Origin of the sequence: Pseudotabrizicola sp. (assembly GCF_030656345.1) — a bacterium.
Lineage (GTDB): Bacteria > Pseudomonadota > Alphaproteobacteria > Rhodobacterales > Rhodobacteraceae > Pseudotabrizicola.
Map to the genome: position 1 here is coordinate 170,966 of NZ_JAUSNR010000002.1, position 57,134 is coordinate 228,099.

At 63.5% G+C, this 57,134-nt stretch carries 53 protein-coding genes and 1 riboswitch (2 of these 54 running past the window's edge); of the genes, 33 read left to right on the forward strand and 20 right to left on the reverse strand.

Features of this window, described 5'->3' with window-relative positions; genetic code table 11:
* The 3 genes in view from hutG to Q7J44_RS00850 are tightly spaced (at most 13 nt apart) and all read left to right on the forward strand, a layout consistent with a single transcriptional unit that may run on beyond the window.
* A protein-coding gene (hutG, locus tag Q7J44_RS00840; RefSeq protein WP_304876074.1) for an N-formylglutamate deformylase crosses the window boundary here: on the forward strand, window positions 1–142 show its final stretch. The gene continues 650 nt to the left of window position 1, outside the view; only the last 142 of its 792 coding nucleotides appear in the window; its start codon lies beyond the left edge, outside the window; it ends in the stop codon at window positions 140–142.
* 13 nt (window positions 143–155) lie between these two features.
* Complete coding sequence (gene hutU, locus Q7J44_RS00845) at window positions 156–1,841, forward strand: urocanate hydratase (protein ID WP_304876076.1); 1,686 nt, start codon at window positions 156–158, stop codon at window positions 1,839–1,841.
* The gene (locus Q7J44_RS00850; RefSeq protein ID WP_304876078.1) at window positions 1,838–2,359 is read left to right on the forward strand and encodes a HutD family protein; all 522 of its coding nucleotides are present in this window, start codon (window positions 1,838–1,840) and stop codon (window positions 2,357–2,359) included. The genes hutU and Q7J44_RS00850 overlap by 4 nt, the downstream gene beginning before the upstream one ends.
* A 75-nt stretch (window positions 2,360–2,434) precedes the next feature.
* Here the strand turns inward: Q7J44_RS00850 and Q7J44_RS00855 are convergent, their stop codons facing one another.
* From Q7J44_RS00855 to Q7J44_RS00910, 12 genes are all read right to left on the reverse strand, one after another.
* Complete coding sequence (locus tag Q7J44_RS00855; protein WP_304876080.1) at window positions 2,435–3,151, reverse strand: UTRA domain-containing protein; 717 nt, start codon at window positions 3,149–3,151, stop codon at window positions 2,435–2,437.
* A 72-nt stretch (window positions 3,152–3,223) separates the two neighbouring features.
* Complete coding sequence (locus tag Q7J44_RS00860) at window positions 3,224–4,357, reverse strand: aromatic ring-hydroxylating dioxygenase subunit alpha (RefSeq protein WP_304876082.1); 1,134 nt, start codon at window positions 4,355–4,357, stop codon at window positions 3,224–3,226.
* A 121-nt stretch (window positions 4,358–4,478) separates the two neighbouring features.
* Window positions 4,479–5,711: an NAD(P)/FAD-dependent oxidoreductase gene (locus Q7J44_RS00865; RefSeq protein ID WP_304876084.1), complete on the reverse strand. Its 1,233-nt coding sequence runs from the start codon at window positions 5,709–5,711 to the stop codon at window positions 4,479–4,481.
* Between the two features lie 95 nt (window positions 5,712–5,806).
* Window positions 5,807–6,754: a LysR family transcriptional regulator gene (locus Q7J44_RS00870; protein WP_304876086.1), complete on the reverse strand. Its 948-nt coding sequence runs from the start codon at window positions 6,752–6,754 to the stop codon at window positions 5,807–5,809.
* A gap of 22 nt (window positions 6,755–6,776) precedes the next feature.
* Complete coding sequence (locus Q7J44_RS00875; RefSeq protein WP_304876088.1) at window positions 6,777–7,448, reverse strand: DUF1028 domain-containing protein; 672 nt, start codon at window positions 7,446–7,448, stop codon at window positions 6,777–6,779.
* Between the two features lie 4 nt (window positions 7,449–7,452).
* Window positions 7,453–7,866, reverse strand: coding sequence for a RidA family protein (locus Q7J44_RS00880; RefSeq protein ID WP_103335924.1), 414 nt, complete (start codon window positions 7,864–7,866; stop codon window positions 7,453–7,455).
* Window positions 7,867–8,119: 253 nt separating this feature from the next.
* The gene (locus Q7J44_RS00885; protein ID WP_304876092.1) at window positions 8,120–9,775 is read right to left on the reverse strand and encodes an amidohydrolase; all 1,656 of its coding nucleotides are present in this window, start codon (window positions 9,773–9,775) and stop codon (window positions 8,120–8,122) included.
* Window position 9,776: 1 nt separating this feature from the next.
* Window positions 9,777–11,195: an amidase gene (locus tag Q7J44_RS00890; RefSeq protein ID WP_304876094.1), complete on the reverse strand. Its 1,419-nt coding sequence runs from the start codon at window positions 11,193–11,195 to the stop codon at window positions 9,777–9,779.
* 75 nt (window positions 11,196–11,270) lie between these two features.
* Window positions 11,271–12,296 (reverse strand): extracellular solute-binding protein, encoded by a 1,026-nt coding sequence (locus Q7J44_RS00895; protein WP_304876096.1) that lies wholly within the window; start codon window positions 12,294–12,296, stop codon window positions 11,271–11,273.
* A 19-nt stretch (window positions 12,297–12,315) separates the two neighbouring features.
* Window positions 12,316–12,861, reverse strand: coding sequence for an ABC transporter permease (locus tag Q7J44_RS00900; RefSeq protein WP_370692933.1), 546 nt, complete (start codon window positions 12,859–12,861; stop codon window positions 12,316–12,318).
* A gap of 250 nt (window positions 12,862–13,111) precedes the next feature.
* Window positions 13,112–14,023, reverse strand: a complete 912-nt coding sequence (locus tag Q7J44_RS00905; RefSeq protein WP_304876100.1) for an ABC transporter permease — start codon at window positions 14,021–14,023, stop codon at window positions 13,112–13,114.
* Window positions 14,024–14,027: 4 nt separating this feature from the next.
* Window positions 14,028–15,083: an ABC transporter ATP-binding protein gene (locus Q7J44_RS00910; protein WP_304876102.1), complete on the reverse strand. Its 1,056-nt coding sequence runs from the start codon at window positions 15,081–15,083 to the stop codon at window positions 14,028–14,030.
* 239 nt (window positions 15,084–15,322) lie between these two features.
* Here Q7J44_RS00910 and Q7J44_RS00915 point away from each other — a divergent pair, with 239 nt between their 5' ends.
* Window positions 15,323–15,703, forward strand: coding sequence for a hypothetical protein (locus Q7J44_RS00915; protein ID WP_304876104.1), 381 nt, complete (start codon window positions 15,323–15,325; stop codon window positions 15,701–15,703).
* A 57-nt stretch (window positions 15,704–15,760) separates the two neighbouring features.
* Entirely contained in the window at window positions 15,761–16,258 is a 498-nt protein-coding gene (locus Q7J44_RS00920; RefSeq protein ID WP_304876106.1) for a copper chaperone PCu(A)C, read from the forward strand.
* A gap of 37 nt (window positions 16,259–16,295) precedes the next feature.
* Here Q7J44_RS00920 and Q7J44_RS00925 read toward each other — a convergent pair whose 3' ends face one another.
* Window positions 16,296–17,165, reverse strand: coding sequence for a MurR/RpiR family transcriptional regulator (locus Q7J44_RS00925; protein WP_304876108.1), 870 nt, complete (start codon window positions 17,163–17,165; stop codon window positions 16,296–16,298).
* Window positions 17,166–17,341: 176 nt separating this feature from the next.
* On the opposite strand from Q7J44_RS00925, the gene Q7J44_RS00930 reads away from it, so the two are divergent.
* From Q7J44_RS00930 to Q7J44_RS00960, 7 genes are all read left to right on the forward strand, one after another.
* The gene (locus tag Q7J44_RS00930; RefSeq protein WP_304876110.1) at window positions 17,342–18,109 is read left to right on the forward strand and encodes an N-formylglutamate amidohydrolase; all 768 of its coding nucleotides are present in this window, start codon (window positions 17,342–17,344) and stop codon (window positions 18,107–18,109) included.
* Window positions 18,110–18,112: 3 nt separating this feature from the next.
* Window positions 18,113–18,619 carry a TRAP transporter small permease subunit gene (locus Q7J44_RS00935; protein ID WP_304876112.1) on the forward strand — a complete coding sequence of 169 codons (507 nt, stop codon included), beginning with the start codon at window positions 18,113–18,115 and terminating at the stop codon, window positions 18,617–18,619.
* Complete coding sequence (locus Q7J44_RS00940) at window positions 18,619–19,962, forward strand: TRAP transporter large permease subunit (RefSeq protein WP_304876114.1); 1,344 nt, start codon at window positions 18,619–18,621, stop codon at window positions 19,960–19,962. Before Q7J44_RS00935 ends, Q7J44_RS00940 begins: the two co-directional genes overlap by 1 nt.
* A 49-nt stretch (window positions 19,963–20,011) precedes the next feature.
* Window positions 20,012–21,064: a TRAP transporter substrate-binding protein gene (locus Q7J44_RS00945; protein WP_304876116.1), complete on the forward strand. Its 1,053-nt coding sequence runs from the start codon at window positions 20,012–20,014 to the stop codon at window positions 21,062–21,064.
* Between the two features lie 90 nt (window positions 21,065–21,154).
* A complete protein-coding gene (locus tag Q7J44_RS00950; RefSeq protein ID WP_304876118.1) occupies window positions 21,155–22,522 on the forward strand; it encodes a glutamine synthetase family protein in 1,368 nt (455 codons plus the stop codon).
* 97 nt (window positions 22,523–22,619) lie between these two features.
* Entirely contained in the window at window positions 22,620–23,999 is a 1,380-nt protein-coding gene (locus Q7J44_RS00955; RefSeq protein ID WP_304876120.1) for an aldehyde dehydrogenase family protein, read from the forward strand.
* A gap of 4 nt (window positions 24,000–24,003) precedes the next feature.
* Window positions 24,004–25,164 (forward strand): iron-containing alcohol dehydrogenase, encoded by a 1,161-nt coding sequence (locus Q7J44_RS00960; protein WP_304876121.1) that lies wholly within the window; start codon window positions 24,004–24,006, stop codon window positions 25,162–25,164.
* A gap of 124 nt (window positions 25,165–25,288) precedes the next feature.
* On the opposite strand, the gene Q7J44_RS00965 is transcribed toward Q7J44_RS00960, so the two are convergent.
* The 4 genes from Q7J44_RS00965 to Q7J44_RS00980 form a co-directional block, all read right to left on the reverse strand.
* Window positions 25,289–26,350, reverse strand: coding sequence for an ABC transporter ATP-binding protein (locus tag Q7J44_RS00965; RefSeq protein WP_304876122.1), 1,062 nt, complete (start codon window positions 26,348–26,350; stop codon window positions 25,289–25,291).
* Window positions 26,350–27,132, reverse strand: a complete 783-nt coding sequence (locus Q7J44_RS00970; RefSeq protein ID WP_304876124.1) for an ABC transporter permease — start codon at window positions 27,130–27,132, stop codon at window positions 26,350–26,352. Before Q7J44_RS00970 ends, Q7J44_RS00965 begins: the two co-directional genes overlap by 1 nt.
* The gene (locus Q7J44_RS00975) at window positions 27,129–28,007 is read right to left on the reverse strand and encodes an ABC transporter permease subunit (RefSeq protein ID WP_304876126.1); all 879 of its coding nucleotides are present in this window, start codon (window positions 28,005–28,007) and stop codon (window positions 27,129–27,131) included. The genes Q7J44_RS00970 and Q7J44_RS00975 overlap by 4 nt, the downstream gene beginning before the upstream one ends.
* Before the next feature lie 100 nt (window positions 28,008–28,107).
* Window positions 28,108–29,208: an ABC transporter substrate-binding protein gene (locus tag Q7J44_RS00980; protein WP_304876128.1), complete on the reverse strand. Its 1,101-nt coding sequence runs from the start codon at window positions 29,206–29,208 to the stop codon at window positions 28,108–28,110.
* A gap of 307 nt (window positions 29,209–29,515) precedes the next feature.
* A riboswitch (cobalamin riboswitch) is annotated at window positions 29,516–29,709 on the forward strand.
* On the opposite strand from Q7J44_RS00980, the gene Q7J44_RS00985 reads away from it, so the two are divergent.
* The 5 genes from Q7J44_RS00985 (at window position 29,695) to Q7J44_RS01005 (ending at window position 34,939) form a co-directional block, all read left to right on the forward strand.
* Window positions 29,695–31,728 carry a TonB-dependent siderophore receptor gene (locus tag Q7J44_RS00985; RefSeq protein ID WP_304876130.1) on the forward strand — a complete coding sequence of 678 codons (2,034 nt, stop codon included), beginning with the start codon at window positions 29,695–29,697 and terminating at the stop codon, window positions 31,726–31,728. It overlaps the preceding riboswitch by 15 nt.
* Window positions 31,715–32,545 carry an ABC transporter substrate-binding protein gene (locus tag Q7J44_RS00990; protein WP_304876132.1) on the forward strand — a complete coding sequence of 277 codons (831 nt, stop codon included), beginning with the start codon at window positions 31,715–31,717 and terminating at the stop codon, window positions 32,543–32,545. The genes Q7J44_RS00985 and Q7J44_RS00990 overlap by 14 nt, the downstream gene beginning before the upstream one ends.
* Window positions 32,542–33,528: an iron ABC transporter permease gene (locus Q7J44_RS00995; RefSeq protein ID WP_304876134.1), complete on the forward strand. Its 987-nt coding sequence runs from the start codon at window positions 32,542–32,544 to the stop codon at window positions 33,526–33,528. The genes Q7J44_RS00990 and Q7J44_RS00995 overlap by 4 nt, the downstream gene beginning before the upstream one ends.
* Window positions 33,525–34,268, forward strand: a complete 744-nt coding sequence (locus tag Q7J44_RS01000; protein WP_304876136.1) for an ABC transporter ATP-binding protein — start codon at window positions 33,525–33,527, stop codon at window positions 34,266–34,268. The genes Q7J44_RS00995 and Q7J44_RS01000 overlap by 4 nt, the downstream gene beginning before the upstream one ends.
* Entirely contained in the window at window positions 34,265–34,939 is a 675-nt protein-coding gene (locus tag Q7J44_RS01005; RefSeq protein ID WP_304876138.1) for an adenosylcobinamide amidohydrolase, read from the forward strand. Before Q7J44_RS01000 ends, Q7J44_RS01005 begins: the two co-directional genes overlap by 4 nt.
* Here Q7J44_RS01005 and Q7J44_RS01010 read toward each other — a convergent pair.
* Entirely contained in the window at window positions 34,918–35,949 is a 1,032-nt protein-coding gene (locus Q7J44_RS01010) for a LacI family DNA-binding transcriptional regulator (protein WP_304876140.1), read from the reverse strand. The two genes, Q7J44_RS01005 and Q7J44_RS01010, sit on opposite strands and share 22 nt — an antisense overlap.
* A 43-nt stretch (window positions 35,950–35,992) precedes the next feature.
* Window positions 35,993–36,895 (reverse strand): GntR family transcriptional regulator, encoded by a 903-nt coding sequence (locus Q7J44_RS01015; protein WP_304876142.1) that lies wholly within the window; start codon window positions 36,893–36,895, stop codon window positions 35,993–35,995.
* Between the two features lie 166 nt (window positions 36,896–37,061).
* Between Q7J44_RS01015 and Q7J44_RS01020 the strand changes: the two genes are divergently transcribed.
* From Q7J44_RS01020 to gndA, 9 genes are all read left to right on the forward strand, one after another.
* Entirely contained in the window at window positions 37,062–38,078 is a 1,017-nt protein-coding gene (locus Q7J44_RS01020) for a zinc-binding alcohol dehydrogenase family protein (protein ID WP_304876144.1), read from the forward strand.
* A complete protein-coding gene (locus Q7J44_RS01025) occupies window positions 38,075–39,592 on the forward strand; it encodes a sugar ABC transporter ATP-binding protein (RefSeq protein ID WP_304876146.1) in 1,518 nt (505 codons plus the stop codon). Before Q7J44_RS01020 ends, Q7J44_RS01025 begins: the two co-directional genes overlap by 4 nt.
* Window positions 39,589–40,587 (forward strand): ABC transporter permease, encoded by a 999-nt coding sequence (locus tag Q7J44_RS01030; protein WP_304876148.1) that lies wholly within the window; start codon window positions 39,589–39,591, stop codon window positions 40,585–40,587. Before Q7J44_RS01025 ends, Q7J44_RS01030 begins: the two co-directional genes overlap by 4 nt.
* A gap of 79 nt (window positions 40,588–40,666) precedes the next feature.
* Complete coding sequence (locus tag Q7J44_RS01035) at window positions 40,667–41,614, forward strand: ABC transporter substrate-binding protein (protein WP_304876150.1); 948 nt, start codon at window positions 40,667–40,669, stop codon at window positions 41,612–41,614.
* Window positions 41,615–41,686: 72 nt separating this feature from the next.
* Window positions 41,687–42,481 carry an SDR family oxidoreductase gene (locus Q7J44_RS01040; RefSeq protein WP_304876152.1) on the forward strand — a complete coding sequence of 265 codons (795 nt, stop codon included), beginning with the start codon at window positions 41,687–41,689 and terminating at the stop codon, window positions 42,479–42,481.
* A gap of 8 nt (window positions 42,482–42,489) precedes the next feature.
* Window positions 42,490–43,998 carry a UxaA family hydrolase gene (locus Q7J44_RS01045; RefSeq protein ID WP_304876154.1) on the forward strand — a complete coding sequence of 503 codons (1,509 nt, stop codon included), beginning with the start codon at window positions 42,490–42,492 and terminating at the stop codon, window positions 43,996–43,998.
* Window positions 43,999–44,053: 55 nt separating this feature from the next.
* Complete coding sequence (locus tag Q7J44_RS01050; RefSeq protein ID WP_304876156.1) at window positions 44,054–44,791, forward strand: SDR family oxidoreductase; 738 nt, start codon at window positions 44,054–44,056, stop codon at window positions 44,789–44,791.
* Window positions 44,792–44,802: 11 nt separating this feature from the next.
* Window positions 44,803–45,648, forward strand: coding sequence for a fumarylacetoacetate hydrolase family protein (locus Q7J44_RS01055; protein ID WP_304876158.1), 846 nt, complete (start codon window positions 44,803–44,805; stop codon window positions 45,646–45,648).
* Window positions 45,649–46,073: 425 nt separating this feature from the next.
* The gene (gene gndA / locus Q7J44_RS01060) at window positions 46,074–47,474 is read left to right on the forward strand and encodes an NADP-dependent phosphogluconate dehydrogenase (RefSeq protein WP_304876160.1); all 1,401 of its coding nucleotides are present in this window, start codon (window positions 46,074–46,076) and stop codon (window positions 47,472–47,474) included.
* On the opposite strand, the gene Q7J44_RS01065 is transcribed toward gndA, so the two are convergent.
* Window positions 47,471–48,403, reverse strand: a complete 933-nt coding sequence (locus tag Q7J44_RS01065) for a LysR family transcriptional regulator (protein WP_304876161.1) — start codon at window positions 48,401–48,403, stop codon at window positions 47,471–47,473. The genes gndA and Q7J44_RS01065 overlap by 4 nt on opposite strands.
* Window positions 48,404–48,576: 173 nt before the next feature.
* Between Q7J44_RS01065 and chvE the strand changes: the two genes are divergently transcribed.
* From chvE to Q7J44_RS01100, 7 genes are all read left to right on the forward strand, one after another.
* A complete protein-coding gene (gene chvE / locus Q7J44_RS01070; RefSeq protein WP_304876163.1) occupies window positions 48,577–49,644 on the forward strand; it encodes a multiple monosaccharide ABC transporter substrate-binding protein in 1,068 nt (355 codons plus the stop codon).
* 67 nt (window positions 49,645–49,711) lie between these two features.
* Complete coding sequence (gene mmsA, locus Q7J44_RS01075; RefSeq protein WP_304876165.1) at window positions 49,712–51,241, forward strand: multiple monosaccharide ABC transporter ATP-binding protein; 1,530 nt, start codon at window positions 49,712–49,714, stop codon at window positions 51,239–51,241.
* On the forward strand, window positions 51,242–52,432 hold the full coding sequence (gene mmsB, locus Q7J44_RS01080; protein WP_304876167.1) for a multiple monosaccharide ABC transporter permease: 1,191 nt from the start codon (window positions 51,242–51,244) through the stop codon (window positions 52,430–52,432). It abuts the gene before it with no gap.
* Between the two features lie 8 nt (window positions 52,433–52,440).
* Complete coding sequence (araD1, locus tag Q7J44_RS01085; RefSeq protein ID WP_304876169.1) at window positions 52,441–53,421, forward strand: AraD1 family protein; 981 nt, start codon at window positions 52,441–52,443, stop codon at window positions 53,419–53,421.
* Window positions 53,422–53,428: 7 nt separating this feature from the next.
* The gene (gene araD, locus Q7J44_RS01090; protein ID WP_304876171.1) at window positions 53,429–55,171 is read left to right on the forward strand and encodes an L-arabinonate dehydratase; all 1,743 of its coding nucleotides are present in this window, start codon (window positions 53,429–53,431) and stop codon (window positions 55,169–55,171) included.
* Complete coding sequence (locus tag Q7J44_RS01095) at window positions 55,171–56,094, forward strand: Gfo/Idh/MocA family protein (protein ID WP_304876173.1); 924 nt, start codon at window positions 55,171–55,173, stop codon at window positions 56,092–56,094. Before araD ends, Q7J44_RS01095 begins: the two co-directional genes overlap by 1 nt.
* Window positions 56,095–56,220: 126 nt before the next feature.
* On the forward strand, window positions 56,221–57,134 hold the 5' portion of the coding sequence (locus Q7J44_RS01100; RefSeq protein WP_304876175.1) for an aldehyde dehydrogenase (NADP(+)). It continues 592 nt past the right edge of the window; only the first 914 of its 1,506 coding nucleotides appear in the window; its start codon is at window positions 56,221–56,223; its stop codon lies beyond the right edge, outside the window.

Consider the following 57,134-nt stretch of genomic DNA (forward strand, 5'->3'; position numbering starts at 1 on the left):
GATGGAGCTGTCGCAGATCAGCCATCTTGCCACCGAAGACCCGCCCTTCGCGCTGGACCCCGACCGCGCCGCCCATCTGCGCCAGACCCTCACCCAAATCCTCGCCACGCTGGCCGATCTGGCCCCGCACCTTCGCCCTTGACCAAGAGGCCCCCATGACCCGCCACAACACCCGCGACATCTACCCCGCCACCGGCACCGAGATCACCTGCAAAAGCTGGCTGACCGAAGCCGCCCTGCGCATGCTGATGAACAACCTGCACCCCGACGTGGCCGAAAACCCGCATGAACTGGTGGTCTACGGCGGCATCGGCCGCGCCGCCCGCACATGGGAGGATTTCGACCGCATCTGCGCCGCCCTGCGCGATCTGGAGGGCGACGAAACCCTTCTGGTCCAATCCGGCAAGCCGGTCGGCATCTTCCGCACCCATGCCGATGCGCCGCGCGTGCTGATCGCCAATTCCAACCTCGTGCCACACTGGGCCACATGGGCGCATTTCCACGAGTTGGACCGCAAGGGCCTGATGATGTACGGCCAGATGACCGCCGGGTCATGGATCTACATCGGCACCCAGGGCATTGTGCAGGGCACGTATGAGACCTTCGCCGAAGCCGGTCGCCAGCATTACGATGGCAACCTGAAAGGCCGTTGGATACTCACCGCTGGCCTTGGCGGCATGGGGGGCGCGCAGCCCTTGGCGGCGGTGATGGCGGGGGCCTGCTGCCTTGCCGTGGAATGCGACGAGACCCGCGCCGACTTCCGCATCCGCACCCGCTATTGCGACGCCAAAGCGCACTCGCTCGACGAAGCCCTCGCGCTGATTGATCAGTGGACCAAGGCGGGCGAGGCGAAATCGGTCGCGCTGATCGGCAATGCCGCCGATGTCTTCCCGGAAATCTATCGCCGGATGCAGGCCGGTGAGCCGATGCCAAACGGCCGTCCCGATATCGTCACCGACCAGACCAGCGCGCATGATCCGCTCAACGGCTATCTGCCAAGCGGCTGGACCGTGGCCGAGTGGCAGTCCCGGCGCGAAACCGACCCCGCAGCGGTGGAAAAGGCCGCCCGCGCCTCGATGCGCGACCATGTGGCGGCGATGGTCGGCTTCTGGAATGCAGGCGTGCCAACGCTGGATTACGGCAACAACATCCGGCAGGTGGCGAAAGAGGAAGGTCTGGAAAATGCCTTCGCCTTTCCCGGTTTCGTCCCCGCCTATATCCGCCCGCTGTTCTGCCGCGGCATCGGCCCGTTCCGCTGGGTGGCGCTGTCGGGCGACCCCGAGGATATCTACAAGACCGACGCCGCGATGAAAAAGCTGTTCCCCGACAACGCCCACCTGCATCGCTGGCTTGACATGGCGGCAGACCGGATCGCGTTTCAGGGCCTGCCCGCGCGGATCTGCTGGATCGGCCTTGGCGACCGCCACCGCGCCGGGCTGATGCTGAACGACATGGTGCGGTCGGGTGAGCTGAAAGCTCCGATCGTGATAGGGCGCGACCATCTGGACTCCGGCTCCGTCGCCTCACCAAACCGTGAAACCGAAGCCATGAAGGACGGGTCGGATGCCGTATCCGACTGGCCCCTCCTGAACGCCATGCTCAATGTGGCGGGCGGGGCCACATGGGTGTCACTGCACCATGGCGGCGGCGTCGGCATGGGCTTCAGCCAGCACGCGGGCGTGGTGATTGTGGCCGACGGCACGGATGAGGCCGCCAAACGGCTGGAACGCGTGCTCTGGAACGACCCCGCCACCGGCGTGATGCGCCATGCCGATGCGGGCTATGACATCGCGCGCGACTCTGCGGCCGAGCATGGATTGCGCCTGCCGGGCATCCTGTGAAAGGCCTCTACCCCGCCGCCGCCCGAACTTTCCGCCCGTGGAAGAACGGCGGCGGCGAGACGGCTGAAATCCTGTGCTGGCCCGAAGGGGCCGGCATCGACGATTTCACCCTGCGGCTCAGCACGGCGCGGGTCGATGCCTCCGGCCCGTTTTCCACCTTTCCCGGCGTGGACCGGGTGCTGACGGTGATCGAGGGCGGTTCAATGGTGCTGACCATCGACGGCACAGATCACCCCCTCGCCCCCGGCAGCGCGCCCTTTGCCTTTCCCGGCGACGCGCCTTGCACGGCACGGCTGAATGGCCCGCCGCTCCTTGATTTCAACGTGATGACCCGCCGCCCCTTGCAGGCACGCGTGACCACAGGCCCGCTGGCCCCGGATGCCCGCTTTGCCCTGCTGCTGGCCCCCGGTGCCGGTCTGGCGCGGCTGGATCTGCTGGATCTGGATCATGCAGACCCAAACCTTGTGGCGGCGCTGACCGGCACACCTGCCATCGCGATTCATCTGCCGCGCGCCTGACCCTGACGGGAGCAGTGAGTATTTTTATCAAGATGAAGCGGCAAGATCCTTCATCTTGATGAAAATACGCGACTCCTACCGCTCATCCGGGGTGAAGCGGCTGACCAGCTGGTGCCGGGTTCCGGGATAGGTCTGGGTGACCAGCGTCACCCATTGCCCGGCACTCTCGGTCCGGCGGGTGACTTCCAGACAGGCCTCACCCAACGGCAGCGCAAGCGCTCGTGCAATCGGCGCGGGCGCGTTCAGCGCGCGGATGCGGTGGTCGGCCGATGTCCACGGAATTTCGCGCAGCAGCCATTGGCCCGGCGCAATGGTGCGGAAGTCCTGCGCCAAAGCACCGGGCGCGCTTTCAGGGTTGATGATGCGCGCCTCATGGCAGAACGGCTGATCGCCCGCATAGTGCAGGCCCTGCAGCGCCAGAACCGGCGTGGTGCTGTCGATGCGCGCGGTCAGGGTTTCATCGCTCCGGGGCGGGCGCAATTCGCGCAGGCTCAGCGCAAAGCGCCAGGGCAGGCCAAGGGCGCGCACCTCGCCTTCGATATCGGCGATCGCCATCACCGCCGCCTGTGCCATCGGCTGCGCCACAAAGGTGCCCAGCTTTTTGCGGCGGGTCACATAGCCTTCGCGCGCCAGCTGGCCCAGCACCTTGTTCATCGTCATGCGCGAAACACCCTGCTGTTCGGCCAGCACGGTTTCAAACGGCAGCTGAAAACCGGGCGGCCAGTCGCCCCCGGTGATCTTTTCCCGCAAGGCAGCAAGGATGCGGTCATGATGCGTGATCCGGCTGTCCACAAATTCCCCTGCGTTGTCAGCCCATAGCCTAGACAACCGGAGCGGTACGAACAAGCGGCAGGGCGCGTGCCGTCAGGGCATCTTGCCCGCAATATACGTCGCAAATTCGAAATTCGGCCGCTCCAGATGGCTCAGCGCGCCCGGTGACGACATCTCGGCACACAATCCGCGATACACCCGCTCGACACAGCCCTTGTCCTCGACATTCACATCATCCAGCAGCGCTTTGAGTGCCGCGAAATGCGCAGGGGCTTCGGGGTCGGCGGCCCAGTCGGGTGCCAGCCCGCCGCCGAACAGCACATGCACCTTGCCCGGCCCGTCGGGGGTGAGGCACAGATACCAGAAATACCCCGGCGTCAGCGTGATCAGCAGGGCAGGGTAAACCGACAACAGCCAGGTAATCCGCCGCTCTTCCCCGGTCAGGGTGGTGTTCGACGGATGCGCCAGCGTCAGCGGCAGCGAGTCGTTCTTGACGATGTAATGGTAGTTGAAGGCCGGAAATCCCTCCGGGCAGGTCATTTTCAAAAGGTCCACCGTGCCGCCGATGGTGTCCTGATGACAGACCGGCAGGTGGTAGCTTTCCATGAAATTTTCGGCCAGCACCTTCCAGTTGGTGTTCCAGTGGAATTCCTCGCGGAACGCCTCCACATAGCTGCCCATATCCAGATAGCCGACCAGATTTTCCACATCCTTCAGCACCTCCGCCGGCGGCGGCGCGTCCGGGTTCAGCGTCACCATGATCCAGCCCAGCCAGTTTTCCACCCGCACCTTCGGCAGCGCGATCTGGTCTTTGCAGAACCCTTCATTCAGCGCCATCGCCGGGGCACCGCGCAAGGTGCCGTCAAGGTTGTAGGTCCAGGCGTGATAGGGGCAGACAATCGCGCGCGTGTTGCCGCGCCCTTCCAGCAGCGTGCTCATCCGGTGGCGGCAGACGTTGGACAGGCCGCGCAGTGTGCCTTCACGGTCGCGCAGGATGATGATCGGCTCGCCCGAGATTTCCATCGTCAGATAATCGCCGGGCTCGGGCAGCGCATCGGCACGCCCGGCGCACAGCCAGTCGCGGGCAAAGATGTGCTGCTCTTCCAGCGCTGCAAATTCGGGCGAGGTATAGACCGATTTCGGCATCGCGGTCGCGCGCTCAAACGGCTGCGCCACATTGGCGCGCAGCTCGGCGAGTGGGGTCAGGCCTGGGTCGTGGCGGGTCATCAGACACCTCCGTCTGCCATAGGGTTACCGGGAAAGCATGCGGAACGATGGGCCTTCGGGCAAGCCCGCTGCTGCTGGACGGCAAGCAATTCCGCGCAATATCATAAGCTGTGCCCGCCGCTCAGGCATTCGCAGGCACCCGCGCCGCAATATGGGCCGCCAGCCGCTCGGCATCGCGCCATGCCCCCCAGATAAAGGCCGACCCCCGGCACGACAGCCAGGGCAGCCCCACGAAATACAGCCCCGGCACCTGCGACACGCCCTCATCATGCACCGGGCGGCCCTGCGCGTCAAAAGCGTCAACCTTGATCCAGCTGTAGTCCAGCGCAAAGCCGGTAGCCCAGATGATGCTGGTCACCCCATGTGCCGCCAAATCCAGCGACAGAACGGGCTGCGTCACGCACTCCGGCAGCGGGGCAAACACCCGCGCGTCAAGGTCTTCCGGCAGGGTCAGGCCATGGGCTGTGGCATAGGCATCCGCCTCATCCAGCACCGACAGGTAATTGGCATCGCCCTGCGCGATGTTGTGGCCAAGGTCAGCATTCACCGTCACCGCCCCATCCGCAAAGCCATTCGCGCGGCCCAGCAGCACCACCCCCTGCGCCGCCAGACGGCGGAAATCCATCGTCTGCCCGCCATAGGCCCCGCTGACCGCAATCGTCACATGCTCGGTCCCCGGCTCCTTGGCGCGTGCGTCCCATTTGCCCAGCTTGCCCAGCCACCAGACGAAATCCTGCCCGCGATAGCGGCGCGGCGGGCGGTCATGCGGGCCGACCGACAGATAGACCTGACGCCCCGCGCGCTGCAATTCCTCGGCAATCTGCGCGCCCGAAGACCCGGCACCAACCACCAGCACCGCACCATCAGGCAACTGACCGGGGTTCTTGTACCCGCTGGAATGCAGCTGCATCAGCCCCGGCTGCGCGGGCACGATGGCCGGGATCAGCGGTTTCTGGAACGGGCCGGTGGCGACCACCACCTGATCCGTCTCGATCACGCCATTGCTGGTTTCCGCGCGAAAGCCTGACGCCGTGCGGTGCAGCGCCGTCACCTCGACCCCGCAGCGCACCGGGGCGTTGATCCGGGCCGCAAACGCCTCAAAATAATCGGCCACCCGGTCCTTGCCGGCAAAGGCATCGGGATCAATCCCGTCAAACGCCATCGCCGGAAAACGGTCATGCCAGGCGGGGCCGTTGGCGACCAGCGAATCCCAGCGCTCTGACCGCCAGCGTTCGGCAATCCGGGCGCGTTCCAGCACCAGATGTGGCACGCCTGCGCGCGCCAGATGGGCCGAGGTGGCAATCCCGGCCTGACCGCCACCGATCACCAGCGTGTTGATTTTCTCGGGCGTCATTTGGGTGTCCTTCCGGGCATGATGGTGACACCCAATCTACCCCGACCTTTGCTTTGGAAAAACGATGATCTGTCTTCGCCCTGATAAGGCGCAGCCTAACCCGCGCCCGGGTCCACCACCGGCCGCAGACTGCGCACCTTTTCCGGCGTCAGCTGCGCGTGGCAATGCGCCACAAAACGGCGCACCGTCAGCGAGGATTGCGCCCCCGGCGTCAGGATCAGCCCCAGCAGCATTGGCCGCACCCTACCCACCAGCGGCACAAAGCGCAACGGCTGACCATCGGGTGAGCGGTCAGACCACGGGCGGATATTGGCGATGGAATAGCCAAAGCCTTGCCCGACAAGGCTTTGCATCACCCCCATATCCCGCGTCCGCTCCACAATGCGCGGCTTGACTCCGGCGGCGTGAAAGCACGACAGGAAGTAATCGGCCGACAAGGGCAGATCCAGCAGCACCATCGGATGCGCCGCCAGATCCTGCGGCGTCACGCTGTCATGCCCGGCAAGCGCATGGCCGACCGCCATCACGGCATAGGGGGTCAGGCTGGCCAGCGGCACAAAGTCCAGATCGGCAGGGATGTCGAGGTCATAGCCAAGCGCTGCGTCCAGCGTCCCCTTGCGCAACCCGTCATACAGATCGGGCTGGTCACCTTCGGACTGGTGAAAGTCCACCTGTGGGTGCAGATCGGCAAAGCTGCGCCGAAGCTGCGGCAATATCGCCTGCGCGAATGTGATCAGCCCGCCGACATGCAGCCGCCCCTGCACGGTCTGGGTAATGCTGCCCGCCAGATCGGTTAGCTGCCCGGCCTGCACCAGAACCTGCCTTGCGTGGTCATACACCTGCCGCCCCGCACTGGTCAGCGACAGGCCCTGCGCATGGCGGCGGACAAACAGCTGCACCCCGAACTCCTGCTCCAGATGTGCGATGGCGGCAGAGATCGACGGCGACGACACATTCACCCGCTCTGCCGCCACCGCAATCGACCCGGCCTCGCCAACCGCGACAAGGTATTCCAGTTGCCGGAGGGTAAAGCGCAGGGGCATAGGGACCTTTCAGGGCGGGGCGTTATTCATCACCGGGCACGCCATAACTTGGCGCGGCGCTCGGGTCGGTCGCGCGCTGGACGTAAGCCTGCATCTGCGGGCGATAGACCTCCCACGCCGCGCGCAACATGCCGATCGGGTCATCGGCCCAGTCGATCCGCAGATCGGCCAGCGGCCAGCTCAGCCGGTCGGCCAGCTTCAGCCCGGCGGAATGCACCGGGCCAGCCTCGCCGCCCGCGCGCAGCCCAGCCTCCAGTGCCGCCATCAGCCGCGCGCCCAGATCCCCGGCGGTGGCCTCAAATGCCGCGACCATGGCCTGCGGCACCGCCGCATCGGCCAGCAGGTTGCCCCCTGCCGCGCAATCCTTGCCCGCAGCCTCGCCCCACAAGCCCAGCACTTGGCCCCCCGAATGAATGGCCGTGCGCCCCTGCGCATCAATCACCAGCAATTGCCGGTAGTCGATATGCGCCCGGCCTGCCACAACCTGCGCCAAAGCCTCCGGCGCGGACAAACCCGCCTGCACCTGATCCAGCACCAACGGCCCCAAGCCTGGATCGGTCACGTTCTGGCTCGCCACCGCCCCCACCCCGGCCCGCACATGCGCACAGCGCGCCGCAACGGCGGGCGAGGACGAGGCGATCACCATGCCAAACTGGCCAGTGCGCGCACAACGGGCGATCAGCGAAAACGTCATCGCCTCAATCCGGAATAACGGCAGTGCCGTCGATTTCCACCAGCCAGTCGGGCCGGGCCAGTGCCGTGACAACCACGCCCGTTGAGACCGGATGCACGTCCTTGATATATTCGCCCATGGTCCGGTACACCGCCTCGCGGTGGCGCACATCGGTCAGGTAGACCACCACCTTGCACAGATGCTCCATGCTGCCGCCGACCTCTTCCAGCAGCTGGCGGATGTTCTGCATCACCTTATGGGTCTGCTCCACCGGATCATGGCTGCCTATGTTCTGCGCGGTATCCAGATCCTGCGGGCACTGGCCGCGCAGAAAAACCATGCGCCCCCGCGCCACCACAGCCTGCGCCAGATCATTGTCCAGCTTCTGTTCGGGGTAGGTGTCTTTGGTGTTGAACTTGCGGTGGCGGGTATGGGCCATGGGAACCTCGGTGCGTGAAGGGCGGATCAGATGCCTGCGTCAGCATGCGCCGGTTTTGGCTAAAGCAAAAGCATGGTCTGGCGTTACATTGCTTAGGCATATCCTAAGCAATGGCGGGGCAGGGCGGCAAGCAAAACGTCCCGCCCACACCGCCCTTTTGCGCACAAACGTCATGACGTAAACCATACGCAGACCATACACGGATCAGACGCAAATCATACCTGAAATTTATCGTCTTTTCAGATGCTTGCGGTCAAATCGCCTGATGCGTGATCCGCCCGCCACACATCGTCAGCGCGATGCCGGTACTGCCAAGCGCCTCGGGCGCGATGGCCTCCACATCGCCGTCAATCATCACCAGATCCGCCGCCATGCCCGGCACAAGCCGCCCCACCAGCCCCTCCCGGTGTGCCGCCCACGCCCCGCCAGCGGTATAGGCGTGCAGCGTGGCCATCAGCCCGACCCGTTCATCGGCGCATCCCTCATAAGGCGCACGGGTCAGCGCCGCCTGCATCCCGCGCATCACCGACACATCCGTCACCGGCCAGTCGCTCGCAAAGGCCAGCGCAGCCCCTTGATCGGCAAGGGTTTTCCACAAGTACGCATCCTTCCACCGCGCCCGCCCGATCCTTTCCAGCGTCGGCATCAGCGGAAAATCCATCGCCCCCGGCGGGTGCGGCGGCTGCAGGCTGGCGGTGATCCCAAGCGCGCCAAGGCGGGGAATATCGCCCGCGTCAATCAGCTCGATATGCTCAATCCGGTGTCGGCTGTCGCGGCGGCCATTGGCCTTTTGCGCGGCGGCAAAGCCGTCAATCGTGGTCCGCACCGCCCCGTCGCCGATGGCGTGGACGGCAATCTGCAACCCCCTGCGGTCGATCTCGGTGGCGATCTGGTTGAAAATATCCTGCGAAAACAATGGCTCAGACCGATGCCCCGGCTGGTCCGGGTAATCGTTGATCATAAAGGCCGTGCGGCTGTCGACCACCCCATCCATGAACATCTTCACGAACCCGCATTGCAGCCAGTCATCATCGAAATCGCGGCTCATCGCCTCGGCCCGGTCCAGCGCCGACAGGTCCATATGCGGCTTGAAGTGGAACGGCACCTTGACCCGCGCGGTCAGCCGCCCCTCGGCCTGCATTTCCCGCAGCAATTCAAGGGTATAGCGGTTGCCATCCATGTTCACCATGCTGGTGATGCCCTGCGCCGCACAGTGGCGCAGCCCGGCCTCGATCTTCGCTTTGTCAAGGTTGCGCTCCGCCGCATCGGGCCAAGGCGACGGCTCCTCCCCGGTGGCAATCCCAAGGTTCAGCCGCGCCTCACCGCCCAGGGCGATCACCGGCGCAAATGCTTCAAATTCAAGCAGTTCGCCCGTGGCCATGCCATCCGCCCCCATCACCACCTCGTGCCCGTGCGGGGTGTCCAGCCCGTGCAGAATCCCCGCCGCCCGCAACGCCGCGGTGTTGGCCCAGACGGTGTGATGGTCGTGTGAGGTCATGGCGATAGGGCGGTCGGGCAGAATAGCATCCAGATCGTGCCGCGTCACCGGATGATCCAGCATCGCATAATCCGCCCCCTGCGCCATCAAGAGCGGGCGGTCAGGATGTGCCTCACCAAAACGGCGGAACGCTTCGCGCAGTGCCTCCATCCCATGCAGGCCCGCCACATGCAGATGCCCAAGCTCCGCCCCGCCCAACACCAGATGCAGGTGGCTTTCGACAAAGCCGGGCAAGATCGTGCGTCCCTTGGCGTCGATCACCTGCGTATCCGGCCCCGCCAGTGCCTCAATCTGCGCTGCCGCACCTATGGCAAGAATGCGTCCCCCGGCAAGCGCCACCGCTTCGGCGCGGGGCTGCGATGCGTCCATGGTCAGGATGCGGGCATTGGTCAGGATCAGGTCGGCTGTCATCTCAGTCCTCAGGTTGCGGCGGGCGCTTGCCCGGCCAGTCGGTCATGGTGTGCCAGGCCTGGCCCATCGCCAGAATGGCGGCATCGGCCCCCACCGGCCCGGCAATCTGCATCCCCATCGGCAGGCCATTGGCCCCAAAACCCACCGGCACCGACAGCGCGGGCAGGCCGATCAGGCTGGCGGGGATCACCACCTCCATCCAGCGGTGGTAGGTGTCCATCGGGTGGCCGTTAATCTCTTGCGGCCAGCGCCAGCCGACCGGGAACGGCCAGACCTGCGCTGTCGGCAGCACAATGGCGTCAAACCGGGTAAACAGCCGCGCCATATGGGCGTAATAGCGGCTGCGGATGGTCGATGCCTCAAACACCGCCTGCGCGGTAAGGTGCTGGCCTTGTTCAATTTCCCACAGCGTTTCGGGTTTCAGCTGCGCCCGCTTGGCAGGGTCGTCATAGAGCGGCTTCATCCGGCCCGCGTTCAGCATGGCGCGCAGCGTGGTCCATGCCTGCCACAGCTTTTCGGCGGGGAAGGGGGGCGCAATTGCCTCAACCTCGGCCCCCTGATCGGCGATCATCTGCAACGCCGCCTCGCACAGCGGCAGGATGCCGGGTTCCATCGCATAGGCCCCGCCCCAGTCGGCCAGCCACGCGATGCGCTTGCCGTGCAGGCTGGCACGCTCGAGCCCGGCCACATAATCCTGTGCTGGCATGGGGAAGGGCACCTGCGCGTTCGGCCCCGCCTGCACCTGCAACAGCCGCGCCACATCCTCCACCGTGCGGCCCATCGGGCCTTCGGTGGCCAGCGTGGCAAGGAAGGTATCGCCCTCGGCATCGCCGGGCACCAGCCCCCAGCTGGGCCGGAAGCCGTAGACGTTGCAGAACCCGGCCGGGTTGCGCAGCGACCCCATCATGTCGCTGCCATCGGCCACCGGCACCATGCGCGTGGCCAAAGCCGCCGCCGCCCCGCCCGATGACCCGCCCGCCGTGCGCGTCAGGTCATAGGGGTTGCGGGTCGCGCCGAACACCGGGTTGAACGAATGGCTGCCATGCCCCCATTCCGGCGTATTGGTTTTGCCGATGAAGATTGCCCCCGCTGCCCGCATCCGTGCGGCCAGAAGGTCATCGGCCTGCGGCACGTGACCCGCAAACAGCGGGCTGCCCCATGTGGTGCGCAACCCCTTGGTGGCGCACAGATCTTTCACCGCCAGCGGCAGGCCGTGCAGCCAGCCTTTGGGTGGCGCATCATCTGCCGCCTTCGCTTCGGCCATCAGCGCATCGGTCTCGCGCAGCGACACCACAGCGTTGACCGCCGGGTTCACCGCCGCAATCCGCGACAGATGTGCGGCCATGACCTCTGATGGGGCCACCTTGCGCCGCGCTATCATCCGCGACAAGTCGCTTGCCGACTGTTCCCACAGCGCCATGCCGGTTTCACCTTGGCGAAAATACTCTCGGGGTGTGTGGGGGGCAGAAAGCCCCCCACGGTTTGGCGAAGAGCCTTACTTCATCAGCTCGGTCCAGATCGCGGCCATATATTGCTGCGCGGTGGGCGAGCAGGTGGGCAGGAACTTGCCCGCTGCCTTATGCTCTTCGGGCGTCACCACTTCGGGGGCGGTCTTCATGTCTTCGGGCATGAAGTCCTCAGACCCGGAGATGCCGTTGTTATAGCGCGCAAAAGCCGAGATCATCGCGGCGTTTTCCGGCTCCATGATGAAGTTCATGAAGGTATAGGCCTGTTCGACATTGCGGGCGTCGGCCAGCAGCATCACCGAATCCATGAAGATCGGGTAGCCTTCCTTGGGGTAGCCATGCGCAACCGAACTGTTGGCCAGACGCGCCCGCATGGTCGACCCGTTCCAGTTCACGCTCGCCGCCCAGTCGTTGTTCGACAGCTTTTCGGTGGCACCGTAATCCATGCTGATCCAGTCCGGCTTGGCCGCCAGCAGCACATCGCGCGCTTTTTTCAGCACTTCGGTGTCTTCGGTGCAAGGCTCGCCGCCGACATACATGACGGCAAGGTTCACAACATCGGTCATCTCCGGGACCACGTTGATCTTGCCTTTCAACTCATCCGGCACATCCAGAAAGATCGACGAGGTGTTGATATCGCCGGTATAAACCGCCGTGTTGACCGACATGCCGATGGACCCCCACTGCCATGGGATTGAATGGGTGCGGCCCGGGTCCCAGGCCACATCCACCCATTCCGGCGCGATGTTGGCGTGGTTGGGCAGTTTGGCCATGTCCAACGCGACCGCCAGCCCCTTTTCAACAAAGATTGGCACGTAATTGGTCGATGGCACAACCAGATCAAAGCCATGACCCCCGGCCTCAATCTTGGCCAATGCGGTGTCGTTGCTGTCGTAATCGGTGACCGTGACCTTGATCCCGGTTTCCGCCTCGAATTTGGCCAGCAGATCCGGCCCGGTATAGTTGCCCCAGTTGTAAAGGTTCAGCACCCCTTCGGCCTGTGCGAGCGAGGTTGTCGCCGCCAGAAAGGCCAATGCAGTCAGCGTACATTTCATTTGTCGTCTCCCGGTTGGTTCAGTTTTTTTTGCGCGTCAGGATGAAGAACAAGGTCAACAATACCACAGTCAGCCCCAGCAGGGCGGTGGAGATGGCGTTGACCTCGGGCGTGATGGCGCGTCGCATCTGGCCCAGCATATAGGTGGGCAGGGTATCCTGCCCGCCCGACTTCACGAATTCGGTGATCACAACGTCATCCAGAGAGATGACAAAGGCAAGCATCGCCCCCGCCGCAATGCCAGGGGCCAGCAACGGCAGGGTGACATGGCGGAAGGTCTGCCACGGGTTGGCGTACAGATCGGCGGCGGCGGTCTCCAGGCTCAGATCCATCCCCTCCAGCCGGGCGCGGATCGGCAGATAGGCGAAGGGCGTGCAGAACGCGGCATGGGCCAGAATAAGATAGCCCAGACCCTGATAGCCGGTGGCCTGCTTGACCACGCCGAACAGGATCAGCAGCGCCACCGCTGTCACGATTTCGGGCACCATCAACGGCTGGTTGATCACCACGTAGATGAAGGTCTGCCCGCCAAAGGCCGCGCGCCTTGTGGTGCCAAGCGCTGCCATCGTGGCTACGGTGGTGGCCAGCGCACTGGCGCAGGTGGCAATGATCAGCGACCGGGCGGTGGCACCCTTTACCGCCTCGTTGTTCCAGGCGTCGGCATACCAGTGCAGTGACCAGCCCTGCCACACGGCGATAGACGGGCCGGAGTTGAACGAGAACACCACCAGCGTCAGGATCGGCAGATACAGCAGCACAAAGACGGCGACGGCCACGCTGGCAAATCCCGGCAGGCGCGAGACTTCAAATGTGCGCTCAGCCATGTGGATTGCTCCCCTTTGTGCTGGCGCGGACATAGACCAGCAGCGCCGCCATCACGATCAGCAAAAGCGCCATCGACAGCGCTGCGCCCAAGGGCCAGTTGCGGCCCTGCCCGAACTGCAATTCAATGAAATTGCCGATCATCATGTTCTTGCCGCCGCCCAGCACGCGCGGCGTGACATAGGCCCCCAGCGACGGCACGAACACAAGGATCGACCCCGCGACGATGCCCGGCTTCACAATCGGCAGGATCACATGGCGCAGGACCTGCATGCGGCTGGCATAAAGGTCATACCCCGCCTCCAGCAGCTTCATGTCAAAGCGGTCGATGGCGGCAAACAGCGGCAGCACCATCAGCGGCAGGTAGACATAGGCCATGCCTATGAACACGGCGGTATCGGTGTTGATCAGGCGGATCGGTTCGGAAATCAGGCCGATGTTGATCAGCACGGTGTTCATCAACCCTTCATTGCGGATCACCTCGTTGATGGCAAAGGTGCGGATCAGCAGGTTGGTCCAGAACGGAATGGTGATCAGAAACAACCACATCGCGCGTTGTGCAGGCGGGCGCGTGGCGATGAACCATGCGGTCGGAAACCCCAGTGCAAAGGTCAGCGCCGTGGTCATCAGCGACAGTTTGACCGACCGCCAGAAGATCGTCAGATGCGCGTCGGCCAGATTCATCGTGCCGTCAAAGATATCGCGGCTGAACAGGATGCCGATCCAGCCGTCCAGACTGAACTTCCATACCACATTGCCATATTGGCCGGGGGTCAGGAACGAATAGACCAGCACGATCAGCAGCGGGCCGGATGCGGCAAGGAACAGCAGGGTCAGCGCGGGGGCCGACAACAGCCAGCCGTTGCGGGCCGATCGCTTTTGCTGGTTCTGCTCGGCGGGGCTCATCGCGCTATTCCCGGATCAGCCGGGCGGCGCCCGGCTGGAAGGTCACGGCCACGTCCTGCCCGGGGGCGAAATCCGCGCCGCCATCGACCGGGCTGGGCACCCGGGCGGTGAGGGCGGTGCCATCCGAAAGCTCCAGGTTGACGTGAATGTCGGTGCCGAAATACACCACGCCGGTCACTTTCGCGGCCAATCCCGCGCCCACGCCCGCAGGGCCAAGGCGCAGCTGTTCCGGTCGCACGATCAGCACGGTGCCCTCGCCCTCGGCCATGATCACATCGCCGGTGCTCAGCCGTGCGCCTTGCGGTGTGGGGGTGACGGGCAGGAAGTTGGTGTCACCGATAAAGCTGGCGACAAAGCGGTTCACGGGCCGGGTGTAGATGTCGCGCGGGGCACCGATCTGCTGGATCTTGCCCGCGCTCATCACCGCGATCCGGTCACTCATGGTCAGGGCTTCTTCCTGATCATGCGTGACGAAGACAAAGGTGATCCCGGTTTCAAGCTGCAATCGTTTCAGCTCGACCTGCATTTCCTTGCGCAGCTTCAGATCCAGCGCCGACAGCGGTTCGTCCAGCAGCAGCACCTTGGGCCGGGGGGCCAGTGCCCGGGCAAGCGCCACGCGCTGTTGCTGGCCGCCGGAAAGCTGGCTGGTCTTGCGGTCGGCCATCGCCTCCAGCTTGACCAGCGCCAGCATCTCAGAGGTTGTCGCCGCGACTTCTGCCCCCGGCCTTCCCTGCATTTTCAGGCCAAAGCCGATGTTTTCGGCCACGGTCAGATGCGGGAACAGGGCATAGGACTGGAACACCGTGTTCACCGGGCGGCGGTTCGGCGGCCTGTCGGTCACATCGGCCCCGTCGATCAGGATCGTGCCCGCCGTCGGCATCTCGAACCCTGCGATCAGGCGCAGCAGCGTGGTCTTGCCACAGCCAGAGGGACCGAGCAGCGTAAAGAACTCTCCGGTCGCGATGTCTACCGATACATCGTCCAACGCCCGCACGGCGGCGGCCCCTTGCCCGAAGGCTTTGACGATGTTCTGGGCGGTGATGGCCACCTTCTGGGTCAAGTGACTCGCTCCCTTGTATTTTGATCATATTGGGCGAGGCATTCGCCGCGGGGCAAGCAAAACCTTTCGCGCGCCGGGTGCAATGTGAAAGACTGGTCACAGATCGGGCAGGTTGCCTGCGGCCTCTTCCGGCTTTGTGCGGATGGTCCGGATGCTTCGGACAGAATCCGCCCCTTCCCACGTTGGTGGGACAGAGTGACCCGTTGCGTTGCGTCGCAATTTGCGGCATCCCGAAACGTATGGTTCGGTCCCTGATCATAAGGCTGCGTGGTGTTGCGCTGTTCGCGTTTCTGGCGATCAGCCTTGCCATTGCCAGCCTGGGCCATCACGCGCCCACGCATCAGGATGCGCGCGCCGAGGCGTTTTTGCTGTCCGGCTTTGCCATCGCCGACCTGTGCGCCCCGTCCGGTTCGGGGAAAGTGGCATCGGCTGTTCGTTGCCTTGCCTGTACTCCGCCCGGCCCGGTGCTGATTCCTGCCGTCGCCTGCGTCCTGCGCCCGGCAGATGTCCGGGTGGTTGCCGCCATTTTTGCGCCGCGTGCGCGCAAGACCGTGGCCGCCGTCCATGACCCCGCCCGCGCACCGCGTGCGCCGCCCTTTGATGTGATCCTGTCTGTCTGAGCCCTTTCCAGTCCTGACAGCCGGCAAATGCCGTGCTCACGCCAAAAGGCAAACATCATGAAGTTTTCTGTCTCTCTGACCTGCATCAAAACCCCGGTTCTGGCCCTGTGCGCGGCCTTTCTGCTGGCCAGCCATGCCCAGGCCCATGGCGTCACCGCCGGTGATCTGGAGGTGATCCATCCCCACATCCTTGCGCCGGCGGCTTCGGCCAAATCGGCAGCGGGCTATGTGGGCATCGCCAATGAGGGCACGACCGCCGACCGGCTGATCGGCATCGAAGTGCCTTCGGTCCACCACTCCGAACTGCACACCACCGAACACAGCGCCGATGGCGTTGCGCGGATGATGCATGTCGATGCCATCGACATTCCGGCGGGCGAGACTGTTCTGCTGGAACGCGGCGGCATGCACATCATGCTGATGGGCCTGACCGAACCGCTGACCGAAGGCCAGATGGTGCCCGCCACGCTGATCTTTGAACGCGCGGGCCGGGTCGAGGTGGAGTTCAGCGTCGATCCGTCGGACGGTGACGATCATTCCCACATGGGACACTGATCCCGAAAGCCCGTGGCGTTTGCGCGCCACGGGTTCGTCAGCGATAACGCCGGAAGAACCGCGACCGATCATACAGGGTTTCCAGCCGCTTCATCCGGCCTTCGGTTTCCGCCCATGTCCGGCTTTGCACACTTGCCAGCAGTGTTTCGACCAGCACGAGGATCGACACGGTGGAGTCCCAGGCCGAGGGGGCCTCGATATGCGCGGTCAGCGTGTGGCGGGCGTGGGCGGCGGCGGGGCTGACCCAGCGGTCGGTGATCACCACCACCTCGGCCCCCTGTTCCACCGCCAGTTCCACCAGTTGCAGGACCGAGTTTTCATAGCGGCGGATATCAAAGGCCACCAGCACATCACCCGGTTTCATGTCCAGCAGGGCCGGGGGCCAGGTGTTTGACATGTCGGACAGCAGCGTCACCTCGGGCCGGACCACCTTCATCAGCGACACCAGATAATCGGCATGGGCATGGGTGATCCGCCCGCCCATGGCAAAGATCCGGCGCGACGGATCGGCCAGCAGATTGGCCACCGCATCAAAATCATCATGGTCGATCTGGCTGAGGGTGGCCTGAAGGTTTGCCACCACCGCATCGGCAAAACGATTGAGGATATGGGTATCGGGTGCCCCCCCGGCCCAGCGGTCATGCTTGACCAGCGGCGATTCGAGCATCGCCCCCACCTCGCCGCGCAGGGCCGACTGGTAATCGGGGTAGCCGCGATAGCCCAGCTTCTGGCACAGGCGCACCACGGTGGGGGTGGAAACCTCTGCCGCCTTGGCCAAAGCGGTGATCGAGCCAAGCGCCGCCACCGGATAATGCCGCAGGATATGCGTTGCCACCTGCCGTTCGGCCCGTGTCAGTTCGGGCAGCGCGGCGCGCATCCTGTCTTCGACGCCAAGGGGAAGGTCCATTTCGATGCCTTTCCAGCGAGTTTGCACCGGATGCCCGGGTGCGACGGTGTTGATTGCAAACAACTCTGCCCGGTTTCCGAAATGATTGTAACAGAAATTGTGCAGAAGAAAAAATCTTGACAGAACCGTGTCAGATCAGGAACCCTGAGCGCAGCACAAGGGGCACCGAGTCACTGATGAGCCTGCAATCCATCCAGACAGATTTCGCGGCGAGTGTCGAAAACCCCGATGCTGCAGGGGCTATTCTGCTGGTCTGCGAACATGCAAGCAACGCTTTTCCCGCGCCATGGGGATGCCTTGGTTTGACCGATGCGCAATGCCGCGCCCATGTCGCATGGGACCCGGGTGCGCTGGATCTGTCGCGGGCTTTGGCATCCCGGCTGGATGCAGCACTTGTGCACGCCCCCGTCAGCCGGTTGATCTATGATCTGAACCGTGGGCCGGACCGCGCCGATGCGATGGCCGCCCGGTCCGAGGTGCATGACATTCCCGGCAATCAGTCTCTGACCGCGCAGGACCGCCTGCACCGGGCGCAGGCACTGTATCTGCCGTTCCACACCGCCCTGCATGCCGAGATTGTGCGGCGGCTGGCGCTGGGGCGGGCAACGGTACTGGTCACCATTCATTCCTTTACCCCGGTTTACCACGGCCAGCCCCGCGCGGTGGAATTCGGCGTGATCCATGATGCCGATCCGCGTCTGGCACAGGAGATTGTGACGACAGCGCAAGCGATGACCGGCCTGAGTTGCGCGCTGAACGAACCCTATTCCGCCGCCGATGGCGTCACCCATACCCTGCGTCTGCAGGCCACGCCTTACGGGCTGGCCAATGCGATGCTGGAAATCCGCAATGACCTGATTGCCACGCCGCAGCAGGCCGAGGCGATGGCCGCCCAGCTGGCCCCGGTACTGCAACGCGCCCTTATCGCAATGGCGGAGGGTTAGGCGATGCCACGGATTGCCATAGGTCTCGTGCGATTGATCGACCGGCTGAATTACGGCGTGGGCCGGATGGCGATGTATCTGCTGTTCGTGCTGATGGGCATCCTGATGTGGTCCACCATCAGCAAGGCCGCCTTTACCCCGTCGCTGTGGACGCTGGAGATGGCGCAGTTTGTGATGGTGGCCTATTTCGTGCTGGGTGGGCCTTACGCCATGCAGATGGGCAGCCATGTGCGGATGGATCTGTTTTACGCCCAGCAAAGCCCGGTGCGCCGTGCGTGGTGGGATGCAATCACCGTGCTGGCGCTGATCTTCTATCTTGGGGTCATGCTGTGGGGGGCTGTCGATTCCACCCTGTATTCACTGCAATATAATGAGCGCAGCCCGACCGCATGGCGGCCCTATCTGTGGCCGATCAAGGTGATCCTGTGCATCGGCTTTGCCCTGATGCTGTTGCAGGCGCTTGCCGCCCTTATCCGTGACATCGCGACCATCCGTGGGGAAACCATCTGATGCCCTATGAGATGATCGCGGCCCTGATGTTCTCCACCATGCTCTTGATGATGATGACCGGGCAACGGGTGTTCGGCATCATCGGCTTTGTCGCCGTGGTGGCGGCCATCGCGCTGTGGGGGCAGGGGGGCGAGCAGATGGGCTTTTCCGCCACCATGAAGCTGATGCGCTGGTATCCGCTGCTGAGCCTGCCGATGTTCGTGTTCATGGGTTATGTGATGTCGGAATCGCGGCTGGCCGATGATCTGTACCGCATGTTTTACCTGTGGTTCGGTCGGGTGCGGGGCGGGCTGGCGGTGGGAACCATTCTGCTGATGGTGCTGATTTCCGCGATGAACGGGCTGTCGGTCGCGGGCATGGCGATTGGATCGACTATTGCGCTGCCCGAATTGCTCAAGCGCGGCTATGACAAGCGCATGGTCACCGGCGTCATTCAGGCCGGGTCGAGCCTTGGCATCCTGATCCCGCCGTCGGTGGTGCTGGTGCTGTACGCCATGATCGCCCGCGCGCCGGTGTCTGAACTCTGGCTTGCCGGGCTGATGCCGGGCCTGCTGATGGCGTCGATGTTCATCCTGTACATAACCCTGCGCTGCCGTTTTCAGCCGCACCTTGGCCCGGCGCTGAGTGCCGAGGAACGTGCGCAGATCACCTTTGCCGAAAAGCTGCGCAGCCTGCGGGCCGGGCTTTTGCCCTTCATCATCTTTGGCGCGATGATGCTGCCTTTCATCTACGGCTGGACCAGTCTTGTTGAAAGCAGCGTGATCGGGGTGGCCGCCACTGTGATCGGTGCCGTGATCAAGGGCACTTTCACCCGGAATGTCTTCGAAGTCGCCACCCGCAGCACGCTTGGCATCACCTGCATGTTCATGTGGGTGATCCTTGCTGCGCTGTCCTTTGGCGCGGTGTTTGACGGCCTTGGCGCGGTCAAGGCGGTTGAGGCGTTGTTCGTCGACCGGCTGCACATGGGGCCATGGACCATCCTGATCCTGATGCAGCTGTCGTTCCTGCTAATGGGGATGTTTCTGGATGATACGGCGATGCTGGTCATCGTGGCCCCGCTCTATGTGCCGCTGGTCGCCACGCTGGACCTTGGCCTGCCGCGTCAGGATGTGCTGATCTGGTATGGTGTGCTTTATACCATCACCTGCCAGATTGCTTACCTGACGCCGCCGTTTGGTTATAACCTGTTCCTGATGCGGGCCTTTGCGCCAAAGGAAATCACCATGGGCGACATCTATCGCTCGGTCACACCCTTTGTCGGGGTAATGGTTGTGACCCTTGGCCTGATCATGGCCTTTCCGCAGATCGCGCTTTGGCTGCCGCATCTGATCTATCGAAACTGAGGTACGGAGAAACCGCGCCCGTCCATCCCACCAACAAGAGGTAACACCGATGACAACATCCAGACGTTCCTTCCTGACCAAAACCGCCACCCTTGCCGTCGGGGCCGGGGCGGCCACGCTTGCCACGCCCGCCGTCACCCGCGCGCAGGACGTGATCAAATGGCGCATGCAGACCTATGCCGGGGCGGCCTTGGGTGAAGAGGTGGTGAAACCCGCCATCGACGCCTTCAACCGCATGGCGGCTGGCCAGATGGAGATTGAACTGTTCTACGCCGACCAGCTTGTCCCCACCGGAGAGCTGTTTCAGGCCATGCAGCGCGGCACCATCGACTGCGTGCAGTCGGACGACGATTCCATGGCCTCGCCCACCGAAGTCACCGTGTTCGGCGGCTACTTCCCGATGGCGCTGCGCTACAGCCTCGACGTGCCCGCGCTGTTCAACAAATACGGGCTCAAGGCGATCTGGGAAGAGGAATATGCCAAGGTCGGCGTCAAGCACATCTCGGCCGGGGCATGGGACCCGTGCCACTTCGCCACCAAAGATCCGATCAACAGCCTTGCCGATCTGCAAGGCAAACGCATCTTCACCTTCCCGACCGCGGGCCGCTTCCTGACCCAGTTCGGCGTGGTGCCGGTGACGCTGCCATGGGAAGACATTGAAGTCGCAGTGCAGACCGGCGAGCTGGATGGCATCGCATGGTCCGGCATCACCGAGGTGTATACCGTGGGCTGGTCGAACGTGACCAACTACTTCCTGACCAACAATATCTCGGGCGCGTGGATCGGCCACTTCTTTGCCAATATGGACAAGTGGAACGCCCTGCCGCCGCATCTGCAGGAAATGCTGGCCACCTGCTTCGAGCAGTCGCACTACTATCGCCAGCACTGGTACTGGGCCGGTGAGGCCGACCTGCGCCTGAACGGCGGCAAGCTGCAACTGACCACGATTCCCGATGAGGAATGGGCCACGGTTGAGGCCGCCGCCGTGACGTTCTGGGATGAAATCGCCGCTGAATCCGAGGTGAAGGCCAAGGTTGTGGCGATCTTCAAGGAGTACAACGACGTACAGAACAAGGCTGGCCGCCCCTATCGTTACGGTTGAACCTGCCGCTTGCAAATTTCGGGGGGCGCATCCGTTGCGCCCCTTTCCACACAATAATATGATCAAAAAACTGACAGACGAGGATAAGTGATGCCGGGCAATCTGACGCTGGACGCTTTGCGCGAATTGGTGGACGCGGGCACTGTTGATACGGTTCTGGTGGCCGCTGTCGACATGCAGGGCCGCCTGATGGGTAAACGCTTTCACGCCGCGTTTTTCCTCGATGGCGGATACAAGGAAACCCATTGCTGCAACTACCTGCTGGCCGTCGATATGGAGATGACCACGGTGCCGGGCTACAAATCCGCCGGGTGGGAGCAGGGCTACGGCGATTACATGATGAAGCCGGACCTGGAGACGATGCGTCTGGTTCCGTGGCTGCCCGGTACAGCGCTGGTGCTGGCCGATCTGATGGATCATTCGGGCAAAGAAGACATCACCGTCAGCCCCCGGGCCATTCTGAAACGTCAGGTCGCCCGCGCCCGCGCGCTGGGGTTTGAACCGATGATGGCAACCGAGCTGGAGTTCTACATTTTCGAGAACGCCTATGACGATCTGCGCGATGGCGGCCTTGCCCGGCTGAAGCCGATTTCCGGCTATAATGAAGATTACCACATTTTCCAGACCACCAAGGAAGAGGGCATGATGCGCGACCTGCGCAACGGCCTTTATGCCGCCGGTATCCCGGTGGAAAACACCAAGGGTGAGGCAGATGCCGGCCAGCACGAGGTGAACTACCGCTATTCCGACGCGCTGGATACGGCGGACAACCACATCATCGTCAAACAGGCGGTCAAGGATATCGCCTATGCCAAGGGCAAGTCGGTGACCTTCATGGCGAAGTATGATCACCGCAAGGCCGGTTCCTCCAGCCACGTGCACCAAAGCCTGTGGACCAAAGACGGCAAGCCGGTGTTCTATGACCACGACGACGCCAATGGCATGTCAGCCACCATGAAGCATTTCGTGGCCGGGCAGCTGGCCCATGCGCAGGAAATCACTGCCTTTCTGGCGCCTTACGTTAACAGCTACAAGCGCTTCACCATCGGTATGTTCGCCCCCACCAAGGCCGTGTGGAGCGCGGACAACCGCACCGCAGGCTTCCGCGTTTGCGGCGCGCATACCAAAGCCGTGCGCGTCGAATGCCGCATCCCGGGCAGTGACGTGAACCCCTACCTTGCCTGCGCCGCCTTGCTGGCTGCCGGGCTGGCCGGGATTGAGGGCAAGATGGAGCTGGAGCCTGAAATGAAAGGCGATATGTACACTGCCAAGGGCCTGCGGGAGATTCCGCACAACCTTCGCGAGGCGGCAGATCTGCTGGAGGCTTCGGCCATGCTGCGCGCGGCCTTTGGTGATGATGTGGTGGACCACTACACTCACGCAGCCCGCTGGGAGATCGCCGAGACCGACCGCGTGGTGACAGATTTTGAATTGCAGCGCCTGCTGGAGCGGGCCTGAAAGCAGGGGTGAGCCCCGGACAAATGAGGTGGGGCGGGGGTCTCCCCGCCTGTGGTGCAAGGGATTGGCGGGGTAAACCCCGCCCTACGGAGATGACATGAAGCCCATCCAACTGATTTCCCCGGTCGATGGCCGGGTCTATGCCGAGCGGATGCCGCTGACGCCTGACGCCGCGCAAGCCGCGGTCGCCCGCGCCCGCGCCGCGCAAAAGCCATGGGCGGCACGGCCACTGGAAGAGCGTATCGCGCTGGTCAGGGCGGGCGTCGCCCGGCTCAACGAGATGAAAGACGTGATCGTCGAGGAACTCGCCTGGCAGATGGGCCGCCCGACCCGGTTCGGCGGCGAATTCGGCGGCGTGAACGCCCGCACCGATTACATGGCCGAAATCGCTGCCGAAACACTGGCCCCGAAGGTGGTCGAAGACAGCGACACCTTCCGCCGGTACCTCGCGCGTGAAGCTCTGGGCGTGGTGTTCATCATCGCGCCTTGGAACTACCCGTACCTGACCACCATCAACACGCTGGTTCCCGCGCTGATCGCCGGGAACACCGTGGTGCTGAAACATGCCAGCCAGACCCTGCTGGTCGGCGAACGGCTGGCCGAGGCGTTCCATGCTGCAGGCATCCCCGAAGATGTGTTCCAGAACATCGTGCTGGACCACGCCACGACGGAAGCCCTGATCAAGGGCCGCGCGTTTGATTTCATCAACTTCACCGGCTCGGTCGCGGGCGGGCAGGCGATGGAACGGGCGGCGGCGGGCACGTTCACGCCCTTGGGGCTGGAATTGGGCGGCAAGGACCCCGGTTATGTGCGGGCCGATGCCAACCTCGATGCCGCTGTCGATACGCTGATGGACGGCGCGCTGTTCAACGCAGGCCAGTGCTGCTGCGGGATCGAGCGGATTTATGTGCACGAGTCGCTCTATGATGCCTTCGTCGAAAAGGCCATCGCATGGACAAACACGCTGAAACTTGGCAATCCGTTTGAGGCGGACAGCACCATGGGGCCAATGGCCCACGCGCGCTTTGCCAAAGTCGTGCGCGATCAGGTGGCTGAGGCCATCGCCGCCGGGGCGAAACCACTGATCGACCCGGCGCATTTCCCCGCCGATGATGGCGGTGCCTATCTGGCGCCGCAGGTGCTGGTGAACGTCGACCATTCGATGCGGGTGATGACGGAGGAATCCTTTGGCCCCGTCGTCGGCATCATGAAGGTCAAGGACGATGCCGAAGCCATCGCCCTGATGAACGACAGCCAATACGGCCTGACCGCCAGCATCTGGACCGAAGACTATGACACCGCCGCCGCCATTGGCGCGCAGATCGAAACCGGCACCATTTTCATGAACCGCGCCGATTACCTTGACCCGGCGCTGTGCTGGACCGGCTGCAAGAACACCGGGCGCGGCAGCTCGCTGTCCTATCTGGGTTTCCATTCGGTGACCCGCCCGAAATCCTATCACCTCAAGAAAGCTTGACCCCATGTCGCACGGCGTGCCCAACCGCAACTGGTCCTACCCCACCGCCATCAAATTCGGCGTTGGCCGGATTTCCGAACTGGCCGATCATGCCAAAAGCATCGGCCTGAAAAAGCCGCTGCTGGTGACCGACAAGGCACTGGCCAGCCTGCCGATCACGTCCGAGGCGCTGTCGGTCCTGGATGCCGCCGGGCTGGGCCGCGCGGTGTTTTCCGAGGTGGACCCCAACCCGAATGAGAAGAACATGACAGACGGCATCGCCGTCTATCTGGCGGGCGGCCATGATGGGGTGATCTGCTTTGGCGGCGGGTCTGCGCTGGATCTGGGCAAGATGATCGCGCTGATGGCACATCAGCGGGCGGATCTGTCGGTCTGGGATCTGGAGGATGTGGACGACTGGTACACCCGCGCCGATGGCGACCAGATTGCGCCCATTCTGGCGGTGCCCACCACAGCTGGCACCGGGTCCGAAGTGGGGCGTGCAGGCGTTCTGACAAATTCGGAAACGCATAAGAAAAAGATCATCTTCCACCCCAAACTGATGCCCGCCGTCACGCTCTGTGACCCGGCCCTTACCGTGGGGATGCCGAAGTTCATCACGGCAGGCACCGGGATGGATGCCCTCGCGCATTGTCTGGAGGCGTATTGCAGCCCGTTCTACCACCCGATGTCGCAAGGCATCGCGCTGGAGGGCATGCGGCTGGTGTTTGAAAACCTGCCGGTCGTCTACAAAGACCCGACCAACCTGATGGCGCGCGGCCATATGATGTCTGCGGCGGCCATGGGGGCCGTGGCCTTCCAGAAGGGGCTGGGTGCTATTCACTCGCTCAGCCACCCGGTGGGCGCTGTGTATGGCACCCATCATGGCACCACCAATGCCGTGGTCATGCCAATGGTGCTGGATTTCAACCGCCCGGCAATTGAAGACCGGATCAACGCAGCGGCGGCCTATCTGGGCATTGGGGGAGGGTTCGATGGCTTCCGTTCTAAGGTCATGGATCTGCGGGCAGAACTGTCCATCCCGGCCGACCTGACCGCCATGGGCGTGAAGGCGGCGGATCTGGACATGCTGACCGATATGGCACTGGAAGATCCGTCCTGTGGCGGCAATCCCATTGCGATGACGAAGGAAAACACCCGCGCGTTGTTTGACGCCTGCATGTGACCGGAGGGGGCGGCGGGGTGAACCCCGCCCTACCCCGAACTCTGCGCGCCCGTTTCCTCCAAAGAGGTAGGGCGGGGTTCACCCCGCCTTTGTTCTGGCAACGGGCGACGAAAAGACCTGCGCCCTACGCCTGCAACAGAATGAAATCGCGGCCCGACAGGCTGACCTCAACACTGCTGCCCACCACGGGCGGCGGTGTATCCGGGCGGTTGAAGGTGTCCAGCGACACCGCAGCGCCCGCCAGATCGGCTTTCAGCCGGATCACCGACCCCATGAAATGCACATCCGTCACCTTGGCCGTCAGCAGCGCTTCGGCATCAGGCAGGCGGCCCAGCCGCAGCGCCTCGGGGCGCAGCGCCACCGACAGCGTGTCCCCCGCGCGCGCTGCCAGCGGCGCACCCGGCAGTGTCAGCGTCTGACCGGCCAGCATCACCCGGCCTGCCGCTGCATCGGCGACCTCTACCTCAAATGTGTTCAGCGTGCCGACGAAGTTGGCCACAAACTTGGTGCGGGGCCGGTTGTAGATTTCGAACGGTGCGCCGACCTGATCGGCCACGCCGCCGTTCATCACCACGATGCGGTCCGAAATGCTCATCGCCTCTTCCTGATCATGGGTCACGAAGATGGTTGTGATCCCAAGATCCTGCTGGATCTGCCGGATCTGGTTGCGCAAGGAAACCCGCACCTTGGCGTCCAGCGCCGACAACGGCTCATCCAGCAGCAGAACCGATGGGCGCGGCGCAAGCGCGCGCGCCAAGGCCACCCGCTGTTGCTGCCCGCCCGACAGCTGAAACGGGAACCGCCCGCCCAGATCGGACAGCCCGATCAGCGCCAGCATTTCGGCCACCCGCGCCTCGCGCTCGGCCCGCGGGGCGCCCTTGACCTTCAGGCCAAAGGCGACGTTATCGGCCACGGTCATGTTCGGAAACAGCGCATAGGCCTGAAACATCATGCCGATGTTGCGCGAATTGGCCTTCAGCCCGGTGACGTCCTTGCCATCGATCGTGATGTCGCCCGCTGTGGGGGATTCGAACCCCGCCACCATGCGCAGCACCGTGGTCTTGCCACAGCCCGAAGGGCCAAGCAGCGAAATGAACTCGCCCTTTTCAACCGACAGGCTGAAATCCTTGACCACGCGGTTCTGGCCGAAGGATTTTTCAAGATGGGTCATGGTCAGGAAGGACATCAGGCTTTCGCCCTTTCGTGTTTTGAGAACCGGGTGACAAGCTGCATCAACCCCATGCAGCCCCAGGTGATGGCAAAGGCGATCACGGCCAGTGCAGGCGGCTCATAGGCGCGGTTGGCACCCAGCAGTTGCATGAACGGGCCAAAGGCCGGGCGATTGAGCAATGCCGCCATGGTGAATTCCCCCAGCACGATGGCCAGCGTCAGGAAGGCGCCCGACAGTACCGCCACCATCACATTGGGCAGGATGATCCGCGACAGGATCGTGACCCAGCCCGCGCCAAGGCTTTGCGCGGCCTCGGTCAGCGTGGTCACATCTATGGTGCGTAAGCCAGTATCGACTGAGCGGTACATGTAGGGCAGGGCCAACGTGGTATAGCCCATGGTCAGCAGGAAATCGGTGCCAAAGGCAGAGCCGGTCAACGGCAGAAAGCTGGAGGTGTTGTACAGCCGGATATAGCCGAACACGATCACGATCGCCGGAATGACCAGCGGCAACAGGGTGATGAATTCAATCACAGGGCGGGCCTGCGGCAGCTTCAGCCGCACCCAATAGGCGGTTGGCACCACCAGCAGCACGCCCACCACAATGGTCGCCGCCGACAGGATCAGCGAATAGCTGAACGTATCCCAGAAACGCTGATCCTCGAACACGCGGCGATAGGCGTCAAAGGAATACTCCCCCCGCCGCATCTTCAGGCTGAATTCAGTCATCCCGATCAGCGGCAACGCAAAGAAGACGCAGCCGAGCAGAAAGGTGCCCCAGGCGAAGAAACGGGTCATTTCAGCCACCTTTCAGACCGCACGCGCAGCCAGATGTACAGGAAATTGGCCAGAGCGGTGATGACGATCATCCCGAAGGCAAGGGCATACCCCAGGTTCGGGTTGCCCAGCACATCGCCGCGGATCTGCGCGAACAGTTTGATCGGCACGATGTTCAGCTGCGGCCCGGTCAGCGCAAAGGCGGTCGCGACCGCGCCGAAGGCATTGGCAAACAGCAGGGCGAAGGTGCCCAGCAAGGACGGGAACAGGATGGGCAGCGCCACCATGCGCCAGTATTGCGCGCCCGTCGCCCCCAGCACCGCCGCCGCCTCGCGCCATTCGCGCTTCAGCCCGTCCAGCGCCGGAATGATGATCAGGATCATCAGCGGGATCTGAAAGAACAGATAGGTGATGACCAGCCCCCAGAACGACAGCAGGTTGAACCCCATCGCCCGCAGGTTGATGCCGAACTCCGTGCGCAGCCAGACCGTGACCAGGCCGACTGGCCCCAGTGTCGCGATAAAGGCAAAGGCCAGCGGCACCCCGGCAAAGTTTGACGCAACACCGGAAAAGGTGATCAGCGGGTTTCGCGCGCCCTTCGGCAAGCCGCCAAACACCACGGCTGCGGCCATGGCAAAGCCGATGGCGCAGCCCAGCAGGGCGGTCACGAAAGACAGTTTGATCGATGTCCAGTAGGCAGACCGGATTGAGGCGTTGTTCAGGTCAATCAGGTTCTGCAGGGTAAAGCTGCCGTCAGCGGTCTGAAACGCGCCGATCACGATCTTCATTGTCGGCAGGATCAGGAACAGCACGGCGAAAATCAGAAAGGGCAGGATGCCAAGCCATTCGACAGGAAGTCGAAATCGCGGCCCGGTGTGGGGTCGGTCAGCTGGCATCGGGTGTCCCTGATCTTTGGTTGGTAAACGGGGCACTTTGCGGCCCCTTTTCAAGAGGGTACATCAGCCCGGCGCGATGCCGGGCTGATGTCAGTCTGTCTTATTCGACGTTGGCACCGACGGTTGCATCCCAGCCACCGACAACGGCGGCCTTGTTTGCGTCCACTTCTTCCAGTGTCGGGAAGTAAGCGGCCTCATAGGATTCTGCCGGTGGCAGGGCTTCCATCAGATCGGCCGGCAGTTTGTCGGCGGCCGCCATCGCGTTGAAGCGCGCAGGGTGGCAGTAGCCTTTCAGCCAGCCCAGCTGACCTTCGTCCGAATACAGGTATTCCATCCACAGCTTGGCGGCATTGGGCTGCGGTGCATAGGCCGAAATCGCTTGCACATAAACCCCGGCCAGAACGCCGGATGCCGGCACAACAACCTCAACCGGCGGGTTGCCGGCCAGCGTGTCACGGGCGGCCAGCGCGTTATAGTCCCACATGATGACGATCGGCGTGGTGCCTTGTGCCAGCGTGCCGGTCTTGCCGATGACCGGAACAAAGTTGTCCGCGTCGTTCAGCGCCTTGAAGAAATCAAGCCCGGCTTTGCCAGCCTCTTCGCCCGCAGCAGCGCCGGTGGACAGACCTGCCGCCAGCACACCCAGAATTGCCTGGTTCGACGCGCGTGGGTCGCCTGCAAGGGCAACCATGCCCGCATATTCCGGCTTGAGCAGATCGGCCCAGTCCTGCGGGACATTCTCGACGATGTCGGTGTTCACAAGAAACGACATCACGCCATAATAGTCAGCGTACCAATGGCCTTCGGCATCCTTGATCGCATCGGGGATTTCGTCCCAGGTTGCGACTTTGTAGGCCTGGGTCAGGCCCTCGGCCTTGGCTTGCGGGCCAAAGGCCAGACCAACGTCGATCACGTCTGGCGCTTGCGGGCCCTTGTTGTCTTTGTTGGCCTTGATCGCCTCGATCTCATCGGCCGAACCGGCATCGGGGTTCAGCTCGTTGACGGTGATTTCGGGATACTTGGCCTTGAAGCCGGCGATCACGTCGCCATAGCCGCACCAGTCATGCGGCAGAGCGATGGTCGACAGCATGCCTTCGGCTTTCGCAGCGGCTTCCAGTTCGGCCATTGACTGGGCCGAAGCCAGCGGTGCGCTCAGCACCACGGCGAGGCTGGTCGTCAGCCCAAGCAGTTTCTTTGTCATCATTGGAGTCTCTCCCGGTTGATCATTTCTGTCCCGCTTGCCATGCCGTTCCCTCTGCCCGACCGCCCGGAACGGATTCGCGGTTTATCGGGGAAGGTTAAGGGTGCATCGGCGAGTCAGACAAGTCGTCTATCGCTGTCGTGTGACAATTTTTTCACAAGAACTCAGGCTGAAACAATTATATCGGGTTTCCAGGACCTTTGTCCTCTCCCCTGCGGCCAGCACCGCCCATTGCATGGGCAGAGTGACCATACCCCGAGGGCCCGCCATGCCCCGCACTTGGCCTTGACTCCGATGCCAGCAGATCAATAGAAACGCTGATCCAAGTTCCGGCCTGAAACCGGATGAAAAGGGAACACGGAAGGGGCCTGCCCCAGACCGTGGCTGCCCCCGCAACTGTAAGCGGTGAGCGACGTTGAATATACCACTGGGGCAACCCGGGAAGGTCAACCGAGCGACGACCCGCGAGCCAGGAGACCTGCTTGGATGATCACCCTTTCCGGGCGCGGGGCGCGTCATGGGAGCGGTTTTTCCGCAGCGGTGACGATCACGCATCGTCTGTGGAAAGTGTCATGCTTTCCCGGATCAAACCGCATTGCGGGTCAGCTGACCCGTCCGGCCAAAGGAACGCACAAGATGCACGGCATCTCCAGACTGGCACTGATTTCCGCCCTTGCCACGACCGCACTCGCCACCCCAGCACTGGCGCAGGATACTGACGATATCGCGCTTGATAAGATTACTGTGACAGCCAATCGCACGGTGACTGACCGCAAACGTACCGGCGTCTCCGCAACTGTGATTTCAGGTTCCGATCTGGGCGCGGCTCAAGAGCTGGGTATCGCAAGCGCGTTTAGCCGGTTGGCGGGCCTATCGGTCGTGCAACAGGGTGCTTTCGGAAGCCCGGCCAGTGTCCGCATCCGGGGTGCGGATCAGCGCTACATCGCAGTGTTCATCGATGGCATCCGTGTTTCAGACCCGAGCGGCGTGCAAACAGAGTTCGACTTCGGCAGGCTGCCCACGGCGGGCATTGACCGGATTGAGATATTGCGCGGCTCTCAATCGGCGCTGTGGGGCGGGTCGGCGGTCGGCGGCGTGATCAACTTTACGACGGCACGGCCAACCGAAGACGGAACGACACAGCAGGTCCAGACCGAAGCCGGCAGCTTTGGCACTGCCAGCCTGAGCTACAGCCTGACACAGAAAACCACCGATCTTGAAACCGCGCTGACGCTGACGCACCTGCGAACCGATGGATTTTCGGCGGCGGCGACCGGCACAGAGCGGGACGGGGCCGAAGCCACACGGGCCTCAGCCATCCTCCGCTATCATCTGACAGATATGCTCACCTTGGGCGGGGCGGCGTTTCACCAGAAAACAAATGCCGAATTTGATGGGTACATTGATACTGACGGGGATACCTATGGCGATACATTTGCCGACTTGCCGAACGTCAAATCGGCGCGCGAAACTGGCCTGCGCGCGTTTGCCGAACTGTCACTGGGCAACACCGAACATGTTTTCGACGTCACCCGCTATCAGATCGGCCGGAACGTTTCCGACGAAAACGGCGTAGGTGAGTTTAAAGGCAACCGCACCACTGTCAGTTGGCAGGCTACATCCGACATCATTGCCAATCTGTCCCTGGTTTACGGCGCGGACACGATGCTGGAAAAGGCCGAGTATACCAACCTGCCGGGTGGCATTGCCGATACCCGGCTGTCGGGGGCCTTTGCGCAAGCGCTGTGGGCTGTGACTCCTCAGACGGATATTTCGGCAACAGTCCGGGTCGACCATAATTCTACCTTTGGGAATTTTTCAACCGGCCGCATCGCGCTGGCCTTCCGTCCCGATGATGCCACAACCCTGCGCGCAGCGGTGGCGACGGGCTATCGCGCACCGTCAATTGACGAACGGTTCGGCAACTATCCTTCGCTGTTCTTCGTTGGCAATCCCGCTTTGACGCCGGAGGAAAGTCTGTCACTTGAACTGGGAGCGGAACATGAATTTGCGGGCGGTGCAGTGGTGTCGGCCACCGTATTCCGGCTGGAGGTTGACAACCTGATCACCTCGACTGCCTTCTTTGACTCGCTGGAGAACATCGACGGCACTTCGGTTCGTCAAGGCGTCGAACTCGGGGCTGAAATTCCGTTGGCAGAGCATTTCCGTTTTGGGGTTGCCTATACCTACACCGATGCGCGCCGCCCTGACCGTACGGTGGGGGAAAAGCGCATCGGCCTTGTGCCCTATCACGAACTGGCTGCGATGCTGGACAGCGACATTACCGACCGTTTGTCCGCCGGCCTTTCTGTCAAGCATGCTGCGGGGCGCAAGGATGATTTTGGCAACTCTGATATGCCCGATTATACAGTGGTCAACGCGCAGGCTGCCTATCAGATCTCCGATACCGCCGAGGTTTATATGCGGATCGAGAATCTGTTCGACACCGATTACCAAACCTCAGTCGGCTATGCATCGGCTGGCCGTTCAGCCTATGTGGGGCTTCGTGCCAGGTTTTAGGGCCGCCCTGCTCGCGGCACTTTTTGCAGGGGCTTCGCCTGCCCTTGCCGACGCCCCCCAACGGGTCGTCTCCATCAACCTGTGCACCGATCAGTTGGCCATGCTACTGGCCGGGTCGGGCCAGCTGATTTCGGTCTCGTTCCTTGCACAAGACCCACGGTCTTCGGTCATGGTAGATCAGGCCCTGGCCTATCCCGCCAACCGCGCCCTTGCGGAGGAGGTCTATCTGCTGAAGCCTGATCTGGTTCTGGCCGGTACGTTCACCGCCGGGGCCACCGTGTCGATGCTGGAACGGCTGGGGATTGCGGTGGCGACCTTCCCGCCCGCATCGTCTTTGGCCGAGGTGCGGCAGGGCATGGTGGATATGGGCGCGGTCCTTGGCCGGCAGGATCAGGCCGCTGCCATGGTGGCCCGTTTTGACGCGGGTCTGGCGGAGCTGTCCGAGGCTGATGCAACGCAGCACCCCACCGCTGCCACCTATGCCGCCAATGGCTACACGCCGGGCGCGAACAGTCTGTCGGGCGATATCATCCGCGCCGCCGGGTTCCGCCACCTTGCCGCAGAACTGGGCCTGACCCAAGGCGGGTTCCTGCCGCTTGAGGCGCTTATTCTGGCCGCCCCCGATCTGGTCGTGGTGGGGGAGACCTACCCCGGCAACTCGCGCGCCGAAGAGATCCTGTCGCACCCGGCCCTGACGCAACTGCGCGGGGGGCGCGAAACGCTGGAAGACCGCGACTGGGTCTGCGGGTTGCCCGGCGTGGTCGATGCCGTCACCCGGATGCGCGCGGCCCGTGATGCGATCGGGGATGCACCATGAGCTTCCGGGGGGTGCTTGCCAGCCTGACGGTGCTTGTCGCGGTGTTGTTCGCGCTGTCGCTGGTGACCGGGGTGGCCCCGGTCGGCCCGGGCGAAAGCCTGTTGGCCCTGATCAGCGATGATGGCGGGCCGCTGACCATGGTGATGCGCGAAATCCGGCTGCCGCGCGCCATTCTGGCGGTGATGATCGGGGTCAGCCTTGGCCTGTCGGGCGCAGCGATGCAGGGCTTTCTGCGCAACCCGCTGGCAGAGCCGGGGTTGATCGGCGTGTCCTCCTCGGCTGCCCTTGGCGCGGTTCTGGCTTTGCAGACCGGGTTTGCGATGGCGTTCACGCTGGCGCTGCCCTTTGCCGCCCTGATGGGGGCGGTTGTCGGGGTGGCGGTGATCCTGTTTCTGGCCGGGCCGGGGGGCGGGGCCTTTACCCTGATCCTTGCAGGCATCGCCCTGTCCGCGCTGACCGGGGCGATGACATCGCTGGTGCTGAACCTGTCGCCCAACCCATTTGCCGCGAATGAGATTGTGTTCTGGATGATGGGCTCACTGGCCGACCGGTCATTCGACCATGTCTGGATGGCGCTGCCGATCATGGCGCTCGGCTGGGTCGCGCTTGCGCGCACCGGGCGGGGCTTGGAGGCGCTGACACTGGGCGAGGATGCGGCGGCGTCGATGGGTTTTGACCTGTCACGCCTGCAGCTGGTGCTGCTGGGGGGGGTCGCCGCCTCGGTCGGGGCGGCGGTGGCGGTGGCGGGGGCGATCGGCTTTGTCGGGCTGGTGGTGCCGCATATGTTGCGCCCGCTGGTGGGCGGCAGCCCGTCACGGCTGTTGCCAGCCGCGGCGCTCGGGGGGGCGGCACTGCTGCTGGCGGCGGACATTGCCGTGCGGCTGGTTCTGCCGGGGCGCGATCTGAAGCTGGGGGTGGTGATGGCACTGGTCGGGGCCCCGATCTTTCTGCACCTGATCTGGCGGATGCGGGGGCAGCCATGACCCTGCTGACGCTGGACAAACTGACCGCCCGTCGTGGGCCATGCGCCGTGCTGTCCGGCATTTCGCTGCAGGTCGGTGCGGGAGAGTGTATCGGGTTGATCGGTCCGAACGGTGCCGGGAAAACCACGCTGATGCGGGCGGCGCTTGGGCTGATGCGGGCCGAAGGGGTGTCGTCGCTTGCCAGTCTGTCGCCTGCGGCCCGCGCCGCCCAAGCGGCGTGGCTGCCGCAATCGCCCGAGATTGCCTGGCCGGTCACGGTGCGTCATCTGGTGGCGCTGGGGGCCATGGCGCGGGGGCGTGGCGCGGAACATCCGAGCGTGGATCATGCCATCGACCGCATGGGCCTTGGCCCCTTTCGTGACCGCGCCGCGAATGGCCTGTCGGGGGGCGAGCAGGCGCGGGTGCTGATTGCCCGCGCGCTCGCGCAGGACACGCCCTTGCTTCTGACCGATGAGCCGATCGCCGGGCTGGACCCGGCCCAGCAGATCCGCACCATGCGGGTGTTCCGCGATCTGGCGACCGAAGGGCGCTCGGTCATCGTATCCTTGCACGATCTGGGGCTGGCCGCGCGCCATTGCACCCGGATCATTGTGGTGGACAAGGGTGGCATCGCCGCCGATGGCCCACCCGATAAGGTGCTGACGGATGACCTGATGGGCCAGGTGTTCGGCGTCACCTCATTCCGGGCCGAAACCGCGCAGGGGCCGGTGTTTCAGCCGATGGAGACGCTGGCCCCATGATCACGGTCACGCTGGACCGCCCCTGGCTGCGGGCAGACCTGCACCGCCCGCGCCGGATCTTGTCCTTTGCGCCCTATCGTCCGGGCTTTGTCATGGCGCGGCACATCCTGTGGCGGGAGGTGCGCAATGCCGATCTGACGCCTGATTTTGACGTGTCAGACTGGTTCGCCCGCGATCTGGCACGCTATGGTCATCAGGATGCGGTCGGGCTGCTGACCTCACGCGATATTGGCCGGTTTGTCCTGACAGAGGCGCGGGTAGAGGGGCAGGGGGCGGCCTGTCTGGCCACCGTCGGCCTGGGCAATGCCGAGGCTGTCGGATCACGCCTGCCTATCGACCCGCAGGCCGGTTACGGCACAATCAACATTCTGGTGATGAGTGAACCCGGCCTGACCGAAACCGCCCAGATCGAGGCGCTGAGCATCGCCACACAGGCCCGCACCGCCGCCGTGATGGACAGCGGGCTGTGCCTGCCGGATGGCCATCCGGCCACCGGCACAGGCACCGATTGCATTGCCATAGCTGCCGATCCCGGTCCTGTGGCCTATGCCGGATTGCACACGGCATTGGGCGAAGCGATTGGCCGCGCCGTCCGCACTGCTGTGGATCAGGGGGCGGCGGAGTGGATGGTGGAAAACGGCCGCAAGGCTCAGACCGACTCTGGCAAGTAAAGATCCTGCGTCAGGAAATGCTGCCCCCCGGTCGCCGCCAGCCCGCTTTGCACCGTTTCAGATGCGATGGTCACCAGATCGGCGCAGAGCTGCGCCAGCGGCGTCGCGATCACCATCGTCACATGGCGCGAGATCAGGGCGGCCCGGCTTTCCGGCGTCAGCTCATTGACGATCAGCGCCACCTCTCCCGGCGCGCGGGTTTCGCGCAGGGCGGCAATCGCGCCCTCCATCCCGCCGCCCGCGCAATAGATGCCGCGCAGGTCGCCGTGGCGGCCCAACAGATCCAGCGTCGCCTCATAGGTCAGCTGCCGGGTTTCCAGATTGACCAGCGTATCGAGCACATGAAACGCCGACGCATATTCCCGGATGTAGCTGCGAAAGCCGGTTTCCCGCAATTCATGCCCATGCCAGCGGGTGCCGCCGATGAACACCGCAATCTTGCCGGGCTGGTGTGAGGCAAGGCTGATCATCTGCGCCGCGATCCGCCCGACCTTCATGTTGTTCATGCCGATATACTGCTGCCGCACGCCTTGGGCAAAATCGTTGAGCAGCGCAAAACACGGCACCCCCGCCGCATTGATGCGGCGCACAGCCTCTGTCACTTCGGGGTGGGCGACGGCAGTGGCGGCAATCGCATCGACCTTGCCTGCCATACCCTCCATCAGCGCCACGAAATCCGCCGGGGTCTGTGAGGTGGAAAACGCGATCTGCACGCTGGCCCGCACGCCGACAGCGGATGACACCGCCTTTTCAATCTCGGCCCGGAACTGCTGGTAAAAGGCTTGCCGTTCCTTGTGCAGCACGACGCCCAGACGCAACCGGGGCCGCGCGTCCTGAACGCGTTGCGCAATCAGCGGGGCCGCGTGGTAGCCGATCCGGCGTGCGGCTTCGTAGACCCGGTTGGCGGTGTCTTCGCGCACCTTTTCGCGGGCGTTCAGCACCCGGTCGACCGTGGCTGGCGACAGCCCCGCCTCACGCGCGACGTCATGTATGGTGGGGCGACGGGCCATGATCCTCCGGCTCTTTCGTGTCTGCTTAGCCCGTCCGCTGCGGCTACGCCAGATGATGCCCCCGCATCGACGACAGCAGCGTTTCTTTTGACGTGGCCAGATGCCCGCGCGCCCGCGCCTCGGCGGTGGGTGTGTCCCGGGCCTGCAGGGCCGCGATGATGGTCAGGTGTTCGCGGATCGCCGCCTCATTCCGGTAGCGTTCCATCGTCTTGTCCCACTGATAATGATAGTGAAAGATCAGCGAGATCACCTTCTGGAACTCGGCCACAAAACGATTGCTGACCACCGAGTTGAGCAGCGCATGAAACCGCCCGTCCAGCCGTGAAAAGTCGTGAAAGTCGCGATCAATCCGCTGGAGCAGATCCAGATGCTCATCATGGATCGCGGCCAGTGCCGCCCAGGCCGGATGATCCCCCGGCAGTGCTGCAAACACCCGCACGGCGTTCAGCTCCAGCACCTGCCGGAATTCCGACAGCTCCACCGCATAATCGGCGGTGAACCCCAGCAGGCGCCAGCCGCCGCGCACCCGCCGCTCGATCAGCCCCGATTGCCCAAGGCTGGCCAGAAACTCCTGCAAGGCATGTGGCGGCACGGCAAATTGCCGGGCGAGTTGAGTGATGTTCAGAGCGGTGCCAGCCGGCACGTCAAAGCGCAGCACCCAGTCCAGAAACCGGGCTTCCAGATCTTCGCGGCCAATGTAGTCTTCGCGCAGCGGCAGCCGGTCATCTTTCCCCGGCACGCGTGCCAGCTGTTTGTTGCGCCCGCTGCCCTGCAAAATGCCATCGGCGCCCAGTTTCTGCACAACCGCGCGGATCACCGTCCTCGACACCCCAAGTCCCGCCGCCATCTGCACTTCGGATGGCAGGCCCGCCCCCACGGTCAGGACTGACAGCATATCCAGCATCGCATTGTGCGACTGGCGAAAGCGGGTGTCGGTGCGTGCCATTGGGTGTTTTCCCCTCAGCCCCTGTTTTGTCCGGGCCCTGTTTCTATGCATTAAAAAATTAAAAACAGTTGGCAAGGGGAAATCGCCCCTGCATGGTGTCTTTAATGATAAAAATCACTGGCTGAGTCGGTGGTCAGATTGGTGGCCTTGGGAGGGGTTCTGAATCATGGATGGCCCGGTCGTTCAGACCATGCTTTGTGGCACCTGCGCGGCCCCCGGACAGTTCACGCTGACGACCCACCCGCAACCGCAGACTGCGCCTGACGGTTGGGTGCTGGTCGATATTGATGCGGTCGGGTTGTGTGGCACCGATTTCCATATCTTTGAAGGCAAGCATCCGTTTCTGGCTTACCCCCGGGTGATCGGCCATGAACTGTCCGGCCATGTCGCGCAGGCCACGGGTGATTGGCCGAAGGGCACAGCGGTGGTGATCAATCCCTACCTGTCCTGTGGGCGTTGCGTGGCTTGCCGAAAGGGCAAGCCCAACTGCTGCACCGATATCGCCGTGCTGGGCGTGCACCGTGACGGCGGCATGTGCGCCCGCATCGCGGTGCCATCCGGCAACCTGTATGACGCATCCCGCCTGCCCAAGGGCGCTGCGGTGCTGACCGAGTTTCTGGCCATCGGCGCGCATGCCGTGCGACGCGCGGCCCCCGGTCCCGGCGATACAGTGCTGGTTACCGGCGCAGGCCCTATCGGCCTTGGCGTTGCGCTGTTTGCACGGGCGCGTGGTGCCGCCGTACATCTGCGCGATGCCAGCCCCGCCCGGCTGAGCGCCGCCGCCGGGTTCGGCTTTGCCGAACTGCATGGCGTGGCCGACCCGCTGCCCGAAGGCGGCTTTGACGTGGTGTTCGACGCCACCGGCAACCCTCGCGCCATTCAGGCCGGGTTTGCACATGTTGCCCATGGCGGCACCTATGTGCTGGTGTCAGTCGTCAAGGATGACATCACCTTTTCTGACCCCGAATTCCACAAGCGCGAAATGACCCTGATGGGCAGCCGCAACGCCACTGCCGAAGACTTTGCCACCGTCATGCAGGCGCTGAGCGACGGCACCATTGACGCTGCCCGCATCACCTCGGAGACCCTGCCGCTGGCCGATCTGCCCGCGCGGTTCCCTGCGCTGGTTGCCAACCGTGAGGCGCTGATCAAGATTGTCGTGCAGGTCGGGGGGCAGACATGACTCTTGTCCGCATGACCGGCATCGACAAGCATTTCCCCGGCGTCCACGCGCTGAAGTCGGCACAGTTCGATCTGGTGCCGGGGGAGGTGCACGCCCTGATGGGCGAAAACGGCGCGGGCAAGTCGACACTGATGAAGGTGCTGTCCGGCATCTACCAGCCTGATGGCGGCACGGTCGAGGTGTCGGGCGAACCCGCCACCATCAACGGCCCCCGCGCGGCGCAGGCGCTTGGCATCGGCATCATCCATCAGGAACTGGCCCTGATGAACGACCTGACCGTGGCGCAGAACATTTTCATCGGCCGCGAGCCCCGCCGCAGTTTTGGCCGACTGGACGAGGCGCAGCTGAACGCCGATGCGGAAAGCATCTTCGCCCAGATGAAGGTGCGCATCGACCCGAGGACCGAGGTGCGCACCCTGTCGGTCGCCCGCCAGCAGATGGTGGAAATCGCCAAGGCGCTGTCGTTCCGCTCGCGCATCCTGATCATGGATGAACCCACCGCCGCGCTGAACGATGCCGAAACCAATGAACTGTTTGCCATCATCCGGGGTTTGCGCACCGAGGGCGTGGGTGTGGTCTACATCAGCCACAAGATGGACGAAATCCGCCGCATTTCCGACCGCGTCACCATCATGCGCGACGGGGCCTATGTCGGCACGGTCCACGCCGCCGATACGCCGATTGAAACCATCATCAGCATGATGGTCGGGCGTGATCTGGAAAGCGTGCATGTCGATATCCCCGACCTGTCCTCTGCCCCGGTGGCGCTGGAGGTGCGGGGTCTGAACCGGGGTCGCATCATCCGCGATGTGGGGTTCAGTGTGCGGCAGGGCGAGATCTTGGGCTTTGCCGGGCTGATGGGGGCCGGGCGCACCGAAGTCGCCCGCGCGATCTTTGGTGCAGACCCGCGCGACAGCGGCGAGATCATCGTGCATGGCAAACCCTCCACCATCCGCAGCCCGCAGGATGCCGTGGCTGCAGGCATCGGCTATCTGTCGGAGGACCGCAAACACTTCGGCCTCGCCCTCGGCCTTGATGTGCGCGCCAATGTCGGCATGACCAGCCTCGCCCGGTTTTCCAACGCAATGGGTGTGCTGGATGAGGCGGGACTGGAAAAGACCGCCCGTACCTACATCACCCAGCTTGCCATCCGCACCCCGTCTGACCGGCAAGAGGTGCGGTTGCTGTCGGGCGGCAATCAGCAGAAGATCGTCATCGCCAAATGGTTGTTGCGCAACTGCGACATCCTGATCTTTGACGAACCGACCCGTGGCATCGACGTGGGGGCCAAGGCGGAAATCTACCGCCTGATGCAGGCGCTTGCGGCGGATGGCAAAGCCATCATCGTCATCAGTTCCGAACTGCCCGAGGTGCTGCGCCTGTCGCACCGCATTGCCGTGATGTGCGAAGGCCGCCTGACCGGCATTCTGCCCGGCGGCCCCGGCACCAGTCAGGAAGAAATCATGCGCCTTGCCACCACAAAACACAGCGCACCTGAGGAGGCTATCGCATGACAACCCTGCCCGCCGCCACCCCGGCCCGCAAACCCGCATCCGGCGCGCAGCAAAAGCTGCTGGCCTTTGCCAGCCTGATCGTTTTGCTGGTGTTCTTCTCGGTGGCGTCGCCGAACTTCCTGCAAACCTCAAACATGCTGGCCATTCTGCAGGCGACATCGGTCAACGGGGTGCTGGCGATTGCGGCCACTTTGGTCATCATCACCGGGGGGATTGATCTGTCGGTCGGCACGCTGATGACATTCTGTGCCGTCATGGCGGGGGTGATCCTGACCAATGCCGGGTTGCCGCTGCCCTTTGGCATTGTCGGGGCGATTGCTGCGGGTGCTGTCTGCGGCACCATTTCCGGCACGCTGGTCGCCAAGATGAAAATCCCTCCGTTTATCGCCACGTTGGGGATGATGCTGATCCTCAAGGGTCTGTCGCTGATTATTTCGGGCACCAAGCCGATTTACTTCAACGACACGCCGGGGTTCTCGCAAATCTCCACCGGGTCGTTGATCGGCAAGATCATCCCTTCTGTTCCAGTGCCCAATGGCGTGCTGATCCTGTTCGTTCTGGCGCTGGTCATCGGCTATGTTTTGAACCGCACTGTGCTTGGCCGGTACTGCTTTGCGCTTGGGTCCAATGAAGAGGCGGTGCGCCTGTCCGGCGTGAATACCGATGCATGGAAGATCGCCATCTACGCCTTGGCAGGCAGCATCTGTGGCATTGCTGGGCTGATCATCGCGTCACGCCTGAACTCGGCGCAGCCCGCACTGGGGCTGGGGTATGAGCTGGACGCCATCGCCGCCGTGGTCATCGGGGGCACCTCGCTGGCCGGGGGGCGCGGGTCGATCCTTGGCACCATGATCGGCGCGCTGATCATGGCCGTGCTGCTGAACGGATTGCGCGTCATGTCGGTGGCGCAGGAATGGCAGACCGTTGTCACCGGCGGAATCATCATCGCCGCCGTTTACGCCGACATGCTGCGCCGCCGCCGCGCGGCCAGCTGACACATCAACCAGAGGGCGACGAACGCCCCAAATACTTTGCCCGCACTCATCAACATCGCACACCATGGGAGGATACCCGATGTTCACCAGACGCACCTTGCTTGCCGCCGCATCCGCCACCGCGCTGATGCTGTCCACCAGCCTCGCTCACGCGCAGGACAAGATCTACATCCCGCTCGTCTCCAAGGGCTTCCAGCATCAGTTCTGGCAGGCCGTGAAGGCCGGTGCCGATCAGGCCGCCGCCGAATTCGGGGTCGAGGTCACATTTGAGGGACCCGATACCGAGGCCCAGGTCGATAAACAGATGGACATGCTGTCCGCTGCTCTGGCGAAAAAGCCTGCCGCTTTGGGCTTTGCCGCGCTTGACAGTCAGGCCGCAACCCCGCTGCTGCGTCAGGCGCAAGAGGCGGGCATCCCGGTCATCGCCTTTGACTCCGGGGTTGACAGCGATATCCCGGCCACCACCGTCACCACCAACAACCTTGCCGCCGCTGCACTGGCCGCCGATAAGATGGCCGAGCTGATCGGCGGTGCGGGCAAGGTGGCGCTGGTGGTGCACGACCAGACCTCACGCACCGGGATCGACCGGCGTGATGGCTTTGTGAACCGCATGGCAGAGGCCTATCCGGACATCGAGATCGTCGATATCCAGTATGGCGGCGGCGATCAGCTGATGTCGACCGAGATCACCAAGGCGATGCTGACCGCGCATCCCGACATGAAGGGTGTGTTTGGCGCGAACGAAGGGTCGGCGCTGGGGGTAATCAACGCTGTGCGGGAAACCAACACCCAGGGGCTGATCGTCATCGGCTACGACTCGGGGGCCGCCCAAAAGGCCGCCGTGCGCGATGGTCTGATGGCGGGCGCGATCACCCAAAGCCCGGTCGGCATGGGCTATGAAACGGTCAAGGCCGCAATCGCGGCAACCAAGGGCGAGATGCTGCCAAAGACCATCGACTCGGGCTTTGCATGGTACGACGCCACCAACATGGACGCGCCGGAAATCGCCGCCGTCCTGTACGACTGATCCCTGATCACGGGGATGAACCGGGTGGTTCCGCTGGTTGCGGGGCCACCCAAAGCTGTTAAGGAAGAGACTATGGATCTGGGGCTGAAAGACAAAATCGTGGTGGTCACCGGGGGCGGCTCCGGCATCGGGGCCGCGATCAGCATGGCACTGGCGGAAGAGGGCGCGATCCCGGTGATCTATGCCCGCCGTGCGCCGGAGGACAGTTTTCTGGATGCTTTGACCGCGAAATCGCCCCGTGCGGGCTGGGTCAAGGCCGATCTGTCGATTGATGACGACTGCCGCCGCGCGGTTGCCCAGACGCATGAGGTCTGGGGGCAGGTGTACGGTCTGGTCAACAATGCCGGGGCGAATGACGGAGTTGGTCTGGACGCGGGGCCGGAGGCGTTCCGCGCCTCGCTCAACCAGAACCTGATCCATTATTACACCCTTGTACATCTGCTGATGGACGACCTGAAAGCCACAAAAGGCGCGATTGTGAACATCAGTTCCAAAACCGCCATCACCGGGCAGGGCGGCACCTCTGCCTATGTCGCGGCCAAGGCGGCGCAACTTGGGCTGACCCGCGAATGGGCCGCAGCCCTTGCAGGGGATGGCGTCCGCGTCAATGCCGTGATTCCGGCCGAAGTCATGACCCCGCTGTACCGCCGCTGGCTGGACACGATGGAGGACCCCGATGCCAAGCTGGCCGAAATCACCGCCCGCATTCCGCTGGGACAGCGCATGACGCTGGATACCGAAATGGCCGCCACCACCGTTTTTGCCCTGTCGGAAAAGGCGGGACATACCACCGGGCAATGGCTGTTTGTCGATGGCGGGTATACCCATCTTGACCGCGCGCTCTCCACCCTTGCCCCAACGACCTGAGGCCCAAATTGCCCATCAGCATCCGCCTGAACCCCGATGACAATGTCGATATCGCCCTGACCGATCTGGCTCCGGGGGCCGAAGCGCTGGGGGTGACCATCACCACGCCGGTCGCGCGCGGCCACAAACTGGCCAACCGCGCGATTACCCTTGGCGAAAACATCCGCCGCTATGGTCAGATCATCGGGGCCGCCACGCAAGACATCCCCGCGGGCGCGCATGTGCATGTGCACAACATCGCCATGTCCGATCATGCGCAGGACTACGCCTTCGCCGCCGAGGCGCGGCCCTTGGCCGTCGCCAATGAAGACCGCACCTTCATGGGCTTCCGCCGCCCCGACGGGAAGGCCGGAACCCGCAACTACCTTGGCGTGCTGACAAGCGTGAACTGCTCCGGCTCCGTCGCCCGTTTCATCGCCGAAGAGGCCGAGAAATCGGATTGGTTCAAGGCGCTTGGCAATGTCGATGGCATCGTGCCGATCGCCCATGCCTCGGGCTGTGGCATGTCGGGGTCTGATGAAGGCTACGCGACGCTTATGCGCACGCTGCAGGGCTATGCACAGAACCCGAACTTTGGCGGCATCCTGTTGGTGGGGCTGGGCTGCGAAGTCCTGCAGATCCCCGATCTGGTGGGCCGTGGCCGGATGCGCGCCGACAACAACTTCCGCCACATGACCATTCAGCAGATGGGCGGCACCCGGAAAACGGTGGAGCGTGGAGTCGAAGCGCTGCGTGAGATGGCCGATATTGCAAACGCCTATACGCGTGAACCGATCCCGGTGTCGGAACTGGTGATCGGCATGCAATGTGGCGGGTCGGACGGCTATTCCGGCATCACCGCCAACCCGGCCCTTGGCGTGGCCTCGGACCTGCTGGTGCAGCATGGCGGCACCACGATCCTGTCGGAAACCTCCGAGATTTACGGTGCAGAACACCTGCTGACCCGCCGCGCAGTCAGCGTCGAGGTCGGCGAAAAGCTGATTGAGCGCATCCGCTGGTGGGAAGATTACACAGCCCGCAACAAGGGCGAGATGAACAACAACCCCAGCCCCGGCAACAAACGCGGCGGGCTGACCACCATTCTGGAAAAATCCCTCGGCGCGGTCGCCAAGGGTGGCTCTGCCCCGATGGAGGATGTGTATCTGTTTGCCGAACCGATCACCAAAAAGGGCTTCGTCTTCATGGACAGCCCCGGCTATGACCCCTGTTCCGTGACCGGCCAGATCGCATCGGGGGCCAACCTGATCGTCTTTACCACCGGGCGCGGGTCGGTCTCGGGCTACAAGCCGGTGCCGTGCATCAAGGTCGCCACCAATTCCGAGATGTTCCGGCACATGGAGGAAGACATGGACCTGAACACCGGCGATATCATTGACGGCGGGGTCACGCTTGCCGACAAAGGGCGCGAGATGTTCGAGCAGTTCATCAGGGTCGCCAGCGGTGAGGTTACCAAATCCGAAGCCTTGGGCTTTGGCGGCGCGGAATTCGTGCCTTGGCAGATCGGTGCCGTGATGTAACACCTGCCACGGCAGGCGATGCGGTATGATAGCGGAAGAAAGACAAGGAATCTCCATGGGACGGCTGAACGGAAAGACGGCACTGATCACGGCGGCGGGGCAGGGCATCGGCCGCGCCTCGGCGCTTGCCATGGCGCGTGAAGGTGCCGCTGTGATCGCGACCGACATCAATGAGGCCGCGCTCGCCGATCTGGCGGCACAGGGCCTTCAGACCCGCGTGCTGAACGTGCGCGACCCCGCCGCCATCACCGCGCTCGCCGCCGAGCTGGGCCGGGTGGACGTGCTGTTCAACTGCGCCGGCGTCGTCGCAAACGGCACCATTCTGGAGTGTGATGAGGACCAATGGGCCTTCAGCTTTGACCTGAACGTCACCGCGATGTACCGGATGTGCCGCGCCTTCCTTCCGGCCATGGTAGAGGGTGGGTCGGGGTCGATCATCAATATGGCTTCGGTGGCCTCATCGATCATCGCTGTGCCGAACCGTTTTGCCTATGGCTGCACCAAGGCCGCCATCATCGGCCTGTCAAAATCCATCGCCGCCGATTTCATCACCAAGGGCATCCGCTGTAACGCGGTCTGCCCCGGAACGGTGGATACACCTTCGCTGCAAGAGCGGATGGCAGCGACCGGCGATTATGAGGCCGGGCGCAAAGCCTTTATTGCACGGCAACCCACAGGCAAGCTGGCGCAGGCCGAAGATATCGCGGCGCTTGTTGTTTTCCTCGCTTCGGACGAGTCTGCGTTCGTCACCGGCACGGCCAACGTCATCGACGGCGGCTGGTCGAATACCTGAAAGGATCTGATATGAAACTCCTCCGTCATGGCGCTGCGGGCGCTGAACGTCCCGGTCTGCTGCATTCGGATGGCACCATCCGTGACCTGACCGGCATTGTGCCCGATATTGCCGGCGATGTGCTGTCTGATGCCGGCCTGTCGGGCTTGCGCGGCGTGGATGTGGGCAGCCTGCCGGTGGTGGCGGCTGACAGCCGGCTTGGGCCCTGCGTTGCAGGCACCGGAAAATTCATCTGCATCGGCCTGAACTACGCCGACCATGCCGCCGAATCCGGGCTGGCCGTGCCGCCCGAGCCGGTCATCTTCATGAAGGCCACCAGCGCCATCGTCGGCCCGAACGACCCGATCATCATCCCCCGCACATCGGAGAAAACCGACTGGGAGGTGGAGCTGGGCGTGATCATCGGGACACGGGCGAAATACGTCTCGGAAGCCGACGCGCTGAATTATGTCGCGGGCTATGCCGTGACCAATGATGTCAGTGAACGCGCGTTTCAGGCCGAACGGGCCGGACAATGGACCAAGGGCAAAAGCTGCGACAACTTCGGTCAGCTTGGCCCCTGGCTGGTAACGCGCGACGAGGTGGCGGACCCGCAGGCCCTGTCAATGTGGCTGAAGGTAAACGGCCAGACCATGCAGGACGGGTCCACCAAGACCATGGTCTACGGCGTGGCGCATGTGGTCAGCTATCTGTCGCAGTTCATGACCCTGCATCCGGGCGATGTGATTTCTACCGGCACCCCACCCGGCGTGGGCATGGGGATGAAGCCGCCGCGCTACCTGAAGGCGGGCGATGTGGTGGAACTGGGCATCGAAGGTCTGGGCCAGCAGCGTCAGGATGTGATCGCCGACAGCTGAGGGCGTTGCGTAGCCCGGCCCTTTCGGGGCCGGGCCTTTCGGTTGGTTGCCAGCGGAGGCTTCCCCCTGTATCAAAGCTGTGGGAATATATATATATCAAAGTCTTAGCCCGTACGCTCAGCGTTTTCCCGCACATGGACGGGCTGCGTGGTGCCTGTGGCTGCTCGGGCTGGGGGGCCAGCCCCCCGTCTCTTTGCTCCTCCCCCCGGGATATTTGGGAACAGATGATGGGCCAAAGGGGCAGACGGGCTGCCGGGGCGTTTCGGTTTGACGCGTCTGGGCGGTGGCGTTAGCTCCATTGTGTGGAAATCGGGGAAAGCGATGCCGGTGTTTTGGGTCCATCCTCCGGGTGTTGGACGCAGCCTCTGCGCGCCGCGTCTTCCCCTGCCATTTTGATGTTTTTCTGAACTGCAAAGGACTGCGACATGACGCAAACGCATACCGGCCTGATCGGCCTTGGCACGATGGGGGCGGCGCTGGCGCTGAACATTGCCGAGAAGGGGTTTCCGATTGCGGTGTGGAACCGGACCGGATCGGTCACGCAGGCCTTTCACGACGGTGCGGGTGAGCTGGCGTCGCGGATCACACCTACCGACACGCTGGAGGCGCTGGTGCAGGCGATTGTGCCGCCGCGCGCTATCATCCTGATGGTACCGGCAGGGCAGGCAGTGGATGACCAGCTGGCGGCGCTGACCCCGCTGCTTGGGCCGGAGGATCTGGTGATCGACGCGGGCAACGCCAATTTCCGCGACACCAACCGGCGCGACGGGGCGGAGTTGCCGTTCCGCTTCATGGGCATCGGCGTGTCGGGCGGCGAAGAGGGCGCGCGGCACGGCCCGGCGATCATGGCGGGTGGGCCGCAGGCGGCATGGGGCCAGATGCAAGACCTGTTGCAGGCGATAGCGGCGCGGGCCGAGGATGGCAGCGCATGTGCCGACCATATGGGCCCATCGGGTGCGGGTCATTTCGTGAAGGCGGTGCACAATGGCATTGAATATGCCGATATGCAGATGATTTCCGAGGTTTACGGCGTGATGCGCGACGGGTTGGGACTGGCGGCGGCGGATGTTGCGCCGGTGTTTGCGCGCTGGAATGAAGGGGTGCTGCAATCCTATCTGATCGAGATTTCGGCGGCAGTGGCGGCGGCGACTGATCCCGAGACCGGCGCGGCAATGCTGGATGTGATCGTCGACGCGGCGGGGCAAAAGGGCACCGGGCGCTGGACGGCGGTAGAGGCGCAGCATCTGGCGGCGCCGGTGCCGGTGATCGAGGCGGCGGTGATGGCGCGCAATGTTTCGGCCCGGCGCGACGAGCGGGCGGCGGGTGAGGCCCGCTTTGGCAAGGCGGGGGGGCCGGTCGATCTGTCGCTGGACGATCTGGAAGCCGCGATGATTGCGGGCAAGATCCTGTGCTATGCCCAAGGTTTCGCGATGATGACTGCGGCGGCCAGGGAGTTCGACTGGGCGCTGGACATGCCTGCGATTGCGCGGGTCTGGCGGGCGGGCTGCATCATCCGGTCGTCGATGCTGAACGACATGGCGCAGGCCTTGGCCGAAGACTCTGCGCGCAATCTGATACTGGCGCCGTTCTTTGCCGGGCTGCTGGATGCCAGCCTGCCCGCCCTGCGCCGGGTGGTGGCGGCGGGGACCTTGCACGGGTTGCCTTTGCCCGCGCTGTCGGCGGGGCTGTCGTGGTTTGATCTTATGCGGCAGGCGCGCGGCACCGCCAATATGGTGCAGGGCCAGCGCGATTTCTTTGGCGCGCATGGCTTTGACCGGCTGGATGGCAAGGATCTGCGGCACGGGCCCTGGGGGAACGGGGCCTAACCCGCCGGGGTCAGCTGGCCCTGCCTTATGATCTGGTCAATCAGGCGGCTGAGCGCAGGCGTAATCGCCTGCCCTTTGCGGGTGATCAGCCCGTAAGAGCCGACATCGATCTGCAGCGGTGTGTCGAGCGAGACGTAGCCGCTGCCGGGGGTGCAGAATACATCGGTGACGGCCTGCGCCAATGGCGCGATGGCATTGGTTTGTCGCACCATTGTCAGGGTCAGCAGGAAGGACGCCGTTGTCAGGCTTTGCCGGGGCGGCGGCAGGCTGTGCTGCTCAAAAGCGCGGGTCATGGCGCGGTTCAGCGGCGAGGGTTCGGCGGGCATCACCCAGTCAAACCGCATCAGATCGGACAGGTCGACCGCACCCTGCCCGGCCAGAGGATGATCTTGCCGGACCAGCAGGGCCACAGGTTCGGTGCCCAGGGGGGCGATGGTGAAGTCATTGCTGTCGTCCGGGCCGGTCGGGCGGCCCAGAACCAGATCGAGCCGCCCGGCCCGCAGCTCCTGACACAGCAGCGCGGAGGGGGCGACAGAGACATCGGCGGTGATGTTGGGGTGGGTCAGCCGCAGGGTGCGCAGCGCGGGAAGCATCAAGGACAGGGCCGGGGCAGTGACGGACCCCAGTCGCAGATGGCCGCTGTCGCCGGAGGCGAGGCCCGAAATTTCGGCGGTGGCCTCTTGCAACTCCGTCAGAATACGGCGGGCGCGGGCGGCAAGGGCGGTGCCCACGACGGTCAGGGCGATGCCCCGGCCAGAGCGTTCGTGGATAGGCTGCCCCAGAATATCCTCAATCTCAACGATCAGGCGTGAGGCGGTCGGCTGCGACACGCCGGTCAGATCGGCGGCGGTTGTGATGCGGCGGGTGTCGGCCAGATGCGCCAGAAGCCGCAGATGGGTCATTTTCAGGTGGTGCAGGGGCAGGATCATGGCGGCGCATCCATATCAATCTTGCAGTATATACTTCATGTAATCTCATTTGACGGGAATGTGTCCTTTGGTCAATGTCCCGCCTGATCGCGGTCCTTGTGCGCGCAGCGCCTGGGGAACGGACAAACCGCCGCGACATTGCCGTGTTTCATGGCATCTGGGAGGAGAGAGATATGAAATTCACAAAACGTGCTGTGCTGAAACTGGCGGTTGCCGCCACGCTGCTGGGCAGCCCTGCCTTTGCGCAGGACAAGGGCACTGTTGGCATCGCCATGCCGACCAAATCTTCGGCGCGCTGGATCTCGGACGGCGAGTCGATGGTGAAGCAGTTCACCGAAGCGGGCTACGGCACCGATCTGCAATATGCCGAGGATGACATCCCGAACCAGCTGGCGCAGATCGAGAACATGATCACCAAGGGTGTGAAGGTTCTGGTCATCGCCGCGATTGACGGCACCACGCTGTCGAACGCGCTGGAAAACGCGGCTGCATCGGACATCAAGGTCATTGCCTATGACCGTCTGATCCGTGAAAGCGGCGATGTCAGCTATTACGCGACCTTTGACAACTTCAAGGTCGGCGTGCAGCAGGCCGAAAGCCTTGTGAAGGGCCTGAACGAGCGCTTCCCTGATGCAAAGCCGCACAATGTGGAGCTGTTCGGCGGCTCGCCCGACGACAACAACGCGTTCTTCTTCTACAACGGCGCGATGTCGGTGCTGCAGCCGCTGATCGATTCCGGCGATATCGTGGTGCCATCGGGTCAGATGGGCATGGATGTGGTCGGCACCCTGCGTTGGGATGGCGCTGTGGCGCAGTCGCGGATGGATAACCTGCTGTCGGCCAATTATGGCGACAAGGTTCTGCACGGCGCTTTGTCGCCCTATGACGGGCTGTCAATCGGCATCCTGTCGTCGCTGAAGGGCGTGGGCTATGGCTCGGGTGATCTGGCAATGCCGATCGTGACCGGGCAGGATGCTGAAGTGCCAAGCGTGAAGTCGATGATCGCGGGCGAGCAGTATTCGACCGTGTTCAAGGACACCCGCGAACTGGCCCGCGTGACCGTGGGCATGGTCGAGGCGCTGCTGACCGGATCAGAGCCGGAAATCAACGACACCGAGACCTATGACAACGGCGTCAAGGTCATCCCGTCCTATTTGCTGGAGCCGGTATCGGTGGATGCGTCGAACTATGAGGAAATCCTTGTAGGCTCGGGCTATTACACCGCCGACCAGATCAAGTAAGACCACGCGATCTTTCCGGGCCTGTCTGCCGTTTGGCGGGCAGGCCCGGTTTGCCTTGGGAGGGATGATGACAACGCTTCTGGAAATGCGCGGGATCAGCAAGCTGTTCCCCGGCGTGCGGGCGCTGGACCGTGTGAACCTGTCGGTCGAGGCCGGTGAAATCCATGCGATCTGCGGTGAGAACGGCGCGGGCAAATCGACGCTGATGAAGGTGCTGTCAGGGGTTTACCCGCATGGCAGCTATGAGGGCGACATCGTTTATGACGGTGAGACGCTGGCGATGAAGTCGATCACGGATTCGGAAGCCAAAGGCATCATCATCATCCATCAGGAACTGGCGCTGGTGCCCTTGCTGTCGATTGCCGAGAACCTGTTTCTGGGCAACGAGGTGGCAAAGGCCGGTGTGATCAACTGGCCGCTGGCATTCCAGAAAACCACCGAACTGCTGAAAAAGGTCGGTTTGAATGAGGCACCGACCACCATTGTCGGCAAGCTGGGCGTGGGCAAGCAACAGCTTATCGAGATTGCCAAGGCATTGGCCAAGGATGTGCGGCTGCTGATCCTTGATGAACCCACCGCCGCGCTTCAGGAAAACGACAGCCAGAAGCTGCTGGATCTGATGCTGGAGCTGAAGGCGCAGGGCGTCACGCAGATCATTATCAGCCACAAGCTGAACGAGATTGGCCGCGTGGCGGATCGCACCACGATCATCCGCGATGGCACCACGGTATCGACCCTTAACCGCGAAGACATCACGGAAGACCGCATCATCCGCGACATGGTGGGCCGCGACATGGCGCATCGCTATCCCGACCGCACCCCGAACCCCGGCGAGATGCTGCTGGAGGTCAAGGGCTGGAACGTGTTCCACCCCGACCAGAAAGACCGCCAGACCATCCGCAACGCCGGGTTCACGGTGCGCAAGGGCGAGATTGTGGGTATTGCCGGGCTGATGGGGGCGGGCCGTACCGAACTGGCGATGAGCCTGTTCGGCCATAGTTATGGCCGCAACATCAGCGGCGAGATTTCGATGGGTGGCAAGCCGGTGGACACATCCACCGTGACCAAGGCCGTCGCGGCGGGTCTGGCCTATGTGACCGAAGACCGCAAGGCGCTGGGCCTGATCCTCGAAGAACCGATCCTGCGCAACATCAGCCTTGCCAACCTTGCCGGCATCGCCCGGCGCGGCGTGCTGAACCAGCGGCGTGAGGCGCAGGTGGCCGAAGATTACCGCCGCGCCATGAACATCCGCACCCCGAATGTGCAGCAAAAGGTGGTGAACCTGTCGGGCGGCAACCAGCAAAAGGTGGTGCTGTCGAAATGGCTGTTCACTGATCCGCAGGTGCTGATCCTTGATGAACCCACACGCGGCATCGACGTGGGCGCGAAGTTTGAAATTTACAACATCATGAACCAGCTGGCCGCCGATGGCCGGGGGATCGTGATGATCAGCTCGGAAATGCCCGAGCTGCTGGGCATGTGCGACCGCATCTATGTGATGAATGAGGGCCGGATCGTGGGGGAATTGTCCCGCGCCGAGGCGTCGCAGGAACGCATCATGGCCATGATCCTGAATTCAGTTGGGAAGGCGGCTTAAATGTCGGAAAAGAACTATCTGGGCAGCCATCTGCGGGAATACGGGATGATCATGGCGCTGGTCGCCATCGTGTTTTTCTTTACCGTGATCGTGCGCGCCAGCATCAACGTCGATTTCCTGTCGGCGCAGAACATCACCAACCTGTTTTTGCAGAATTCCTACGTCATCATCATGGCGCTGGGGATGCTTTTGGTGATCGTGGCCGGGCATATCGATCTGTCGATCGGGTCGGTCGTGGGCTTTACCGGCGCGGTGGCGGCGGTGCTGACCGTCAATCTGGGCTGGCCGGTGTTTGCGGTGATCCCGGCCTGTCTGATCGTGGGCGGGCTGATCGGCGCGGCCCAAGGGTACTGGGTGGCCTATTGGAAGATTCCATCCTTTATCGTGACGCTGGCGGGGATGCTGGTGTTTCGCGGATCGACGCTGTGGTTGTTGAATGGCCAGAACATCGGGCCGTTTCCGCGCAGTTTTCAGTCGCTGTCCACCGGGTTTATTCCAGACATCTTTGGCGATGCCGATCAGGCGCTGTTCGGCATGGACCGGCTGAACGGTACCGCGCTGCTGATCGTGGTGGTTGCGGCCTGTTTTGTGGTCTTTCTTGGCCTGCGCAAGCGGGCGCAGGATGCTGGCTTTGGCGTGACGCCGGAACCGGCGGTGGTGTTCTGGATCCGCAATGCCATTGTCTGCGGCGCGCTGATCTTTGTCGGCTACAAGCTGGCGATCTTCCGCGGCCTGCCCAATGTGGTGATGGTGCTGGCGGTGCTGACGGTGATCTATGCCTTCTTCACCGAGCAGACCACCAGCGGCCGGCGCATCTATGCGCTGGGGGGCAATGAAAAGGCGGCGAAGCTCTCGGGGATCAAGACCGAACGGCTGGTGTTTTTCTGCTTTGTCAACATGGGCGTGCTGGCGGCACTGGCCGGAATGATCGTGGCCGCGCGCCTGAACTCCTCCACCCCCAAGGCCGGGGCCGGGTTCGAGCTTGACGTGATTGCCGCAGTGTTCATCGGTGGGGCCTCGATGACCGGCGGGTCGGGCAAGATTGTCGGCGTTGTGGTCGGTGCACTGATCATGGGCGTGATGAACAATGGCATGTCGATCATGGGCATCGGCATTGACTATCAGCAGGTGATCAAGGGGCTGGTGCTGCTCGCCGCTGTCATCTTTGACGTTTACAACAAGAATAAGTGAGGGCTGCCATGCTGTTGTCGCAAATCAGAACGGATGAAGGCATCGCCGTGATCGCCCGCGAAGGGTCAGAGGCTGCCGTCGTGCAGGGGGCCACCAGCACCTATGCGCTGGCGATGGAGGCGACAGAGTCGGGCCGGTCGCTGGCGGCGGTGGTGGCCGCGCACGGGCTTGGCCCGGCGGTTGACCTGTTGCGCGCCGCAGCCGAGGGGCGGATGCTGGCACCGATCACCCACCCCGACCCGGCGCATCTGCATCTGACCGGCACCGGTCTGACCCATCTGGGCAGTGCATCGACCCGCAACGCCATGCACGCCAAGGCGAATGCGGATGATGCGACGGATTCGATGAAGATGTTCCGCATGGGGCTGGAAGGCGGCAAGCCTGCCACGGGCCCCGGCGTGCAGCCCGAATGGTTCTACAAGGGCAACGGCGTGCATCTGGTGGCCCCCGGTGCGGCCCTGACCTCACCCGGGTTTGCGCTGGATGGCGGGGAAGAGCCTGAACTGGCGGGGATCTATGTGATCGCGGCCAATGGCACGCCCTGCCGTGTGGGCTGGGCGCTGGCGAATGAGTTTTCCGACCATGTGACCGAGCGGATCAACTATCTGTATCTGGCGCATTCCAAGCTGCGGCAGGCGTCGATCGGGCCCGAAATCCTTGTGGGCGAGCTGCCAGCCGATGTGCGCGGCACCAGCCGCATCCGCCGCGCCGGTGCGGTGATCTGGGAAAAGCCGTTCCTGTCGGGCGAGGCGAACATGTCGCACAGCTTTGCCAATCTGGAACACCACCATTTCAAATACGATCTGTTCTGCCAGCCCGGTGATCTGCATGTGCATATGTTCGGCACCGCCACGCTGTCCTTTGCCGATGGCATCAAAGCCGAACCGGGCGATGTGTTTGAGATTGAAGTGCCCGGCTTTGGCCTGCCACTGACCAACCCGCTTGCCGTTGCCCCCGACACCGGGATGACAACGGTCCACGCCTTGTGAGGATGATATGACGTTCAAACCCGCCCAATGGCCCCGCAAGCTGCGCTCGCAGGAATGGTTCGGCGGCACTGGCCGTGACCAGATCTATCACCGGGGCTGGATGAAAAATCAGGGCTTCCCGCATGATCTGTTCGATGGCCGCCCGGTCATCGGCATCCTGAACACCTGGTCGGAACTGACGCCGTGCAACGCGCATCTGAACGATCTTGCGCAGCGGGTGAAGAACGGGATTTATGAGGCGGGGGGCTTCCCGGTCGAAGTGCCGGTGTTTTCGGCCAGCGAGTCCGCCTTCCGCCCTACCGCGATGATGTTCCGCAATCTGGCGGCTATGGCGGTGGAAGAGGCGATGCGCGGTCAGCCGATGGATGGCTGCGTGCTGCTGGTGGGCTGCGACAAGACCACGCCATCGCTGCTGATGGCCGCGGCATCGACCGACCTGCCGTCCATTGTGGTGACAGGCGGGCCGATGCTGAACGGCTATTACCGCAACGAACGTGTGGGGTCGGGCACCCATCTGTGGAAATTCTCCGAAGCGGTGAAAGCCGGGGAGATGACGCAGGAAGAATTTGCCGAGGCGGAGGCAGGCATGTCGCGCTCTCCGGGGTCGTGCAACACCATGGGCACCGCCAGCACGATGGCCTCGATGGCCGAAGCGCTTGGCATGGCGCTGTCGGGCAATGCCGCCATCCCGGCGGTGGACAGCCGCCGCCGGGTGATGGCGCAGATGACAGGGCGGCGCATTGTGCAGATGGTCAAGGATGATCTGAAGCCATCGGACATCCTGAAAAAGCAGGCGTTCGAAAACGCCATCCGCACCAACGCCGCCATCGGTGGCAGCACCAATGCGGTGATCCACCTGCTGGCCATCGCAGGCCGGGTCGGCATCGACCTGACACTGGATGACTGGGACCGTTGCGGCCGTGATGTACCCACCATCGTCAACCTGATGCCATCGGGCAAATACCTGATGGAGGAGTTCTTCTATGCCGGCGGACTGCCCGTGGTGATCAAACGGCTGGGTGAGGCGGGCCTTTTGCACAAGGACGCGCTGACCGTATCGGGCACGTCGATGTGGGATCAGGTCAAGGATGTGCGCAACCACAACGAAGACGTGATCCTGCCTGCCGAAAAAGCGCTGACCCAGTCGGGCGGCGTGGTGGTGGTGCGGGGCAATCTGGCACCCAAGGGGGCGGTGCTGAAACCTTCGGCCGCCAGCCCGCATCTGATGGTGCACCGCGGTCGCGCCGTGGTGTTTGAGGATATCGACGACTACAAGGCCAAGATCAACGATGAGGCTTTGGATATCGACGAGACCTGCATCATGGTAATGAAGAACTGCGGGCCAAAAGGCTATCCCGGCATGGCCGAGGTTGGCAATATGGGCCTCCCACCCAAGGTGCTGCGCAAGGGCATCACCGATATGGTGCGCATATCTGACGCGCGCATGTCGGGCACCGCCTATGGCACAGTCGTGCTGCACACCTCGCCCGAGGCAGCGGCAGGCGGGCCGTTGGCGGTGGTCCGCAGCGGCGATTTCATCGAGCTGGACGTGCCAAATCGCCGGCTGCATCTGGATATTCCCGATGACGAACTGGCTGCGCGTCTGGCGGCATGGAAACCCACGCATGACCTGTACCCTTCAGGCTACGGCTGGTTGCACCAGCGCCATGTCGAAGGGGCAGACACCGGGGCCGATCTCGATTTCCTCAAAGGGGCGCGTGGCGCGCCTGTGGGACGGGATTCGCACTAATGCCGGAACGCCAGAAAATTGCGCTCGTCGGCATCGGCAAGATCGCGGTTGATCAGCATGTGCCCGCCCTTGCCGCCAGCCCCGAATGGGAACTGGCCGCCACCGTGTCGCGCGCGGGCACGGTGGATGGTGTGGAAGCCTTCACCGACATCGACACCATGCTGGCGGCGCGGCCAGATATCGGCATGGTCTCGCTTGCCCTGCCGCCGGTGCCGCGCTTTGCCTATGCGCAGGCCGCGCTGCGGGCCGGGTGCCATGTGATGCTGGAAAAGCCGCCCGGTGCCACGCTGGCGGAAATCCATGCGCTGGAAGCGCTTGCCGATGCGCAGGGTGTCACGCTGTATACCACATGGCACAGCCGGATGGCCCACGCGGTGGCCCCGGCTAAGGCCTGGCTGGCCGACAAAGCCATCACCCGCGCCCATATCACCTGGCGCGAGGATGTGCGCAAATGGCATCCCGGTCAGGACTGGGTGTTTGAACCGGGCGGCATGGGTGTGTTCGACCCCGGTATCAATGCGCTGTCGATCCTGACCGAGATTCTGCCCGCGCCCGTGCATCTGCAAAGCGCCGAGCTGGAGTTTCCCGCCAACCGCCAGACACCCATTGCCGCCCGGCTGCAGTTCACCGGCCATGTCACTGCCGATTTCGACTGGCGGCAAACCGGTCCGCAGACCTGGGACATCGAGATTGACACCAGCGCAGGCCGCATGGCCCTGCGCATGGGCGGCAATGTGCTGGAGCTTGACGGCCAGTCCGCGCAGGGCGAAAATACCATCATGGATGAATATCCCGCCCTTTACGCCCGCATGGCCGAGCTGGTGGCCAAGGGGCAGTCCGAGGTTGACCTTGCCCCAATGGTGCACGTGGCCGATGCCATGACCCTTGGCCGGCGGATCGAGGCCGGGGCTTTCAATTTCTGACTTCATCATTACCTGTTCTTACACATCCCACGGGTGCGACGTTGTTTTCGCCATTGGTTCAAGAAAGCAAAATCGTGCCGGGGGGTAACCCCCCCCGGTCCCGCCCTCAAAAAACCGGAGACTGACATGCTGACTGGCAAGCACCTTATCGCGGGCGACTGGGTTTCGGGGGCGACGACCTTTGCCTCGACCCCGGCCCATGGCCCCTCGCATGACTTTGGCGTCGGCACGCCTGCATTGGTTGATCAGGCCTGTGAGGCGGCGGAAGCGGCCTTCCCGTCATTTGCCGCCACCTCGCGCGACGACCGCGCGCGGTTCCTTGAAGCGATTGCCGATGAGATTGAGGCGCGCGGCGATGCGATCACCGAGATCGGCACGCAGGAAACCGGCCTTCCGGCTGCGCGTCTGCAAGGCGAGCGGGGGCGGACCACCGGCCAGTTGCGGCTGTTCGCGTCGCATATCCGTGACGGGGCCTATCTCGACCGCCGCCACGACAAGGCGCTGCCCGACCGTCAGCCGCTGCCGCGCCCGGATCTGAAGATGATCCAGCGTCCGATTGGCCCGGTCGCGGTGTTCGGGGCGTCGAACTTCCCGCTGGCGTTCTCGGTCGCCGGGGGCGACACTGCTTCGGCGCTGGCGGCGGGTTGCCCGGTGGTGGTCAAGGGCCATTCGGCCCATCCGGGCACGGGCGAGATCGTGGCGCAGGCGATTGATGCGGCGCGCAAATCCTGCAACCTGCATCCGGGCGTGTTCTCTCTGGTACAGGGCGGCAAGCGCGATGTGGGCGAGGCGCTGGTGCAGCAACCGCTGATCCGCGCGGTGGGATTCACCGGATCACTGGGTGGGGGGCGTGCGCTCTATGACCTGTGCGCTGCGCGGCCCGATCCGATTCCGTTCTTTGGCGAATTGGGCAGTGTGAACCCGATGTTCCTGCTGCCTGCCGCGCTGTCAGCGCGCGGAGAGGCGTTGGGCAAGGGCTGGGCTGGCAGCCTGACCATGGGGGCGGGGCAGTTCTGCACCAACCCCGGCATTGCCGTGGT

Coding starts and splice junctions, on each gene's coding strand:
- Q7J44_RS00885 (WP_304876092.1), bottom strand. CDS start 9,775: ATGACAGCCGACCTGATCCTGACCAATGCCCGCATCCTGACCATGGAC.
- Q7J44_RS00890 (WP_304876094.1), bottom strand. CDS start 11,195: ATGGCGCTGTGGGAACAGTCGGCAAGCGACTTGTCGCGGATGATAGCG.
- Q7J44_RS01030 (WP_304876148.1), top strand. CDS start 39,589: ATGACAACCCTGCCCGCCGCCACCCCGGCCCGCAAACCCGCATCCGGC.
- Q7J44_RS00925 (WP_304876108.1), bottom strand. CDS start 17,165: ATGGACCTTCCCCTTGGCGTCGAAGACAGGATGCGCGCCGCGCTGCCC.
- Q7J44_RS00985 (WP_304876130.1), top strand. CDS start 29,695: ATGATCACCCTTTCCGGGCGCGGGGCGCGTCATGGGAGCGGTTTTTCC.
- Q7J44_RS00870 (WP_304876086.1), bottom strand. CDS start 6,754: ATGCCCCTGCGCTTTACCCTCCGGCAACTGGAATACCTTGTCGCGGTT.
- chvE (WP_304876163.1), top strand. CDS start 48,577: ATGAAATTCACAAAACGTGCTGTGCTGAAACTGGCGGTTGCCGCCACG.
- Q7J44_RS00945 (WP_304876116.1), top strand. CDS start 20,012: ATGACAACATCCAGACGTTCCTTCCTGACCAAAACCGCCACCCTTGCC.
- Q7J44_RS01035 (WP_304876150.1), top strand. CDS start 40,667: ATGTTCACCAGACGCACCTTGCTTGCCGCCGCATCCGCCACCGCGCTG.
- Q7J44_RS00940 (WP_304876114.1), top strand. CDS start 18,619: ATGCCCTATGAGATGATCGCGGCCCTGATGTTCTCCACCATGCTCTTG.
- gndA (WP_304876160.1), top strand. CDS start 46,074: ATGACGCAAACGCATACCGGCCTGATCGGCCTTGGCACGATGGGGGCG.
- Q7J44_RS01040 (WP_304876152.1), top strand. CDS start 41,687: ATGGATCTGGGGCTGAAAGACAAAATCGTGGTGGTCACCGGGGGCGGC.
- Q7J44_RS01000 (WP_304876136.1), top strand. CDS start 33,525: ATGACCCTGCTGACGCTGGACAAACTGACCGCCCGTCGTGGGCCATGC.
- Q7J44_RS00905 (WP_304876100.1), bottom strand. CDS start 14,023: ATGAGCCCCGCCGAGCAGAACCAGCAAAAGCGATCGGCCCGCAACGGC.
- Q7J44_RS01065 (WP_304876161.1), bottom strand. CDS start 48,403: ATGATCCTGCCCCTGCACCACCTGAAAATGACCCATCTGCGGCTTCTG.
- Q7J44_RS00865 (WP_304876084.1), bottom strand. CDS start 5,711: ATGACGCCCGAGAAAATCAACACGCTGGTGATCGGTGGCGGTCAGGCC.
- Q7J44_RS00915 (WP_304876104.1), top strand. CDS start 15,323: ATGGTTCGGTCCCTGATCATAAGGCTGCGTGGTGTTGCGCTGTTCGCG.
- mmsB (WP_304876167.1), top strand. CDS start 51,242: ATGTCGGAAAAGAACTATCTGGGCAGCCATCTGCGGGAATACGGGATG.
- Q7J44_RS00875 (WP_304876088.1), bottom strand. CDS start 7,448: ATGACGTTTTCGCTGATCGCCCGTTGTGCGCGCACTGGCCAGTTTGGC.
- Q7J44_RS00970 (WP_304876124.1), bottom strand. CDS start 27,132: ATGACCCGTTTCTTCGCCTGGGGCACCTTTCTGCTCGGCTGCGTCTTC.
- Q7J44_RS00860 (WP_304876082.1), bottom strand. CDS start 4,357: ATGACCCGCCACGACCCAGGCCTGACCCCACTCGCCGAGCTGCGCGCC.
- Q7J44_RS01050 (WP_304876156.1), top strand. CDS start 44,054: ATGGGACGGCTGAACGGAAAGACGGCACTGATCACGGCGGCGGGGCAG.
- Q7J44_RS00935 (WP_304876112.1), top strand. CDS start 18,113: ATGCCACGGATTGCCATAGGTCTCGTGCGATTGATCGACCGGCTGAAT.
- araD1 (WP_304876169.1), top strand. CDS start 52,441: ATGCTGTTGTCGCAAATCAGAACGGATGAAGGCATCGCCGTGATCGCC.
- Q7J44_RS01025 (WP_304876146.1), top strand. CDS start 38,075: ATGACTCTTGTCCGCATGACCGGCATCGACAAGCATTTCCCCGGCGTC.
- Q7J44_RS00950 (WP_304876118.1), top strand. CDS start 21,155: ATGCCGGGCAATCTGACGCTGGACGCTTTGCGCGAATTGGTGGACGCG.
- Q7J44_RS00930 (WP_304876110.1), top strand. CDS start 17,342: ATGAGCCTGCAATCCATCCAGACAGATTTCGCGGCGAGTGTCGAAAAC.
- Q7J44_RS01020 (WP_304876144.1), top strand. CDS start 37,062: ATGGATGGCCCGGTCGTTCAGACCATGCTTTGTGGCACCTGCGCGGCC.
- Q7J44_RS00995 (WP_304876134.1), top strand. CDS start 32,542: ATGAGCTTCCGGGGGGTGCTTGCCAGCCTGACGGTGCTTGTCGCGGTG.
- Q7J44_RS01055 (WP_304876158.1), top strand. CDS start 44,803: ATGAAACTCCTCCGTCATGGCGCTGCGGGCGCTGAACGTCCCGGTCTG.
- mmsA (WP_304876165.1), top strand. CDS start 49,712: ATGACAACGCTTCTGGAAATGCGCGGGATCAGCAAGCTGTTCCCCGGC.
- Q7J44_RS01005 (WP_304876138.1), top strand. CDS start 34,265: ATGATCACGGTCACGCTGGACCGCCCCTGGCTGCGGGCAGACCTGCAC.
- Q7J44_RS01095 (WP_304876173.1), top strand. CDS start 55,171: ATGCCGGAACGCCAGAAAATTGCGCTCGTCGGCATCGGCAAGATCGCG.
- Q7J44_RS00900 (WP_370692933.1), bottom strand. CDS start 12,861: ATGGCAGCGCTTGGCACCACAAGGCGCGCGGCCTTTGGCGGGCAGACC.
- hutU (WP_304876076.1), top strand. CDS start 156: ATGACCCGCCACAACACCCGCGACATCTACCCCGCCACCGGCACCGAG.
- Q7J44_RS00920 (WP_304876106.1), top strand. CDS start 15,761: ATGAAGTTTTCTGTCTCTCTGACCTGCATCAAAACCCCGGTTCTGGCC.
- Q7J44_RS00895 (WP_304876096.1), bottom strand. CDS start 12,296: ATGAAATGTACGCTGACTGCATTGGCCTTTCTGGCGGCGACAACCTCG.
- Q7J44_RS00975 (WP_304876126.1), bottom strand. CDS start 28,007: ATGCCAGCTGACCGACCCCACACCGGGCCGCGATTTCGACTTCCTGTC.
- Q7J44_RS00960 (WP_304876121.1), top strand. CDS start 24,004: ATGTCGCACGGCGTGCCCAACCGCAACTGGTCCTACCCCACCGCCATC.
- Q7J44_RS00955 (WP_304876120.1), top strand. CDS start 22,620: ATGAAGCCCATCCAACTGATTTCCCCGGTCGATGGCCGGGTCTATGCC.
- Q7J44_RS01010 (WP_304876140.1), bottom strand. CDS start 35,949: ATGGCCCGTCGCCCCACCATACATGACGTCGCGCGTGAGGCGGGGCTG.
- araD (WP_304876171.1), top strand. CDS start 53,429: ATGACGTTCAAACCCGCCCAATGGCCCCGCAAGCTGCGCTCGCAGGAA.
- Q7J44_RS01015 (WP_304876142.1), bottom strand. CDS start 36,895: ATGGCACGCACCGACACCCGCTTTCGCCAGTCGCACAATGCGATGCTG.
- Q7J44_RS00980 (WP_304876128.1), bottom strand. CDS start 29,208: ATGACAAAGAAACTGCTTGGGCTGACGACCAGCCTCGCCGTGGTGCTG.
- Q7J44_RS00965 (WP_304876122.1), bottom strand. CDS start 26,350: ATGTCCTTCCTGACCATGACCCATCTTGAAAAATCCTTCGGCCAGAAC.
- Q7J44_RS00880 (WP_103335924.1), bottom strand. CDS start 7,866: ATGGCCCATACCCGCCACCGCAAGTTCAACACCAAAGACACCTACCCC.